This is a genomic window from Kitasatospora sp. NPDC059577, from assembly GCF_042735475.1.
GTDB lineage: Bacteria > Actinomycetota > Actinomycetes > Streptomycetales > Streptomycetaceae > Kitasatospora.
The window spans coordinates 79,281-134,361 of sequence record NZ_JBHWBZ010000009.1; the positions used below are offsets into that span (position 1 = coordinate 79,281).

Consider the following 55,081-nt stretch of genomic DNA (forward strand, 5'->3'; position numbering starts at 1 on the left):
CTCGGTGGTTGGGTCGGTGCCACCCCCGGGGTGGCCCCCCCGGGGGCCCGCCCCCGGCCCCCCCGGGGCGCGGGGCGCCCCCTGGGCGCCCCCGGGTCTACCCCTTCGGGAATCCGAAGCCCAGTGCGCGGGTGAGGTCCAGCGCCAGGTCCTCGGCGAGCAGCTCACTCCCCTGCTCCAGCACGGCCAGCACCGCGGCCTGGTCGGGCCGCAGCCCGGCGCCCTCCGCCCAGGCGGCCGCGCGGGGCGCGATCTCATCGGGCTCAGTGATCCACTTCTCGGGCACCTCGTAGTCCAGGGCCATCTCCCGGGGGAAGGTGCTGTGCCAGCTCAGGCCACCCGGCCCCCAGGCCTGCGCGAGGACGAAGTCGCTGTCGTGGACGTGCATCACGAGCACCGGGGCCCCGGTCTCGGCCACGATCCCGGTCGCCGTGTCGACCGGGCCGCCGGTCTGCAGGATCCGCCAGTCGTCGGCCCCGGCGCCTTCGGCCTCCCACTCGGGCAGCACCTCGTCCAGCCGGACCGACGTCAGTTCGGTCAACGACCGCGCAGAGCGCGCCACCACGAAGGCCCCGGAGAATCCCATGGCCGGTGACGATAGCGCCGCCCGCCGACAACCCACCCCCGGTGCCCGCCGACGGGCCGACGGACGCCGGGCAGACGGGCAGACGGACCCTGCCTAGCGGGGCGTGACCTCCGGCCCGCTCAGCCGGCCGTCGCCGTTGACGCGGTAGACCCTGGCCTCGTGCTCCGTGGTCACCGTGATCCGGTCCGGCCCGGACCACTCGGCCCTGCGGAAGCCGTCGCCCTCGTCCCAGGTGCCCAGGTCCCAGTGGCGGGCCGTCCAGCCACTGCCGGTCAGCAGCTCCACCCGGTAGATCGGGTCGATGGAGAACGCCACGTCGGTGATGATCAGGACGTGCTCGGGGCGGCTCGGGTCGGGCTTGCGCTCGACCAGCCGGCCGTCACCGCCCAGGAAGTACGTGACGGCCCCGATCACCACCGCGACCACGATGAGCGGCGACAGGACGGCGGCGCAGCCGAGTTGCGCCCACCTCTCGCGGAACTCGAACCGGACCAGCATCGAGACCATGAGCATCACCGCTGCCGTCCCGAGCAGCAGGACGGGGTGGTTCAGCCAGCGCTCGACCTCCACCAGACCACCCGAGCGGGAGGCCAGGTGGCCCGGCAGGTAGGCCAGGAACGCGACCAACGCGGCGCCCCTGAACCACCATTCGATCCGTCTGTGCCACGCAGCCGCCGCCATGTACTCCCCCTGGGTGAACTTTTGCCCGGACTTTACTACGGGCACACCCCCGGGCCCGGCGCCGAACTCCCGCGGGCGGGTGGTCGACGACGAGCCCTACGGCCCGGGTGACGGGGGTTCCGTCACCCGGGCCGCGTCCACCGGCCGTACCCCCGTCACCGCCGGTGGAAGACGCTCCGCGACCAGAAGTAGCCGAGCAGCGTCAGACCGGTGCACCAGGCGAGGGCGCTCCACGCGCTGGTGCCGATCGCGGTGCCCATCAGCAGACCGCGCAGGGTCTCGATGACGGGCGTGAAGGGCTGGTACTCGGCGAACCAGCGCAGGGCCGTCGGCATGGAGTCGGGCGGGACGATGGCGCTGCCGATGAAGGGCAGGAAGGTCAGCGGCAGCGGCGTGTTGCTGGCGCTCTCCGGCGTCTTCGAGACCAGCCCGATGCCTGCCGATATCCAGGTCAGCGCCAGCGTGACGAACAGCAGCAGCCCTGCGGCCGCGAGCCACTCCACCGGGCCCGCGTGCGACCGGAAGCCCATCGCGAAGGCCGCGCCCGTCACCAGCACCAGCGCGATCACGGTCTGGATCACACTGCCGATCACGTGGCCGGCGAGGAACGCCGACCGCGATATCGCCATCGTCCGGAACCGGTTGACGATCCCCTCGGTCATGTCGACGCAGACACCGACCGCCGTGGCGACGGACCCGGCCGTCGCCGTCATCAGCACGATCCCCGGCGTCACGTAGTCGATGTAGCTGCCGCCGCCGATGCCGAGCCCCAGCGCCCCGCCGAAGGCGTAGTTGAAGAGCGCCAGCATCATCACCGGCATCACCACGACCGAGAAGGTCATCGCCGGGTACCGCTGCGCACGCTTGAGGTTGCGCCGCAGCATGGTCAGCGAGTCGCGGACCGCGTGGCTCATGGTCGCGTTCGTGGTCGCGCTGATGGTCACACTCGTGGTCGCGCTCATCGCACGCCCTCCCCGGTCAGAGTGAGGAACACGTCGTCCAGGTCGGCCGTCTCCACGACCAGCGACTCGGCCCGCACGGAGGCGTTGTCGAGCGCGTCGAGGACGGCCTTCACCGTGATGACGGAGTTGTCCCCCGGGATGTCCAGCCGCAGCGCCTCGGTGTCGACGGCGGCGTAGTCGAACAGGCCGGCGGCGGCGCCCAGTTGGGCGGCGTCGGCGAACCGGAGCCGGATCAGCCCGCCGGGGACGATCCGCTTCAGCTCCTCGGCGGTGCCCTCGGCGACGATCCGGCCGCCGTCCAGGACGGCGATCCGGTCGGCGAGCTGATCGGCCTCGTCCAGGTACTGGGTGGTGAGGAGGACCGTCACGCCCTGGTCGGCGACCAGGCCCCGGATGATCTCCCACATGGTGCGGCGGCTGCGCGGGTCCAGTCCGGTGGTCGGCTCGTCGAGGAAGATCACTTCCGGGTCGCCGACCAGCGTCATCGCCAGGTCGAGCTTGCGCCGCATGCCGCCGGAGAAGGTGGTGACGGGCGTGCGCGCGGCCCCGGCGAGGTCGAAGCGGTGCAGCAGTTCCTCGGCCCGCCTCCGCCCCTCCCGACGGCGGAGGTGGTTGAGGTCGGCCATCAGCAGCAGGTTCTCCTCGGCGGTGAGCAGGTTGTCCACCGCCGAGAACTGGCCGGTGACCCCGATCGCCTTCCGCACCCCGTCGGCTTCGCGGACCACGTCGTGGCCGGCCACCCGGGCCGTGCCGCCGTCCGCCGGGATCAGGGTGGAGAGGATCTGCACGGTGGTGGTCTTGCCGGCGCCGTTCGGCCCGAGCAGGGCGAACACGGTGCCGGCGGGGATCTGCAGGTCGATGCCCGCGAGCACCGCCTTGTCGCCGTAGGACTTGGTGAGTCCGGTCGCCGAGATCGCGGTCATCAGGCCCTCCGGACGATGATGCTGCCGACCTGGGTGCTGCCGCGGACCTCGACGGTCTCCCGGGCGCCGCCCGGGCCGTCGGTCTCGCCGAGGGAGTTGCGGACGCCGCCGAACTTGCTGTGCACGTCGAGCCAGGCCGCCGTGCCCTCCGCGATGCCGACCTCCACGTCCCCGACACCGGTCCGCAGGGTGACCTTGCCCCGGACCACCCGGCCGACCCGGAGGTGGCCGTTGGCCGACTTGGCGTCCACGTCCGCCCCGGCGAGGCCGACGTGGATCCGGCCGTTGGAGGCGTTGGCGGTCAGCTCGCCGTGCACCTCGTCGATCTCGGTGTCGCCGTTGCTGTTCTTGACCGTCAGCGCGCCGCCGACGGTGCCGATCTCGATCCGGCCGGAGCCGGACACCTCGGCGTCCCCCGCGACCGCGCCGAGCCGGATGTCGCCCATGTCGGTCTTGAGTCGCACGCTGTCGGCCCGGTCGACCTGGATCCGGCCCATGGAGGTCTTCAGCCGGCAGTCGCCGAGCGGGCCCTCGGCGACGAAGTCCGCCATCGGGGAGTCGGCGTGCACCTGGGAGCCGGCCGGCAGCTCGACCAGGACCTCGATCGACCCCTTCTTGCTGGAGAACACGGTGCGCTGCTTCGGCCCCTTGACGGTGAGCCGACCGCCGGAGAAGTCGACCTGGGTCAGCTCGGCGGCCTTGACGTCGGCCTCCCTGGCCGCGTTCGCGGGCCGCACCTCGACCACGGCGTCGGTGCGCTTGCCGGCGGTGATCCACAGTGCGCCGATCTCGAAGTCGAAGGCGGCGGAGATCGGTCCGTCGGTCTCGTACGTAGGCATGGCTGTCCCGTCCTCTTGGCTCGTGTGGGTGTTCCCGCTGGTCGGAGCGGGGGTGACGTCGAAGGTGCGAAGGCTGTGGAACGTTCGGGCTGTTGCGGGTGCTACGGGTCCTACGGGTGGAGCGGGCCGTCGGTGGCGCGGGAGCGTCAGTGGACCCAGCCGGTGAAGCCCTGGCCGCCGATACTGCGCGGGGTGCGGGCGCCCGGGTCGGCGACCGGGAGGGCGACCGGACGGCCCGCCTCCAGCGCGCCGGCGACGGCCCGGGCCAGCCAGGCGTTGAGGGAGAGGCCTTCCTGTCCGGCAGCCTCCTCCGCCCGGATCTTGAGGTTGGCGGGCAGGCGCAGGTTGATCCGGGCCGTGCCGCTCTCGTCCGACTCCGGCGCCACCGGCACCACCGGTGGCACCACGACCGGGGCCGGTGGCACCACGACCGGCGCGTCCCCGTGGAAGCCGTCGGAGCCGGGCGGCGCGGTCACGACGAACTCCGGGTCGAGCCCGCGCAGGCGCACATCCACCGAACCCGGGGCGAGGTCGCGGGTGACCTCGCCCATGGCGGCCGACAGCGCGTTGAGCAGCGTGAGCCGTACGGCCGACTCCAGCGGGAGCGTCAGCCGGTCGGCCAGCGCACGGGCTTCGTCCCCACCGGCGGCGGCGGCCACCGCGAGTTCGTTCCGGAGGTTTTCGACGTACGGCGTGAGGTCCATGGCTCAAGCATGGCACGACAGTGGCGCCATGTCGAGGATTTATTGGCACCATTCTGGCGCCACCCGTGGCACCACCGCTGGCGCGCCCCGGCGCCGGAACGCGGACCGCCCCGCCGACCGGGGTCGACGGGGCGGTCCGAGAACGGGCGCGAGCGGGTGGCGTCAGGCCTTCCAGCCCGCCAGGTAGGCGTCGATCTCGCCGGACAGCCGCGCCTTGCCGGCCGGGTCCAGGAAGGAGGCCTCGACCGCGTTGCGGGCCAGCGCCGCCACCCCGGTCTCGTCCAGCCCCAGCAGCCGCGCCGCCACCGCGTACTCGGTGTTGAGGTCGGTGCCGAACATCGGCGGGTCGTCGCTGTTGATCGTGACCAGCAGCCCCGCGTCCACCATCTGCCGGATCGGGTGGTCCTCGATCCGCTCCACGGCCCGGGTGGCGATGTTGGAGGTCGGGCAGACCTCCAGCGGGATCCGGTGCTCGCCCAGGTGGTCGATCAGCGCCGGGTCCTTGACCGCCTGGGTGCCGTGCCCGATGCGCTCGGCGCCGAGCACCCGGATCGCGTCCCAGACCGTCTCCGGCCCGGTGGTCTCGCCCGCGTGCGGGACGCTGCGCAGGCCGGCCGCCCGCGCCCGGTCGAAGTACGGCTTGAACTGCGGGCGCGGCACGCCGATCTCCGGGCCGCCCAGGCCGAAGCTGACCAGGCCCTCGGGGGCCAGCTCGGTGGCCAGCCGGGCGGTCACCTCGGCCGACTCCAGGCCGGCCTCGCCGGGGATGTCGAAGCACCAGCGCAGCACGACGCCGAGCTCCTTCTCGGCGCGCAGCCGGGCGTCCTCGATCGCCTCCATGAAGGCGACGTCCGGGATGCCGCGCTTGACCGAGGAGTACGGGGTGATGGTCAGCTCGGCGTACCGGATGTTCTGGCGCGCCATGTCCTCGGCCACGCCGTAGGTGAGCGCCCGGACGTCCTCGGCGTCCCGGACCAGGTCCACGACGCTCAGGTAGACGTCGATGAAGTGCGCGAAGTCGGTGAAGGTGAAGTACTCGGCGAGCGCGGCCGGGTCGGTCGGCACCTTGGACTGCCCGGCGTGCCGGGCGGCCAGTTCGGCGACGACGCGCGGCGAGGCCGAGCCGACGTGGTGGACGTGCAGTTCCGCCTTGGGCATCCCGGCGATGAACGCCTCGATGCCGCCGCTGCTACCGGTGCTTCCGGTGGGGTTTCCGATCCGACTTCCGTCCGGCTGGACCACGGTGGTTCCCTTCTTTCCTTCTCCGTGTCTTCTACGCGCGTATCGCGGACACCGGCCCAGGATAGGCCCAAGCCGGCGGGCCCGGTCGGACGGTCAGCCGCCGAGCGCGACCGCCGCGGTGTGGATCAGCAGTCCGGCCAGGGCACCGACCACGGTGCCGTTGATCCGGATGAACTGCAGGTCGCGGCCGACGTTGGCCTCGATCTTGCGGGAGGCCTCGTCGGCGTCCCAGCCCGCCACCGTGTCGGAGATCAGCGAGGTGATCTCGGCCCGGTAGGTCTCGACCAGGTACTGCGCGGCGTCCTGCAGCCAGCCGTCCACCTTGGCCTGCAGCTTGGTGTCGGTGGCCAGGCGCTCGCCGAAGCGGCGCACGCCCTCGCGGATGCGCCGGCGCAGTTCGCTGTCCTCGTCCTCGGCCGCGCCCATCACCAGGGTGCGCACGGCCGCCCAGGTGGAGTTGATCAGGTCCTGCACCTCGGGGCGGGCCAGCAGTTCGCCCTTGGCCCGCTCGACCCGGGCGATGGTCTCCGGGTCGGTCTGCAGCTCGGTCGCGAAGTCGGCGAGGAAGTTGTCGATCGCGCCGCGGGCCGGGTGGTCCTGGTCGTCCCGGATGTCGGCGACGAAGCGCAGCAGTTCCTTGTAGACCCGCTCGCCGACCTGGTTGTCGATGAATTTGGGAGTCCAGCCCGGGGTCTTCTGGGTGACCTTCTGCACCACGTCCTCGTGGTTCTCGGTCAGCCAGTCGTGCGCCCGGACGGCGACCAGGTCCACCACGCCGTGGTGCCCGCCGTCGGCGACCACCTTGCCGAGCATCCGGCCCATCGGCTCGGCCACCGAGGTGGCGGCCGCCCGCCGGGTCACCGCCTCGGCGACGACCGCCCGCACGTCGTCGTCGCGGAGCACCGCGAGCAGGCCGCGCAGCGCCGCCGAGGCCTCCTTGGTGACCCGCTCGGCGCTGCCCGGCGCGGCCAGCCACTCCCCCAGCCGGCGGCCGATGCGGAGCGCCGCGAGGCGCCCGCGCACCACGTGCCCGGAGAGGAAGTTCTCGCCGACGAACTCGCCGAGCGAGCGGCCGAAGGCGTCCTTCTTGGTCGGGATGATCGCGGTGTGCGGGATCGGCAGTCCGAAGGGGCGGCGGAACAGCGCGGTCACCGCGAACCAGTCGGCCAGCGCACCCACCATGCCCGCCTCGGCGGCGGCCGCCACGTACCCGGCCCAGGCGCCCGCGCCGGCCGCCTTCGCCCAGGTGGAGAGGACGAAGACCAGGGTCGCGAAGGCCAGCAGGCCGGTCGCGATGGTCTTCATCCGGCGGACGCCGTGTCTCTTCTGCTCGTCGGCCGCGGTGAACCGGACCCCGGGGCCGGTCCCGCTGAAGGCATCGTCACTCACCCCGCCAGTCTGCCCGTTGCCCGGCGCGGACGGGGGCGTGCCCCGCGATCACGCGCCCCCAGGTCTGCGCCCCGCTCCCCGAAGCGCCCGCCGCAGCGGGTGGCGCCACAGCCGGCGCCGCAGCCGCGCCGGCACCACCCCGCGCCACAGCTGCCGCGCCAGGCCGAACCGCGGGGGGACCGCCTCGGCCGCCGGCTCCTCCCGCAACAGGAACAACTCGTCCGGCAGGCCGAGCCGGGCGTCCCGGAACGCCGGGAAGGCCGCGTAGTGCCGCCGCCCGTCCACGACCACCGGCGGCTCGCCGTGCGCGGCCTCGTAGCGGATCTGGTCGCGCAACGCCTCCGGCCCGACGACGGCCGCGAGTTCGATCCGCACCCGGGCGGCGACCGGCAGCCGGTGGTACACCTCGCGCGCCCCGAACCGCTCCACCAGCCGGTCGACCTCGACGCACACCCGCTCCTGCAGCCCGTGGTCCAGCAGCAGGAAGCCCTCCTGCAGCACGCGCGGCACGTCCCGGGCGAAGCTGCGGGCCCGGACGGCGTCCGACTCCGCGCCGGGTGCGGCGAGTTCGGCGGCCGCCTGCCGGAGCGCGGCGATCCCGCGCAGCCGGTCCGGCGCCCCGGCCGGCCCGGTGACGCCGCCCCGGTCCTCGCGCGGCACCAGGAAGGAGCAGTCGGCGTCGGCGAGGACGGACACCCTGCCCGCCCGCAGGAAGGCCTCCTGGGTGAACGGCCGGTCCGAGAGGACCGTCAGCCCCTCGTCGCGGCGCGGCCCGTGGCGCCGGACGAGGTCCAGCCGGAACAGCTCGGTGCCGGCCGGCGCCCAGACCGGTGCCCACGCCGGCGCCGGGTCGGCGGAGCCCACCGGCCCCGCGCCGCCGGGGAAGCTCCCCCGCGGCACCGGCCGCCCGTCCGCCCCGGCCCGTCCGGGCACCACCACGTCCGAACCCCAGGCGTCGGCGGCCGCGACCAGCCGCTCCAGCGCCTCCCCGCCGAGCCGGTCGTCCGCGCCGAGGAACAGCACGTAGCGACCGCGGCCCGGCGCCGCACCGCGGCCGACCGGGCCCGCCGGTCCGTCCGGGCCGGGCCGGTGCACCACCCGGAACAGCCCGGGGTGGCGGGCCGCGTACTCGTCCAGCAGCTCGCCGCCGCCGTCCGTGGAGCCGTCGTCCACGGCCACCACCTCCAGCCGCCCCGGCGCCCGCCCGACCAGCGGGTCCAGCCAGGCGGTGAGGTACGGCATGGCGTCACGGACCGCGACCACCACGGTCCCGTCGGGCACGGTCATCGGGCGGCGGGCCTCCGGGTCCTGGTCTCTGCGCGCGGCGACCGGTCAACTCGGGCCGGAAGCACGGGGTCACGACCGTCACCCGCACCGGCGACGGGGACCGGAACGCGCTCCCGGCCGCCGCACGTCCGTACGACGACCGGCCGGTCCGGACGGCACGGACGCACGACGACCGGCCGGCACGGACGCACGGACGGCACGGACGGCACGGACGCACGACGACCGGCCGGCACGGACGCACGGACGGCACGGACGCACGACGACCGGCCCGGCCCGCCCGCCCCGCTCAGCCGATCGCGACCTCCGCGTACATCCGGGCGATCACGTCCTCGATCGCCGGCTCGCGCACCGACAGGTCCACCAGCGGGTACCGCTCCGCGACCGCCGCCACGATCGGCGCGGCGCTCTGCTGCGCCGGGAAGGCCAGCCACTGGCGCGGCCCCTCGACCTTCACCACCCGGGCCCCCGCCACCTCGATCGCCGGCCGGGCGTCGGCGAGGTCCACGACCAGCGTCCGTTCGCTGCGCCCGGTGGCGTGCAGGCCGTCCAGCCCGCCGTCGTAGACCAGCCGGCCGTGGTCGATCACCATGACCCGGTCGCAGAGCTGCTCGATGTCGGTCAGGTCGTGGGTGGTGAGCAGCACCGTGGTGCCCCGGTCGCGGTTGACCTCGCGCAGGAACTCCCGCACCTTGGCCTTGCTGACCACGTCCAGGCCGATGGTCGGCTCGTCGAGGTAGAGCACCTGCGGGTCGTGCAGCAGCGCGGCCGCGAGGTCGCCGCGCATCCGCTGGCCGAGCGAGAGCTGCCGGACCGGGGTGTCCAAAAGGCCGCCCAGGTCGAGCAGTTCGACGCAGCGGTCGAGGTTCTCGCGGTACCGCCGGTCGGGGATGCGGTAGATCCGGCGGGCGAGTTCGAAGGAGTCGCGCAGCGGCAGGTCCCACCAGAGGGTGGTGCGCTGCCCGAAGACGACGCCGATCCGGCGGGCCAGCGCCACGCGTTCGCGGGCCGGGTCGACCCCGGCGACGCGCAGCCGTCCGGAGCTGGGGACGAGGATGCCGGTGAGCATCTTGATGGTGGTGGACTTGCCGGCCCCGTTGGGCCCGATGTAGCCGACGCACTCGCCGGCGTCGACGGTGAAGCCGAGTCCGTCCACGGCGCGCACCTCGCGCTTGGTCCGGCTGAACCGGCCGGTCCGGGCCCGCACGGTGAAGTTGCGGCGGACGTCCTCTAGTTCGATCAGTGCCATGGGCGTTCCTTACCGTGAGGGGGTGGTCAGCTGCCGGTGCCCCGGTAGGCGCGCAGCCCGGCCCGCCAGGCGAGCCCGGCGACGGCGACGCAGAGGGCGGCGGCGACCGGGGAGGCGTACTGGAAGGCGGTGGGCAGGCCGAGCGGGTCGGGCCGGCCGAGGATGTGCAGGGCGGGCAGCCAGTTGACGAAGGCCAGCGGGACGCCGAAGACCGCCCCGGCGACCAGTTCCTTGGCGAAGATGGTCGGCGGGTAGTGCAGCAGGGTCGCGCCGCCGTAGGTGAAGGAGTTCTGGATCTCCTTGGACTCGCCCCACCAGAACTGGACGGTGGCACCGCCGATGTAGATCGCTCCGAAGATGACGCTGCCGCAGACCAGCAGGACGGGCACCAGCAGCACCCGGTCCCAGGTCCAGTGCACGTCCAGGGCGGCCAGCGACCAGGTCAGCACCACCAGGGCCTGCAGCGGCCGGCCCAGTCTGCGCAGCGAGAAGCGTTCGGCGCACAGCTGGGAGAGCGCGGGCGCGGGGCGGATCAGCATGGTGTCCAGCGATCCGTTGACGATCCGTACGCCGAGGCCGTCGGCCGAGCCGACCAGCAGGTTGGCGACGCCGAGGGAGAAGGTCGCGGTGGCGTAGAGGAAGGCGATCTCCGGCAGGGTCCAGCCGCCCAGCCGGTCGGTGTGCCGGAACATGATCACCAGCACGACGAAGTCGAGGGAGTGGGTGACCAGGCTGGCCAGCAGGTTCAGCGCGAAGGAGGCCCGGTAGGCCATCATCGAGCGCATCCACATCCGGGCGCAGAGCCACCAGGAGCGGACCGCCCACGCGGTGCGGGGGCCGAGGCGCTCCCGCACGAACGGCCCTCCGCCGTCGGGGTCCGCGGCGGTGCGGTGCCCGGCCACGAGGTGCTCAGCCACCCTGGACCACCACCCGGCGGGTCGCCAGCCACTGTGCGCCGCGCCCGGCGGCGAGCAGCGCGGCCGCCCAGGCGAGCTGGAATCCGAACGCCCCGAGCAGCCCGCTGCCGTTCGCGCGTTCCAGGAAGACGTCCGTCGGCACCTTGACCAGGGCGGCCCAGGGCAGCACCCGGCCGAGGTCGCCGAGCCACCCGGGGAACAGCGCGATCGGCAGCAGCATCCCGGAGAAGAACATCGAGACGACCAGCATCACCGAGCGCACGCCCTCCGAGTCGTGCAGCCAGAAGCCGGTGATCGAGACCAGGAAGCGCAGCCCGAAGCTGACCACCACCGCGAGGAGCACGGAGAGCAGGAAGAACGCCCAGGTCAGCGGCTGTTCGGGCATCCGGGTGCGGAACACCAGCGCGCCGACCAGCATCGGCACGGTGCCGCGGATCAGCAGCTGGAAGGCGGCCCGGCCGAGGTCGGTGGCCAGCCACCAGCCCTGGAAGTCGACCGGTCGGTAGAGGTCGACGGCGATGTCCCCGCTGCGGAACCGGTCCTGGACGTCGTCCTGGAAGCCGCCGCCCCACACGGCGACGGTGACCAGCAGGCCCTGGCTGACCCAGATGTAGGTGACGGCCTGGCTCTGGTCGTAGCCGCCGAGGCCCGGCCGGGCCTGCCAGAGGGCGAGGAAGGAGGAGGCGAGGATGATGCCGAAGACGGTGTTGGTGAAGGTTCCGGCCAGGGTGGCGGCCCGGTAGGTGGAGTAGCGGCGGAAGGCGCCGCGGGCGACGGCGGCGTACAGCCCGAGGGAGGCGGCGAGGGCCGCCCCGGGATCGGGGGGCCGCGCCTCGGCGGGGGCAGCGTTCAGCATATTGTCTCCTTGTCGACAAATACGGGCAGAGGAGCGTCCGCACGCGTCCGCACACGCCCCAACGGCTCCGACCGGCCGCACCCGGGGGTACCGGGCCGGACCGACGGAGCTGCCGAAACGGGCGCGCTATGAAGTTCGCATCTTTCACCGTACCTCCGGCCCCCACCGCCCGCACCCGGTTTTCCGACAGCCGCAACGACCCACCCGCCCGCACACCCGGGACGGCGCCCGAAGCACCCAACCGCGCACGTCAAACGCCCAACCGCCGCTGACCGGACGTCAAATAGCACATAATCTCGCCATGACCTTGAGCACCCGACGCCAGGCCAAACGGGCCGCCCGCCGCGAGGCCCGCCGCGCCCTCCCGCTCTGGCGCCGGCTCCTGCCCACCTGGCGGGTCACCCTCGGCACGCTCACCACCGCGCTCCTGCTCGCCGTCGGCGGCTTCGCCGTGCTCTACGTCATCGTCCCGGTGCCCGACCCCAACGCCCACGCCGTCGCCCAGAACAACATCTACCTCTACGCCGACGGCACCACCGAGATCGCCCGCACCGGCGCCGTCAACCGCACCGACGTCACCATCGACCGGATCCCGCTGCACACCCAGCAGGCCGTCGTCTCCGCCGAGGACCGCACCTTCTACCAGAACCGCGGCATCGACCTGAAGGGCATGGTCCGCGCCGGCTGGAACACCCTCCTCGGCAAGGGCATGCAGGGCGGCTCCACCATCACCCAGCAGTACGTCAAGAACTACTACCTGACCCAGAGCCAGACCATCGAACGCAAGGGCCGCGAACTCCTCATCGCCCTCAAGGTCGACCAGCAGCGCGACAAGAAGGACATCCTCGCCGGATACCTCAACAGCAGCTACTACGGCCGCGGCGCCTACGGCATCCAGAGCGCCGCCCACGCCTACTACGGCGTCGACGTCTCCGGACTCACCCTCCCCCAGAGCGCCTACCTCGCCTCCCTCCTCCAGGCCCCCAGCCTCTACGACGTCAAGACCGCCACCCCCGCCAACCGCGAGAAGGCCGTCGCCCGCTGGAACTACACCCTCGACGGCATGGTCCAGCTCGGCTTCCTCACCACCGCCGACCGCACCGCCGCCACCTTCCCCGACCCGATCGACCCCCAGCCCGCCACCGGCCTCGCCGGACAGGCCGGCTACCTGGTCGGCGTCGCCGACGACTACCTCATCTCCTCCGGCACCATCGACGCCGCCACCCTCAAAGCCGGCGGCTGGCGCATCACCACCACCTTCGACAAGCCCAAGCAGGACGCCTTCGTCAAAGCCGTCCAGGACGAACTCACCGACGAACTCGACCCCAGGGCCCGCCCCACCACCGACACCGACGTCCGGGTCGCCGGCGCCTCCGTCGAACCCGCCACCGGCCGCGTCCTCGCCGTCTACGGCGGCCCCGACTACGCCAAACAGCCCTACAACGACGCCCTGCGCCAGGACAACCAGATCGGCTCCACCTTCAAACCGATCGACCTCGCCGCCGGCCTCATCGCGCAGCACACCCTCGACGGCCACCCCATCACCACCGAGACCCACTACGACGGCACCAGCGAACGCCCCGTCACCGGCGGCCCCACCCCCTACGCACCGCCCAACGAGGACGACGTCGACTACGGCAACATCACCCTGCGCTACGCCATGGTGAAGTCCGTCAACTCCGTCTACGCGCAGGAGGGCGTCGACGCCGGACTCGCCCGCGTCCGGGACACCGCCGTCAAACTCGGCATCCCCGACACCGTCCGCGGCATGGACCCGGCCAACACCTCCATGACCCTCGGCACCGCCACCCCCAGCGCCCTCGACCTCGCCGGCACCTACGCCACCCTCGCCAACCACGGCCAGGCCCACACCCCGTGGTCCGTCCTCAAACTCGAACGCGTCAACCCCGGCGGCGCCGTCGACGTCCCCAAGACGCCCGACCACAACCCCACCGACGCCATCGGCCGCGGCATCGCCGACTCCGTCACCGACGTCCTGCGCGACGTCGTCAGCCCCCGCGGCACCGGCGCCGCCGCCCTCGACCTCGGCCGCCCCACCGCCGGCAAGACCGGCACCACCGACTCCAACCTCTCCGCCTGGTTCGCCGGCTACACCCCCGAACTCACCACCACCGTCGGCCTGTTCCGGGAGAACCCGAAGACCCACGCCAAGGAACCACTGGCCGGCACCGCCGGACTCACCCGGATCAACGGCGGCGCCATCCCCACCAAGATCTGGACCGCCTACATGACCGCCGCCCTCGGCGGCACCCCCACCCAGCAGTTCGACCTGCAGACCGGCCACGACGACCCCGGCCCCGGCTTCAGCCCCGGCCCCTGGCCCACCACCAGCACCACCTCCCCCGCCGCCGGCACCACCCCGGCCCCCGTCGGCCCGACCACCGGCGCCACCCGCACACCCGGCGGAACCCCCACCCACGCACCCAGCGCCCCCGCCGCCACCGGCGAACCCGCCCCCGGCCCGACCACCCCCACCCCGCAGGCCCCCCAGCCCACGGCCACCCAGGACCAGCCCAGCCCCGCCCCCCGGCCCACCCAGACCCGGCCGCCCCGGCCCACCGACCCGCCCACCGCCACCGGCGGCCCCGCCACCCACCCGGCGGCGACACCCACCCCCTGAACGCCCCGGGCCACCGGCCCTGGAACGGCCCGGACTACCGCCCCGCCACCAACTCCCGCTCCACCGGCGTCCGGAACCGCGGCGTCACCCGCACCCCGCCCAGCCACCCCGCCAACCGCTCCGCCTCCGCCGCGACCGCCCTCCCCGCCTCCGCACCGACGTCCCGGAACAACCGCCACACCAACTCGCCGTCGGCACGCTGCGCCCAACCGCCCACCACCTCGCCGCACCACCACACCGTCGGCCCGGCGTTGCCCGCCCGGTCGAACAGCGCCGGCACGTCCTCCGGCCGCAGGTACCAGTCCCGCCCACGCCAGCCCATCACCGCCGGATCCAGGGCGGGCAGCAGCGCCGCCCACGGCTCCGGCTCCTCCACCGGGCCGTCGTCACCCGGCAGCACCAGCCCCGCCGCACCGCCAGCCAGGCCCACGCCCTGCGCACCGACGTCCGCCAGCGCCGCCCGGACGTCCCCCAGCGTCCAGCCCGTCCACCACTTCACGTCCTCGACCGTCCCCGGACCGTACGCGGCCAGCCAACGACGCACCACCTCCGCCTTCGCCTCCCGCACCGGCACGTCCGGCCACTGCGGCACCAGCGCCCACGGGTAGCTGCTGCTCAACCACGAGCCGCGCGGACGGCAGCGCCGCACGTGCCCGTCCGAGGCCAACAGCCGCAGCAGACGGCTGCCCACGCTCTGCTTCGCCTCGTACGCCTTGCCCGCCGACATCAGCATCGTCTCGCGCAACTGCGGTACGTCGTCGCCGAGTTCCTTGGTCGTCGCCTCGCCGCGCAGCGCCAGCGCGGCCAGCACCTCCCGCTCGGTCGCGGCCAGCCGCTGCTCGTCCCAACCCTCGGCGTGGTCCCGCAGGTGCTTGAGCAGCGTCGCCCGCTCCTTCGCCGCGATCGCCCGCGCCGCCGCCGCACTCACGTACGGGGCGAAGCCCTCCGTCACCGCGAAGATCGTCCGCCGCATCGACAGCAGCTTCACCAGCGAGACGTCCTCGTACAGCGCCCGGTCCACCTCGGCCGCCGCCGGCTCGGCCAGCCGCGCGCACGCCGACAGGTACACCGTGGCCGCGTCCGTCGCGTGCAGCCCGACCACCGCGTCGGCCACGTCCTCCACCCGCACCGCGCGCGCCGGGGGCGCCAACAGCTGCCGCCGCCCCAGCCTGGCCCGACGTTCCCCGTCACCGATCAGCGGCCCACTCCTCGTCATGGCCGGACCCTAACGCCCGCCACCGACGAATCCGGACCGACGCCCGCAACCGCCGCCGCCACCGGGCCCGCCGACGGCCCGCACACCCTGCCGGTCAGACCGGTCAGACCGGTCGGGTCTGCCTGACCGGTCGGGTCGGCCTGACCGGTCGGGCCGGCCGGAACCGGTCCACGACCGTCCACTCCGGGCCGAGCTCCCGGCGCACCGCCTCCAGCGCCGCCACGGCGCGCACCGCGAAGCGCGCCTCCTCCTCCGGCCCCCACGGCGACGGACCGCCCGGGTCGTCCCAGTCGAGCGAGGACTGGAACCGCTCCGACAACTCGTCCAGCTCCGCCCGCAGGGCCGCGCCGAGCGGCAACCGGTCCAGCTCGGCCGGGTAGCCGTACGGGCTCTCCACGTCGTCCGGCCACAGCGCCGTACCGACGACCCCCGCCTCGAAGAAGTACCGCAGGCGCCGCGCGCTCACAGGTACAACCCGGTCGAGCCCTCCGTGTCACCGAAGCGGGTCGCCGCGACCGCGTGCAGGTCGCGCTCGCGCAGCAGCACGTAGGTGGCGCCGCGGACCTCCACCTCCAACTTGTCCTCCGGGTCGTACAGCACCCGGTCGCCCGGCTCCACCGAGCGCACGCTCTGGCCCACCGCGACCGCCTCGGCCCAGGTGCAGCGCTTGGACAGCTCGGCCGTCGCCGGGATCAGGATGCCGCCGGTCGAGCGGCGCTCGCCCTCGCCGCCCTCGATGCGCACCAGCACCCGGTCGTGCAGCATCCGGATCGGCAGCTTCTCGCCCAGCCGGTCGTGCCGGGCGACCTCGTGCTGGTGGTCGGAGCGGGTCTCGTCGTTCGTACTCACGGTCCCGAAGGTACCGCTCCCGGGCGCGGAGCGTGACCCTGGCCCGGCATGAGGAAGGCCGCGCGCCGGGAAGGCCGGGCACGCGGAAGGCCGGGCACGCACCGCGCCCGGCCCTCACCCGCGTCCGCGTCCGTGAACGGTCAGTCCTTGCGACGCTTGCGCGACGAGGCGACCAGCAGCACCAGACCCACACCGACCAGCGCGGCCGGCACGATCCGCTCCCGGCGCGGCTGCCCCTTCTCGTCCACGAACTGCGCCTTCACCTTGTCCACCATGCCGCTCGCGGCCACGTACGCCCGCCCGGCCCGCTCCTCGACGGCGGCCGCCGCCTTGGCCTTGACCTGGGCGGAGATCGTGCTCGGGTGAACGCGTACGGCCAGCTCGTCCAGGGTCGCCGCCAACCGGCCGCGCGCGCTCTCGATGTCCGCCTCGATCTGGGCGGTCGTCCGCGCCGACTTGTCCTGCGTGCTCGCCTCGCCCACTCGGGCCACCCCATTCACTTGCCGATGTCGATCTGTGCGATCCGTTGCGATCCGTGCGCTGACCCAGTGTGTCAGCTGCCGGGAACGGCCGCGCGGCCCCACCCACCATCGGAGGTAGGTTTGCCGTGGTACGACCGCCCGTCACAGCAGCACGCACCAGGAGAGTCCACCCATGACTGAGCGTCTCCAGCCCGGCGACACCGCGCCCGCCTTCAGCCTGTCCGACGCCGACGGCAACCAGGTGTCCCTCGCCGACCACGCGGGCCGCAAGGTCGTCGTCTACTTCTACCCCAAGGCGCTCACCCCCGGCTGCACCAAGCAGGCCTGCGACTTCACCGACAACCTGGAGGTCTTCGCGGGCGCCGGCTACGACGTCATCGGCATCTCGCCCGACCAGCCGGAGAAGCTCGGCACGTTCCGCGAGACCGAGCACCTCAAGGTCACCCTGCTCTCCGACCCGGACAACAAGGTCCTGGAGGCGTACGGCGCCTACGGCGAGAAGCAGAACTACGGCCGCACCTACCAGGGCGTGATCCGCTCCACGATCATCGTCGACGAGCAGGGCAAGGTCGAGCGCGCGCTCTACAACGTCAAGGCCACCGGCCACGTCGCCAAGCTGCTGCGCGACCTCAAGATCGAGGCCTGAGCCCCTCACCACCGGGAACGGAGCGGTGGCGGCACACCCCCCGACCGGGTGCGCCGCCACCGCCGTCCTTCACCTCACGGACCGCTGTCGGTTCAGCAGGCCCCGAGGTCGCTCCAGACTCCCCACGCGCCGCTCGCCGCGGGGTCGTCGCCCTTGGTCCACCACTTGTTCTGGTAGTAGTGGCCCTTCCACGAGACCTTGGTCGGGGCCGCGTAGGTGGTGCCCGCGTCCCAGCCCGGCGCACCCGCGCAACCGGCCGGCGTGGTCGGCGGCGTCGTCGGCGGAGTGGTGGGCGGGGTGGTGGGAGGCGTCGTCGGCGGAGTGGTGGGCGGGGTGGTGGGAGGCGTCGTCGGCGGAGTGGTGGGCGGGGTGGTGGGAGGCGTCGTCGGCGGAGTGGTCGGAGGCGTCGTCGGAGGCGTCGTCGGCGGGGTGGTCGGCGGGGTCGTACCGCCGTCCGCCGCGCCCCGGGTCAGGTCCCCCTTGATGCCGTACGGCGTGCCACCCACGTTGACCGTCCAGTTCGACGGCGTGGACACCGGCAGGTAGTAGACGAAGTCCATGTCGACCGACGCACCCGGCGCCAGCGACTGCCACGCCGGCAGCTTGACCGACACCCGGTTGTAAGTGCCCTTCAGGCCGCCCACGTTGCCCGGGCCCGGGTTGTCCTGCCTGATCACCTGCAGCCCGAAGCCGGACTGGTCCTTGGCGTTGCCCGGGGCCGAGTTGCCGTAGTCGAACTGGAACTCGGTGCCGCCCGGCAGGGTCAGGGTCGAGTTGTTGACGATGTGCAGCTTCGGGTTGATCGGATAGTTCGAGTCGCCCAGCGCGAAGTTGGTGAACGACACGTCGATCGCCAGGGTCTGCTGCGGCAGCGCCACCGTCGAACGGGTCGCGCCGTACGGGGCCGCCGACTTGAACTTGTCGTACATCAGCGAGGTCAGCGTCGAACCGGGCACGTACTCGCCCTTGCCGCCGTTCGCCGCGGCGTCCCACTTGTAGTCGCCCGCGAGCTCCCAAATCATCGCGCCGCCGGCGCCCTGGTTCACGATGTAGTCCGCCTTGGCACCCACCGACTGCTCGTCCTCGGTCGAGAGGAACACCTTCTTGGTGTCGTTCCACAGCCACGGCGCCACCAGGGCGGAACTGTAGTTGCGGGCGTAGGTGCCCTGCAGCGCGGTGTCCGTCACGCCGTACTTGGCGAGGTAGTCGGGCAGGATGCCCTTCTCCAGGTTCTTGGCGTGCCACATCGGGTTCGACCCGGCCGGGGACTCCTTGCCCGCGTCGTCCTTGTCGTTCCAGATGTTGTCGATGCCGACCGCGCCGTCACCGCAGGCCGTCAGTCCGGAGCCGACCGGGCAGGTGGTCGCCGAGGCCGTGCCCCAGAGGCCGTTGGTCCCGCCCTGCACGTTCTTGAAGCCGCGGGTGTAGTACGGCAGGCCGACATTGATCCGGCCGCCCGGCATCGCACCCCGGAAGTAGTGGTACGACCAGTCGGCGTTCAGGTACCCGATGCCGCCGTACTGCCCGGTGCCGTAGACGTTCGCCGCCGCCAGCTCGCCGTCCTTGCCGTCGTCGTACAGCGAGGCGTTCGGGCCGACGTACTTGTTCCAGGCCCCGTGCAGGTCGTACGACATGATGTTGACGTAGTCCAGGTACTGCGCCACCTGGAAGGTCTCCATGCCGCGCAGCAGGTAGCCGGACGACGGGGCCGCGACCGACAGCAGGTAGTGCCTGCCGTCGGCGGCACCGGCCCGGTCCAGGTTCTCCCGCAGCGTCTTCATCAGCGCCGCGTAGCCCTTGGCCAGCGAACCGCGCTTGGAGTTGGCGAGCTGCCAGTCCAGCGGGTTGCCGGCGTCCTTCATCGAGGTCGGGTACTCGTAGTCGACGTCGACGCCGTTGAAGCCGTACGTGCGGATGAAGTCGACCGACGAGGCCGCGAAGGTGTCGATGCCCGCCTGGTTGACGCTGCCGTCCGGGTTCACGGTCATCGAGTAGAAGCCGCCGGAGTTCACCCGCTTGCCGTCGTCCCCGAAGTAGCCGCCGGTCTCGGTCCAACCGCCCACCGAGATCATGGTCTTGACGTTCGGGTACTGCTTCTTGAACTTCGTCAGCAGGTTGAAATGACCCTTGTAAGGGAGCGTCGGGTCCAGCTCGGCACCGGGCACGCCCGGGAAGGAGATCCCGGTCGCCTCGTTGGTCGGGCCGTCCGTGCCGACCGACAGCTTGTTGTCGCCGCCGACGTGCCCGAAGGCGTAGTTGAGGTGGGTGACCTTGTCCCAGGGGACGTCGCTCACCAGGTACGGCTGGTCGCCGTTCTTGCCGGTACGCCAGCCGGTGAAGTAACCGATGATGCGGCGCTGGTGGTCCGCACCCATCTTCTCGCGCCCGCCGGTGTCGTAGACGGAGCAGTACGGGACGTCGACCCCGGGGGTCTGGTACAGCCCGTCCGGCCGACAGGCCGCGTTGTCGACGGCCGCCGACGCCTGCGAGGGCGCCGCGCCCAGCGTCGCCATCAGCAGCCCGGCCAGCGAGGCGGCCGCCAACGAGGCCACGCCCGCCCTTGCCGCCGGACTCCTGCGGTGCCGAGCGGCGGTGGGACGCCGCTCCGCGGTGTTTCGGATCAACACTCGGTCCTCCAGGAGAGAGTGTCGGCGCATGCCCGTGGGGGAGCACGCACGTGGGGGATTGCAATTGGCGCAGAAGCTATGTGGTCTGAACCACATAGGTCAATAGGTCTGTACCAATTGGTAATCAAAAGCCAAACATCACAGGTCGGAACCCCTCGGCAACCAGTCAGCCGGTGGCCGAAACCCGCCACCACCCGTAACCGAACCCCGACACCGCTCGTTGACCGACCGGGGAGGGGGCTTCATCGGCCCACAGGGGGGACATCCATGCCGGTCAAGTACACCCGCGAACTGCTCGCCACCACGGCAGCCACCGCCACCTCGCTCGACGAGATGCTCGCAGCGCTCTACTAGGCCGCCCGGAACTGTGCGAGGACTGCGGCACCGGCCCCGAGTGGCGGGGACGCCCGATGACGTTGGAAGTCGACCACGTCAACGGCGACTGGTCGGACAACCGGCCGGGCAACCTCCGACTGCTCTGCCCGAACTGCCATTCCGTCACCGACACGTACTGCGGGCGGAACAAGAACAGGCGCGGGGCGTCGCACCAATTCTCGGTGTTCTCACCTGCGGCAAAGCCCTAGACTGGAGGCCATGCGGCCTTGGCGTAACGGCAGCCGCGCCGGACTTAGGATCCGGTGGGGGAAACCCCGTGAGGGTTCGAATCCCTCAGGCCGCACCAGTCTTACACCTGAGAATCGAAGGTCCGCCCCGGGAAGCTTCCCGAGGCGGGCCTTCGACATTCGACGGACGACCCGTCAGGCGATCAGGTCCTTGACGACCGGGGCGAGGGCGCGGAAGGCCTGGCCGCGGTGGCTGATGGCATTCTTCTCGTCCGGGGTGAGCTCGGCGCAGGTGCGGGTCTCGCCGAGGGGCTGGAGGATCGGGTCGTAGCCGAATCCGCCGCCGCCGGCCGGGGTGGTGCGCAGGGTGCCGAGGAGGCGGCCCTCGACGACGCGTTCGGTGCCGTCGGGGAGGGCGAGGGCGGCGGCGCAGAAGAAGTGGGCGCCGCGGTGCGGCTCGGCGATGTCGGAGAGCTGGGCGAGCAGCAGGTCGAGGTTGGCGCGGTCGTCGCCGTGCTTGCCGGCCCAGCGGGCGGAGAAGATACCGGGTGCGCCGTTGAGGACGTCGACGCAGAGGCCGGAGTCGTCGGCGACGGCGGGCAGGCCGGTGGCGCGGGCCAGGGCGTGGGCCTTGAGCAGGGCGTTCTCCGCGAAGGTGACGCCGGTTTCGGGGACGTCCGGGATCTCGGGGTAGGCGTCGGCGCCGACGAGTTCGACGTCCAGGCCGGCGTCGGTGAGGATCGCGCGGAGTTCGGCGACCTTGTGCTGGTTGCGGGTGGCGAGGATCAGGCGGGTGGACATATCGCTCACCCTACCGAGCGTTGCCGGGCCGTCAGCCGGTGCACACCGTGGTGAGGTTGCCGGCCGCGTCGCCGAGCGGCTTGAGGTCGGGGACCTCGTTCCTGTCGGCGGCCCGCTGCACGTTCTCGACCTGCTTCCGGAGGTCGGTCACGGCCTTGGCGACGTCGGTGTTCTTGGAGTTCCTGCCGACCTGGTCGAGGTCGCCCTTGAGCTTCTGGAGGGCCTTCCCGGCGGCGGCCGAGTCGTTGCTGGCGTTGTCGTAGGCCTTGGTGACGTCGGCGATGTCGCCGGTGATCTTCACGGCGGTGTTGCCGCAGTCGATGGCCTTCTGGGCGGCGGAGCAGCTCACCATGCTGAGCGGGAGGATCGCGATGAGTCCGGCCACGGCGAGGGCGGTGGGGCGGGCGATGCTCGACGGCATCCGGTCCTCCTGTGGGGCGCGGGTTCCGTGGTGGGGGACGCGCGCCGGGGGGTGCGCGGTTCCCGCAGCGGGGCTGCTGCGGGAACCGTACGGTCTCCGGGCCCGGGCTGTACAGCAGGCCGTACGGCGGGGCGTCCGTCCTGTGTCACGGCTGCGGGGCCCGCGCCGGTTCAGCCTTCGAGGGCCTTGCGCTGGATCTCGTCGAGCTCGGCGCAGCCGAGGCTGCCGAGGTCGAGCAGCCGGTCGAGCAGGGCGCGGTCGAAGGGTGCGCCCTCGGCGGTGCCCTGGACCTCGACGAAGCGGCCGTCGGAGGTGCAGACGATGTTCATGTCGGTCTCGGCGCGCACGTCCTCCTCGTACTGGAGGTCGAGCATGGGGGTGCCGTCGATGATGCCGACGCTGACGGCGCTGACGCCGCCGGTGATGGGCTGGCCCTTGGCGCGCAGGAGCTTCTTGTCGCGGGCCCAGGCGACGGCGTCGACGAGGGCGACGTAGGCGCCGGTGATGGCGGCGGTGCGGGTGCCGCCGTCGGCCTGGAGGACGTCGCAGTCGAGGACGATGGTGTTCTCGGCGAGGGCGCGGTGGTCGACGACGGCGCGCAGCGAGCGGCCGATGAGCCGGCTGATCTCGTGGGTGCGGCCGCCGATGCGGCCCTTGACGGCCTCGCGGTCGCCGCGGGTGTTGGTGGCGCGCGGGAGCATGGAGTACTCGGCGGTGACCCAGCCTTCGCCGCTGCCCTTGCGCCAGCGGGGGACGCCTTCGGTGACGCTGGCGGTGCACAGCACCTTGGTGTCGCCGTAGGAGATGAGGACGGAGCCTTCGGCGTGCTTGCTCCAGCCCCGTTCGATGGTGATGGGGCGGAGCTGGTCGGGGGTGCGGCCGTCGATGCGTGACATAGGCACTGAGCGTAGTGGCTCGGCTCGGCGGTTCGGATACGGCTCGGCCCGTGCCCGGGCGCGGCTGCCGTCACGTCGCGTGCGGTCACGTCGCCTGCCGTCACGTCACCTGCCGCGACGCGGTGCGCCGTGACGCAGGTGTGCCGTTTCGCAGGTGTGCCGTGACGTGCCGCGGCCCGCCGTTCCCCTGGGCGGGGCGGCGGGCCGGGGTCGGTGAGCCCGGGTGGCTCAGCTCACATCATGTCCTCGATGTCGGCGGCGATGGGGTCGGCGTCGGTGCCGATGACGACCTGGATCGCGGTGCCCATCTTGACGACGCCGTGGGCGCCGGCGGCCTTGAGGGCGGCCTCGTCGACCAGGGAGGCGTCCTTGACCTCGGTGCGCAGGCGGGTGATGCAGCCTTCGACCTCTTCGATGTTGTCGATGCCGCCCAGACCGGCGACGATCTTCTCAGCCTTGCTGGCCATCTGATTTCTCCCTCTGTCTCGGCCCGCCGGCCGCTCTGCCGGGTGCCGTCGTGCGCTGTGCTGTGGGGGGGGTCGTTCCTCGGCCGTGGAGCGGCGAGGTCCGTGCCGGCGGCTGACGCGGGTTCAGCTGCGGTCGTGCTGACGAGCAGCGCGACCAGCATCACCCGCACAGGGCCGGTTTGCCACGTTAGTCCACTTTCGGCCCATTCCGGCGGGCAGCCTCCCGATCGTCGCCCGAGGATGACGATCAGCGGGGCCGGCGTCCCGGAGTGCGGCCAGTGTCCCAAAGTGGTCTACACCAATATATGTGCACTTCGGAGAACGCAGGAAGGACCCCGGGTGTTCCTGGACCCCGACCGAGGGTCCCTCAGGGGGCCACCGCCCGGCAACTGCACCCGGAAGGCGAAGGATGAGTTCGGCTGGCGCCGCTGCCCCGCGGACGACGTGGTGGCACACCTTCTACGGCGGCCTCCAGAAGATGGGGCGTTCGCTGCAGCTGCCGGTGGCGGTGCTCCCGGCGGCCGGCATCCTGAACCGCCTCGGCCAGCCGGACGTGTTCGGCAAGGACGGCCTGGGCTGGGACGACGTCGCCAGGGTCTTCGCCGCGGCCGGCGGCGCGCTGCTCGACTCCGCCTTCGGCCTGCCGATGCTGTTCTGCGTCGGCGTGGCGATCGGCATGGCGAAGAAGGCGGACGGCTCGACGGCGCTGGCGGCGGTGGTCGGCTTCCTCGTCTACTTCCGGGTGCTGCACGCCTTCCCGGAGCACTGCAAGCCGCCGACGGTACTGGTGAGCGACCAGTGCGTGGACTTCACCTCGGCGAAGGCGGCCGCCGCGACGTACCAGAACCCCGGGGTGCTGGGCGGCATCCTGATCGGCCTGATGTCGGCCTGGCTGTGGGTGCGGTTCCACCGCACCCGGCTGGTCGACTGGCTGGGCTTCTTCAACGGCCGCCGCCTGGTGCCGATGATCACCGCCCTGGTCGGCATGCTGATGGCCGTTCTCGCGCTCTGGATCTGGCCGCCGATCGGCCGCGGCCTCAATGACTTCTCGCAGGACCTGGCCGATCTCGGCGCGGGGGGCGCCGGACTCTTCGGCGTGTTCAACCGGGCGCTGCTGCTGATCGGTATGCACCAGTTGCTGAACACCTTCGTCTGGTTCCAGTTCGGAGAGTTCACCAAGTCCGACGGCACGATCGTGCACGGCGACATCCCGCGTTTCCTGGGGGGCGACCCGACGGCCGGCCAGTTCCTGTCCGGCTTCTTCCCGATCATGATGTTCGCGCTGCCCGCCGCCGCGCTCGCAATCGCGCACTCGGCCAAGCCGCACCGGCGGAAGGAGATCTACGGCCTGATGCTCTCGCTCGGCCTCACCTCCCTCGTCACCGGTGTCACCGAGCCGATCGAGTACTCCTTCGCCTACCTCGCCCCGGCCCTGTACGCCGTGCACGCCCTGCTGACCGGCGCCTCGATGGCGGTGACCTGGGGCCTCGGGGTGCACGACGGGTTCAGCTTCTCGGCGGGTCTGATCGACTACGGGCTCAACTGGGGGCTGGCCACCAAACCCTGGCTGATCATCCCGATCGGCCTCGCCTTCGCGGCGGTGTACTACGTGCTCTTCCGCTTCATCATCGTCAAATTCGACCTGAAAACACCGGGGCGGGAGGACGAGAGCGAGGTCGAGGACGTCGCCAAGGACTGACCCCGAGTACCTCGGGATTTCTGCCCGCAATGGCCTCCGGACCCGCCGGTCCGGGGCCTTCGTCATTTCCCGGGGGGACTTGCGGCCCGGCCGCCGAAAGAATTCCCTCATTCGTCCGGGACATTTCCCGCAGCGCCACCCGCCGCGGCGCGACGGGCCGGGCGGCCCGGCCCGCGCGCGGCCGCCCCGGGTCGCCCGGCACCGCCCAGGCGGGGGGATCGGGCGCCACCGAAACGCCCGGCAGCGCGCCACCGCCGTCCCCGTTCCGGAGCATCGACGCAGCGTCGGCGGTCGGATCGCCACGGTTTGCCCGATAGGCGAGCACGGCCGGGTGGCGCCCCGCCCGCAGCCGTGAGCTTCGACACCTCCGCGGGCGCCCCTGCCGGGCCGCGGCCCGCGCGGACCCGCGCCCGGGGCGACCGCTGCGCCGCCCGCCACCGGGGCCGCCGGTGAACCTGCGGCGCCCTGCTCCCGTTCGCGCACCCCCGGCCCGCGCGGGCCGTGCCGGGCGGCGGCCGTTCTTTTGTTGCGCAAATAGCCAAAATCCCAATCCCGGCACTAATCATGATCGTCGTTCCGCAGGTAGGTTTCGATTTCATAGCGCTTCCGGGCGACGGCCCTTTCCAGGGTTCCCCCCCTTCTCCACCCGTGCTACAAAACTGGTCTACACCACCCGTGGTGTAGACCAGTTCGCGGTTCGGCCCCCTGTGCCCTCCCCCGACCGACCGCCATGCCGTAAGGAACCCACCCCCATGAGTCAGTCTGCGCAGGCACCGGCGCCCGCCACGGCTCCGGCCACGCCAAGCCCCGCCAAGAAGTTCGGCCAGAGCCTCCTCCAGGGTCTGCAGAAGATCGGCCGCAGCCTCCAGCTGCCGGTCGCCGTCCTCCCGGCCGCCGGCATCCTGCTCCGGCTCGGCCAGCCCGACGTCTTCGGCAAGGACGGGCTCGGCTGGGGGAAGGTCGCGGAGGTCTTCGCCACCGCCGGTGACGCCGTGTTCACCAACCTGCCGCTGCTGTTCTGCGTCGGTGTCGCCATCGGCTTCGCCAAGAAGGCCGACGGTTCGACCGCGCTCGCGGCCCTCGTCGGCTACCTGGTCTTCCACAACGTGCTGACCGTCTTCCCGATGGACGGCACCGTCACCGAGGCGCTGCCGGCCGGCAAGCCGCAGAACCCGGGCGTCTTCGGCGGCATCGTCGTCGGTCTGCTCAGCGCCATGATCTGGCAGCGGTTCCACCGCAAGAAGCTGGTCGACTGGCTCGGCTTCTTCAACGGCCGCCGCCTCGTGCCGATCATCATGGCCTTCGTCGGCACCCTGCTCGGCGTCGTCATGGGCCTGCTCTGGGGCCCGATCGGCACCGGCCTGACCAACGCCAGCGACTGGCTGACCGGCCTCGGCGCCGCCGGCTCCGGCATCTACGGCGTCGCCAACCGCGCGCTGATCCCGGTCGGCATGCACCAGTTCCTGAACACCTTCTTCCAGCAGCAGGTCGGCAGCTTCACGGACGCCTCGGGCCACACCTGGACCGGCGACATCCCGCGCTTCTTCCACAACGACCCGACCGCGGGCCAGTTCATGTCGGGCTTCTTCCCGATCATGATGTTCGGCCTCCCGGCCGCCGCCCTGGCCATCGCCCACGCCGCGCGCCCCGAGCGCCGCAAGGCCGTCCTCGGCATGATGATCTCCGTCGCGCTCACCAGCTTCGTCACCGGTGTCACCGAGCCGATCGAGTTCTCGTTCATGTTCATCGCCCCGGTGCTCTACCTGATCCACGCGCTGCTCACCGGCCTCTCGATGGCCGTCACCTGGGGCCTGGGCGTGCACGACGGCTTCGGCTTCTCGGCCGGTCTGATCGACTACGGCCTCAACTGGAACCTGGCCACCAAGCCGTGGCTGATCATCCCGATCGGCCTGGTCTTCGCCGCCCTGTACTACTTCCTCTTCCGCTTCGCGATCACCAAGTTCAACCTCAAGACCCCCGGTCGCGAGGACGACGACGAGATCGAGGACGTCACCAAGGCCTGACGTCCGCGCCACCCCTTCGAAGGCCCCCCCCCGCCCCCCCCCCCCCCCCCCCCCCGCGCCCGGGGGGGCCCTCCGGCGTTCCCGGGCGGGCCCGGCCCACGGAAACGGCGGTTGACGAACCGACGGAACCCCTGGTCAACTGAAACGGTGAACGCCACCTGCCCGCTGGTCACCCGCAGCCACATCGACTTCGGTCGTGTGTGGTCCGCGGCGTGTCGCGGCTGAGCCGACCGTTCCCCCGCCGCCCGGCTGACGTCCCGCCCGGCGCCGTTCCTCCCCCGCCGCCCGTCCCGGCGCCCGCCCGCGGGCCGTCACCGCGCACCCGCGGGCCTCCGCGCACCACCGACCCCGTACGGGCCGGCCCCTGCGCGCACGCCTCCGCACGAGGAAAGTCAGGCTCACCATGCCCCGCCAGCTCCACCTGTCCGCCGCCCTCGACAGCCCCGGCCGCTTCGACGCCGGGCACTACGCCGCCCTCGCCGGCCTCGCCGAACGGGCCACCCTGGACTTCGTCACCCTCGACGACTCGTTCACCCCCGAGCCGGGCCGCCCCGACGCGCTCGCCACCCTCGCCCGGATCGCCCCGCTGACCGGCCGGGTCGGGCTGGTGCCGACCGTCACCACCACCCACACCGAACCGTTCCACACCTCGATCTCGGTCAACACCCTGGACTGGGTGAGCAAGGGCCGGGCCGGCTGGCTGGTCGGCGTCTCCGCGACCGACACCGAGGCCAAGGCCTTCGGCCGCCGCCCGGTCGCCCCCGCCGACGAGCTGTGGGCCGAGGCCGCCGACGCCGTCGAGGTCGCCGCCCGGCTCTGGGACAGCTGGGAGGACGACGCGGAGATCCGCGACACCGCCACCGGACGGTTCGTCGACCGCGACAAGCTGCACTACGTCGACTTCGAAGGCCGCCACTTCTCGGTCCGCGGCCCGTCCATCACCCCGCGCCCGCCGCAGGGCCGCCCGGTGGTCGTGCTGCCGGTGTCCGCGTCCGACCTCGCACCGGACGCCTCCCCCGGCGGGCGCGCCCGGGTCGCCGCCGCGATCCGGCACGCCGACGTCGTCCTGCTCGACGCCCCCGACCGGGCGACCCGGCTCAGCGCCGCCACCGAGCTGCGGCTGCGCGCCGGCGAGAGCCTGCGGATCCTCGCCCGGCTCGACGCCGCCCTGCCCGTCGGCACCACCGGAATCACCGACACCACCGACACCACCGGCAGCGACGGCAGCGACGGCGACGCCGGGACGGCCGGGACCGACCGCGCCGCCGAGGAGCGACTGCTCGCCGAACTCACCGCGACCGGGACCGGCGTCGACGGCTTCCACCTCGTCCCCGCCGACCCGCTGCGCGACCTGACCGCCCTGGCCGACCGGATCGCCCCCGCCCTGCGCGCCGCCGGCCTGCTGCGCCCCGCGTACACCGGCCGCACCCTGCGCGACCACCTCGGACTGGACCGCCCGGCCGGCCACTACAGCACCCTCCCCTCCTCCCTCGCGCCCGCCGCCGCGCCCGTTCCCGCCGCTTCCCCCGCGCTCGCCGAGGTGACCCGATGACGGACCGCCCGCTCAAGCAGATCCACCTCGCCGCGCACTTCCCCGGCGTCAACAACACCACGGTGTGGAGCGACCCGGCCTCCGGCAGCCACATCGAGTTCGACTCCTTCCGCCACCTCGCCCGGACCGCCGAGCGCGGGAAGTTCGACTACTTCTTCCTCGCCGAGGGCCTGCGGCTGCGCGAGCACAAGGGACTCGTCCACGACTTGGACGTGGTCGGCCGCCCCGAGTCGATCACCGTGCTGAACGCGCTCGCCGCCGTCACCGAGCGGATCGGGCTGGCCGCCACCGTCAACGCGACCTTCAACGAACCGTACGAACTGGCCCGCCGCTTCGCCTCCTTGGACCACCTCTCCGGCGGCCGCGCGGCCTGGAACGTGGTCACCTCCTCGGACGCCTTCACCGGGGAGAACTTCCGCCGCGGCGGCTACCTGGACCGCGCCGACCGCTACACCAGGGCCGCCGAGTTCGTGCAGCTGGCAAGGGAGTTCTGGGACGCCGGGGCGGAGGGCGTCCGGCACCGCGGCCCGCAGTTCGAGGTCGAGGGCCGGCTCTCGCTGCCGCGGCCGCCGCAGGGCCACCCGGTGGTGATCCAGGCCGGGGACTCCGCCGAGGGCAGGGAGTTCGCCGCCGCCACCGCCGACGTGGTCTTCACCGTGCACTCCACCCTCGCCGCCGGCCAGGCCTTCCACGCGGACGTCAAGCGCCGGCTCGCCGCGTACGGGCGCAAGCCGGACGAACTGAAGATCATGCCCGGGGCCACCTTCGTCCTCGGCGACACCGACGCCGAGGCGGCCGAACGCGCCGCCGAGGTCCGGCTGGCCCAGGTCGGACCGCAGACCGCGATCGCCTTCCTGGAGCAGGTCTGGGGCGTCGACCTGTCCGGCCACGACCCGGACGGACCGCTGCCGGACGTCGACCCCGACCCGGACAGCGCGCTGGTCCAGGGCCGGGTCCGGTTCGGCGACCCGCTGGCCGTCGCCCGACGCTGGCGGGCGATCGCGGCGGAGAAGCGGCTGACCAGCCGCGAACTGGTGATCGAGGTGACCGGCCGGCAGTCCTTCGTCGGCTCCCCGGCCACCGTCGCCGCACGGATCGACCACTTCGTGCAGAACGACGCGGCCGACGGCTTCATCCTCGTCCCGCACCTCACCCCGGGCGGCCTGGACGAGTTCGTCGACCGGGTGGTGCCACTGCTCCAGGAACGCGGGGTCTTCCGCACCGACTACACCGGCCCGACCCTGCGCGACCACCTCGGACTGCCCGTCCCCGGGCAGCGCTGAGCCCCGCCCCCGGCCCCGGCGCCCGGTCCCGGGACCCACCCGCGCCGCGTGCACGCCGGCCCGGAAGCGGCTCCCCGCGCCAGGGGCGGGCGCCGCGGCACGGTGGGTCGACGCTCCGTCATACCGCTGTCCGCCGGTCCGGGTTCGGGTGGCGTCCGGGCCGCCGGCCGGACGGGCCGCGCCCTGCCCGCGCCGCCCTGGCCGCGCCTCCGTGCCCGGTCACCGCCCGGCTGCGGGAGGCCTACCGGGCGGCCGTGACGGACGTCGATCCGCAGCACCGGCACCGGCGGACGCCGGTGGCGTGCCCCTGCGGACCGCGCCCGGCCGCCGGGCGCAGGCCCGACGGGGCGCTCCGTACCCGACGGGGCTCCGTGCCCGGGGCGGTCCCGTGCCCGGTCAGACCTCGTACACCGCACCCGCGCGGGCGATCTCGACCGGCCCGGCGTAGGCGGCGGCCGCGTCGCGGCGGTTGTGCTCGGCGTCGGTCCACGGGGGGATGTGGGTGAGGACGAGTCGGCGGGCACCGGCGGCGGTGGCGTGCTCGCCGGCTTCGCGTCCGTTGAGGTGGACGGCCCGGTAGGTGTCACGGCCGTCGATGTACGCGGCCTCGCAGAGGAAGAGGTCGGCGTCGCGGGCGAGTTCGACGAGTGCGGCGCTCTCGCCGGTGTCGCCGCTGTACACGATCGAGCGACCGTCGTGTTCGAGCCGGAAGGCGAAGGCGTCGACCGGGTGGTTGACCTGGGCGACCTCGACCCGGAAGGGGCCGAGGTCGAAGCTGCCGGGGGTGAGGGTGCGGAACTCGAAGACCTCCTTCATGCCGGGGTTCTCCGGCATGTCGTAGGCACGGGCGAGTCGCTCGGCGGTGCCGGCCGGGCCGTACACGGGGAGCAGTTCGGGGCAGCCACCGGCGCGGTAGTTGCGGGCCACCCAGTAGGCGCACAGGTCGACGCAGTGGTCGGCGTGCAGGTGGCTGAGCAGGACGGCGTCGACGTCGTAGAGGCCGGTGTACTTCTGCAGGGCGCCGAGGGCTCCGTTGCCGAGGTCGAGGACGAGGCGGTAGCCGTCGGCCTCGACGAGGTAGCTGGAGCAGGGCGAGTCGGCGGACGGGAAGCTCCCCGAGCACCCCACCACGGTCAGTTTCATCCGAGCCCCTCCGCCCCGACACGTCCTGGCTGCTGCTGGAAAACGGCATGGAAAACGGCAGGCCGGGCCGGTGAACCGGCCGGTAGCACTGCATTGGTGTGTCGAGGGTAAGGGTGGAGCGGCACTTTGCCCCCGTCCCCGTGCCGGGCTGTGGCTGGAATCACCAGAACGCCGGGGACGGGAGCGGGGGCCGGGGCCGGGGTGGGCTCAGCGGTGCCCGGGGCGGTTGCGGGCCCAGGCGCGGATGGTGTCGGGGTACCAGCGGGGGTGGCCGGCGGCGTCGGTCGCGTCGGGGCCGGGCAGCAGCCCGTGCCGCCGGTAGCTGCGGACGGTCTCGGGGCGGACGTCGATGTGGCGGGCGATCTCGGCGTAGGACCACAGTTCGGCGCTACGGCTCATGCACCCACCTCGCTTCGCTCACGCACGGGGCACCTCCGGGGGGACGGGGCGGACGTTCGTGACGCAGCCTTCCGGGGTGCGGCCGGACATCCGGCGCGGAACGGGCACGGTGGCGGTTCCGTGACGAACCGGGAGCAAAGCGCGGACACGTGCTCAACCGTCACAGCCGTCACGGTGGTGGCGCGCACCCCCGGCCCGGTACGGTTCGCCGCATGAACGGCATGACTGGTACCTGGGTCGTCCTGGCGCTGGCCGGCATCGCGCTGCTGGCGGCCGTCGCGGCGGTGCTGGTGCGGCGGACCCGCCCGGCCCCCCGCCCGGCGGGTCCGACCGGCCCGCGACCGCGCCCGAGCACCCGGTCCCGCCCCGAGCCGCAGGAGATCTGGTGGGCGGAGGTGCCGTTCGAGGACGGCCCCGGGTCGAAGGACCGCCCGTGCCTGGTGCTGCGGGTGCGGGGCCGGACCGCGACCGTCGCGAAGATCACCAGCAAGCACCACGCCGAGCGCCCGGGCGTGCTGCCGCTGCCGCCCGGTTCGGTGGGCGACCGGCAGGGCCGGACCAGCTGGCTGGAGACCGACGAGCTGCGGGAGGTCCCGCTGTCGGCGTTCCGCCGCCGGGCGGGCACGGTGGACCGGCAGGTGTGGTCCCGGGCCCGGCAGGTGCTGAACTAGGGCCGGACAGGGCCGAGGGCCCCGGCCGGACCAGCCGCCCGTCAGCCGGCTGCTGGGTCCGGCATCGGGCCTAGGCCCAGAGCTGGCCCTGCAGCGCCTCGACGGCCGCCTCGGTGGACTCGGCGGTGTAGATGCCGGTGGACAGGTACTTCCAGCCGCCGTCGGCGACCACGAAGACGATGTCCGCGCGCTCTCCCGCGGCCGCCGCCTTGCGGCCGACGCCGATCGCCGCGTGCAGGATGGCGCCGGTGGAGACGCCCGCGAAGATGCCTTCCTGCTTCAGGAGTTCGCGGGTGCGGCGGACGGCGTCCGCGGAGCCGACCGAGAAGCGGGTGGTGAGCACCTCGGCGTCGTACAGCTCGGGGACGAAGCCCTCGTCGAGGTTGCGCAGCCCGTACACCAGGTCGTCGTAGCGCGGTTCGGCGGCGACGATCTTCACGCCGGGGACCTTCTCGCGCAGGTAGCGGCCGACGCCCATCAGGGTGCCGGTGGTGCCGAGGCCGGCCACGAAGTGGGTGACGGTCGGCAGGTCGGCGAGGATCTCGGGGCCGGTGCCGGTGTAGTGGGCGCCCGCGTTGTCGGGGTTGCCGTACTGGTAGAGCATCACCCAGTCGGGGTGCTCGGCGGCGATCTCCTTGGCGATCCGGACGGCGGTGTTGGAGCCGCCGGCGGCCGGGGAGGGGATGATCTCGGCGCCCCACATGCGGAGCAGCTCGCGCCGTTCCTCGCTGGTGTTCTCGGGCATCACGCAGACCATCCGGTAGCCCTTGAGCTTGGCGGCCATGGCGAGCGAGATGCCGGTGTTGCCACTGGTGGGTTCCAGGATGGTGCAGCCCGGGGTGAGCCGGCCCTCGGCCTCGGCGCGCTCGATCATGTGCAGCGCCGGGCGGTCCTTGATCGAGCCGGTCGGGTTGCGGTCCTCCAGCTTGGCCCAGAGGGTGACCAGGCCCCCGGTGTTGCCGGGGACGGCGGCGGACAGCCGGGGCAGGCGGACCAGCGGGGTGTTGCCGACGGCTTCGAGCGGACTGTCGTAACGCAAGGGAGGCCTCCGGCCACGGCGGTGAGGGTCACACGGCGGTGAGGGTCGCGGGGTGGTTCCCCCGCCGGTGGCGGGGGAACCGGGAGGTCAGCGGGCGCCGCCGGCCACGGCGGGCAGGATGGTGACGCTGTCGCCGTCGGCGAGGGCGGTGGAGATGCCCTCCAGGAACCGGACGTCCTCGTCGTTCAGGTAGACGTTGACGAAGCGGCGCAGCTCGCCGCCGTCGACGAGGCGGGCGGCGATGCCCGGGTGGCGGGCGTCGAGGTCGGTGAAGAGTTCCCCGAGGTTGCTGCCGTTGCCCTCGACGGCCTTGGCGCCGTCGGTGTAGGTGCGGAGGATGGTCGGGATGCGGACCTCGATGGCCATGGGTGCGCTCCTGTGCGAGTCGTGGAGTGGTGGGCCGCAGCGGACGCGGCAGGGCGGACGGGTGCCCGGGCGCGGCGGCGCCGGAGGGGCGGCGGGCCCGGGCGGGGTGCGGCGGCTCTCAGCGCGAGCGCGCGGGCGTGCCTGGACAGATCGCGCCGGCGTGCCGGCACAGGTCGATGTGCAGGCGCGCCACGAGGCGGGTGCCCGGGGCCTGGTTGCTCACATCGACGGAACGCATGGGCTCATCGTATAGATTCCCGGGCCCGCTCCGACATGCCCGTCTCGGGATCCGGATGTTCTCGTCCCCAGTGCTGAGACGCGGCGGGCCCGCCGTCCCTTCGCCGGGGTCGGCGGGCCGCGTCCGGGCGGGTGCCGGTCAGGCCGGGTGGGCCTCGACGACCTCGACGTCTTCCTCTGTGATCTCGCCGTCCACGATGCGGAACGAGCGGAACTGGTAGGCGTCGTCCTCGCCGTTGCCGTCGGCGGTGGAGACCAGGACGTAGTGGGCGAACGGTTCGGAGGCGTAGCTCACGTCGGTCCGCGACGGGTAGGCCTCGGTCGCGGTGTGCGAGTGGTAGACGATCACCGGCTCCTCGTCGCGGTCGTCCATCTCGCGGTAGAGCTTGAGCAGGTCGCCCGAGTCGAACTCGTAGAAGGTGGGCGAGCGGGCGGCGTTGAGCATCGGGACGAACCGCTCGGGCCGTCCGGTGCCGGCCGGTCCGGCGACCACGCCGCAGGCCTCGTCCGGGTGGTCGGCGCGGGCGTGGGCCACGATCCGGTCGCGGATCTCTCGGGTGATGGTCAGCATGCGGTCAGGATAGCCACGCCCCGGCGGGTGTCCGCCGGGGCGTCCGAGGCGCGGTCGACGGGTGTCCGAGGCGCGGTCGACGGCCGTCCGCGGGCCGGTCCCGGTGCACGTGCGGTCCCGCCGTGCGTCCGGTCCCGGGCCCTGCGGAGCCCGGGCTCAGGCGACGTCCTCCGCGTGCGGGTGATCGTGGGCGGGGCCGTTGACGGCCTGCGGGTTGCGGCGCTGGAGGAAGCGGTAGCCGATGACCAGCACCACGGCCCAGCCGGGGAAGACGTAGAGCGAGATCCGGTTGTCCTCGTCCAGGCCGATCAGCACCACGACGAGGGCGAGGAAGGCGAGCGCGGCCCAGCTGACCCAGGCGCCGCCGGGCGACTTGAAGCCGGGCGCGGGCAGGCGGCCGGCCTTCCAGGCCCGGCGGTAGCGGATCTGGGAGATCAGGATCATCGCCCAGGTCCACAGGCCGCAGACGGTGGCGACCGAGGTGATGTACTCGAACGCCCGCGCGGGGACGAGGTAGTTGAGCACCACGCCGGCGCCCATCAGCAGACAGGAGACGGTGATCGCGAAGGCGGGGGTGCGGCGGGAGTTGAGCGCGGTGAGCCGCCCCGGGGCCTGGCCGCGCAGGGCGAGGTCGCGCAGCATGCGACCGGTGGAGTACATCCCGGAGTTGCAGGAGGAGAGCGCGGCGGTGAGCACCACGAAGTTGATGATGCCGGCCGCGGCCGGGATGCCGATCTTGCCGAAGGCGGCGACGAACGGGCTGACGCCGGGCTGGAATTCGGTCCACGGCACGAGCGAGAGGATGACGACCAGGGCGCCGATGTAGAACAGCGCGATGCGCCAGGGCAGCGTGTTGATGGCGCGCGGGAGGGTCTTCTCGGGGTTCTCGCTCTCGCCCGCGGTGACGCCGACGAGTTCGACGCCGAGGTAGGCGAACATGACGATCTGGAGGGTCATCACGGTGGAGCCGATGCCCTTGGGGAAGAAGCCGCCGTCCTGCCACAGGTGGGAGATCGACGCGGTGTCACCGGCCTTGCTGAAGCCCAGGGTGAGCACCCCGACGCCGATCAGGATCATGCCGATGATGGCGGTGACCTTGACCATGGAGAACCAGAACTCGATCTCGCCGAACAGCTTCACCGAGATCAGGTTGGCCGCGTAGAGGACGACCAGGAAGGTCAGAGCGCTGGCCCACTGGGGTATGCCGGGCGCCCAGAACTTCACGTACACGGCGGCTGCGGTGGTCTCGGCCATGCCGGTGACGACCCAGAACAACCAGTACGTCCAGCCGGTCACGTAGCCGGCGAAGGGGCCGAGGAACTCCCGCGCGTACTCGGCGAAGCTGCCGGACACCGGGCGGTAGGTGAGGAGTTCACCGAGGGCGCGCATGATCGCGAAGATCACCACGCCGGCGACGGCGTAGGAGAGGATCAGGCTCGGGCCGGACTTGGAGATCGCGGTGCCGGCGCCGAGGAAGAGCCCGGTGCCGATCGCTCCGCCGATCGCGATCATCTGGATCTGGCGGCTGCCGAGTCCCCGCTCGTAGCCCTCCTCGTCCGGCTTGGTGTCGACCACGTGGTCGTACAACTTCTCGGCCATGGTGCACCGTCCTGGTCGGTCTCGGGAGTGGAGAAGTCGTACCACGGGCCGTCCGGACAGCGGTGTTCATCTGAGCGATATTTGAGCATGACCTGGTATGATCTGCCCCATTTTGCACGGAAAAGCCCCGGCGGATCGTCCACATCCTGGACGAAATCGCCGGGGCCTGCCCGAAACCGGGCACGATCGCCCCGGAAACGCGAACGGGAGCGGGCCGGCCGCTCCACGTTCATCCGGTGATACGCCCGGGTTCAGGCTCCGTTCACCGGGTCGGAGCCGCCCACCGGACCGGCCGCCCGACCCGCGACACCCGGCCCGCACCGCCCGGCCGACACCGTTCAGTCGGCGCCGTTCAGTCGGCGCCGTTCAGTCGGCGCCGTTCAGTCGACCATCGCCTCCAGTAGCGACTCCTGCAGCGCCCCCAGCCACAGGTACGCCATCACCAGCGGCTTGCGCTCGTCGCCGTCCGGCAGCTCGTAGAGGCCCTCCTCGTCGTCCTCGGTGACCTCCAGCCGGACGCCGAGGGCCAGCCGCAGGTCGTTCAACGCGCCCAGCCAGCGCGGGCAGTCGGGGGTGCCCAGCTTGAGCACCCCGTCGCCGCCGAGGCCGTCCAGCGCCCGGACGACGAACAGTGCGTCGTCCCGCTTGCGGGCCCGCAGGTCCAGCTCGGTGAAGCGGCGGAACTCGCCGGACGCGGCCGCGGCCTCGTCGTCGTCATCCGGCTTCTCCGGGTCCCCGTAGGCGTCCGGGAAGAACCGGGCCAGCACCGGGTCGGCGGGCGCCTCGGTCGGCCCCTCGGCGAACAGCGCGGCCAGCGGGTCGCCGTCGCCACCGCCCGGGCCGGGGCCGATCAGCTCCAGCAACTGCACTTCCAGCGAGCGGAGGATGGAGGCCTCCCACTCGTCCAGCGCGATCGTCGCGCCGCCACCGCCGGTGCTCTCGAACAACCCAGCCATCTGTATCGGTCAGCCCGTCTTCGTCGTCTTCGGTCATACGGCCGGCGGTCCGGCGTCAGTCGTGCTGGAGCGTCGCCCAGAGGCCGTAGCCGTGCATCGCCTGGACGTCGCGCTCCATCTCCTCGCGGGAACCGCTGGAGACCACCGCCCGCCCCTTGGTGTGGACGTCCATCATCAGCTTCCGGGCCTTGTCCTTCGGGTAGCCGAAGTAGGCCTGGAAGACGTACTGGACATAGCTCATCAGGTTGACCGCGTCGTTGTGCACGATGGTCACCCAGGGCGTGTCCGGCTCTGCCACCGGCAGACCTTCGACCTCGGGGCGCTCGATCTCCGCGGGCGCGACACTCACGCCGGGTCCTCCTCGCTGCACGTTCGTCCGTTGCTCCTCACGCCCCATGCTGCCATCCGGGGGACACCCGGGCGATTCCGCCCCGGCCCGCTCGGCGAGAAATCGTCACTCTGACGCTAAGTGGTAGTAGCATCATCCCCATGGACGCCACTTCAGTGCGCGCGGCCGGGTCGACCGCGCTGCTCACCGACCGCTACGAGCTCACCATGCTGCAGGCCGCCCTGCGCAGCGGGGCCGCGCACCGCCACTCCGTCTTCGAGGTGTTCACCCGCCACCTGCCGAGCGGCCGCCGCTACGGCGTCATGGCCGGCACCGGCCGGGTCCTCGACGCCGTCGAGAACTTCCGCTTCACCACCGCCCAGCTGGACTGGCTGGCCGACCAGGGCGTGGTCGACGAGGACACCCTGCGCTTCCTCGCCGATTACCGCTTCCGCGGCGACATCCACGGCTACCCCGAGGGCGAGGTCTACTTCCCCGGCTCCCCGCTGCTCACCGTCGAGGGCAGCTTCGCCGAGGCGGTGATCCTGGAGACGGTGATCCTCTCGATCCTCAACCACGACTCGGCGATCGCGGCCGCCGCCTCCCGGATGACCGCCGCCGCCGGCGGCCGCCCGGTGATCGAGATGGGCGCCCGCCGGGCCCACGAGCACGCCGCCGTCTCCGCCGCGCGGGCCGCGTACGTGGCCGGGTTCGCCGCCACCTCGGACCTGGAGGCCGGCTTCACCCACGGCATCCCCACCACCGGCACCGCCGCGCACGCCTTCACCCTGGTGCACGACAGCGAGCGGGACGCCTTCCGCGCCCAGATCGCCTCGATGGGCAAGGGCACCACGCTGCTGGTCGACACCTTCGACCTGCGCGAGGCCGTGCGCACCGCGGTCGAGGTGGCCGGCCCCGAGCTGGGCGCCGTCCGGATCGACTCCGGCGACCTCACCCTGCTGGCCCACCGGGTCCGCCGCCAGCTGGACGAGCTGGGCGCCACCGACACCCGGATCATCGTCACCTCGGACCTGGACGAGTACGCGATCGCCGCCCTGGCCGCCGCCCCGGTGGACGGCTACGGCGTCGGCACCAGCCTGGTCACCGGCAGCGGGCACCCGACCTGCGCGATGGTCTACAAGCTGGTCGCCCGGGCCGGGGACGACGGCGGGCCGCTGGTGCCGGTGGCCAAGCGCGCGGCGGGCGGCAAGACCAGCACCGGCGGCCGCAAGTGGGCGGCCCGGCGGCCCGACGCCGACGGCGTGGCCGAGGCCGAGGTGGTCGGCACCGGGCCCGTCCCCGACGAGCTGCGGCCGCACCTGGTGCAGGTATCGCTGGTGCGGGCCGGCGAGACGGTCGGCCGGGAGCCACTGAGCGCCGCCCGCGAACGGCACGTCCGCGCCCGGGCCGCGCTGCCGCTGTCGGCCACCCAGCTCTCCAAGGGCGACCCGGTCCTGCCGACCGAACTGGTCCTGACCGCCGACGCGGTCCTCTGACCGACGCCGCCCTCCGGGCCGCGCAGGCCGCGGTCCGGCCCACCCGGACCGCCCCCGGGGGCTTCCGCCCCCGCGCGGCACTCCCTAGAGTCAGCCGTAGAGTTCCCCGGAGCTCCCCGAGAACCCCCCGAGCCCCGCACCGCCGGGCCGAGTACTCCCGAGGGCTCCCCCACCGGGGCGCCGCCTGCAGCGGGCCCCCGACATCCGAGGATGCGAGCCATGCACCGGGCACTGATCGTCGTCGACGTTCAGAACGACTTCTGCGAGGGCGGCAGCCTGGCCGTCGCCGGCGGCGCCGAGGTGGCCGCCGCCATCACCGATCTGATCGCCGAATCCTCCCCCGGCTACCAGCACATCCTCGCCACCCGCGACCACCACATCGACCCGGGTGCGCACTTCTCCGCCGAGCCGGACTACGTCGACAGCTGGCCGGTGCACTGCGTGGCCGGCACCGAGGGCGTGGGGTTCCACCCCAACTTCGCACCCGCGGTGATCTCCGGTGCGGTCGAGGCGGTCTTCGACAAGGGCGCCCACTCGGCGGCGTACAGCGGCTTCGAGGGACTGGACGAGAACGAGCGCGGCCCGCTGGAGTGGCTGCGCGAACGGCAGGTCGACGAGATCGATGTGGTGGGCCTCGCCATCGACCACTGCGTGCGGGCGACCGCGCTGGACGCCGTCCGGGCGGGCTTCGCCACCCGCGTCCTGCTGGACCTCACCGCCGGGGTGGCCCCGGAGACCACCGCCGCCGCGCTGGAGGAACTGCGGGCGGCCGGGGTCGAGCTGGTCGGCACGCCGGTGGTCCGTCCCTGACGTCTCCCGGCGTCCCTCTGAGGTCCCTCTGAGGTCCCCCTGGCGTCTCCCGGCGCACCGTCGCACCTCCCCGCACCCCCGGGGTCGTGCCGACGGCGCCGCCGGCTCAGACCACCAGCAGCTCCACCACGTCCGTGCCACCGGCCCGGTGGGCCTCGCGCAACTCACCGCCCACCGCGTCCGGGTCGGCGGCCAGCCGGGCACCGGAGACGTACACCACGCGGATGCCCAGGTACTCCATCCGGTGCTGGCCGCCGCGCACCCAGGCGGCCTCGCCCTCGCTGACGCAGCGCAGGTCCGAGTCCACCTCGACCGCGACGCCGCGCTCCGGCCAGTAGAGGTCCGGGACGGCGATGTACGTGCCGCCGCGCATCCGCAGCTCGGGGGCGTTCAGCGGGACGGGCAGCAACCACTCGTCCACCAGGTGGCCGAGCCGCTCCAGCACCGAGTCCCGCTCGGCGGCGAGGAGTTCGTCCAGCGCGGCGCGCACCCGGGGTTCGTCGGTCAGCCCGGACTCGATCAGCTCGACGGCCAACTCCCGGACCGTGCAGCCGTCCTCGTGGCGCGAGACGGCCTCGCGCAGCACCTCGCGCACCGGCGCCGGGGCCTGCGGGTCCGCCGTCCACTCGCCGAGCGCGTCCGCGACCGCCCGGGCCACCGGCGCACAGGCCAGTCCGTGCACCGAGCGGGCCACCAACTCCCTTTCGGTGCGCCGGATCCGGACCTCGCCGACGTCCTTCAGCCGGCGCTGACGGGGCACCAGGACGTCCACCCCGGTCATCGCGGGAAGCCGCGGCACGGCCGCGAAGCCGTACAGCGCCAGCGCCGCCGCGCCGGTGATCACCGCGCCCTCGCGGCGGCCCTCCTCGCGGCCGTTCTGCTCGGCGTACAGCAGCGCGGCCCAGATCCGCTGCTCCGGGGTGGGCTCGGCGGGCTGCAGCAGGTAGACCCGCGGCAGCAGCCGCTGCCAGGGGCCTCCCCGGCGGCAGTGCCCGGTGATGACGCGGGCCGGCACGCCCCGGGCGCGCAGCTGACTCGCGGTGACGACGTTCTGCTGACGCTTCGCCAGCTCCTCCAGTGACGGCGGCGGCGTGGGAATCCGGTAGCTCATGCGGACACCATCCCCAACCACCCCGACCCGTGACCGGGAGCCTGACGCACTGTTACGCAACCGTCGCGAAACCGGGATCAGCCCGCACTAAAGTCCTCATACCCTCACTCATTTGGAGTAATTGACGCCCATCCGGTTGTCACACTTGATCGAAAACGATCGCCGACCTGGTCGTCTGACCCAGAGTGATCAAAGGCATACGGCGAGGGACCCTCCAGGCGTCAATCCCACCCCGGGGATTGCCTAGGCTTACGTCATGTCACGTGACGAGACCGCCGGCCTCCGCGCGGCCCAGCTCCGCCTCGGCCGCCTGCCCGGATACGTCCGCCGCCCGGACCCCGCCCGCCGCAGCGGCGAGAAGGGCCATACGTACAAGAAGGGCTGGGAGGTCCGCTTCACCGCCCGCAGTGAAGCCGAGATAGCAGAGATCCGCAACCTGGTCGTCGCCGCCGGATTCGCCCCGGCCAGGCCGTTCTTCAAGGGCCACCAGCTCATCCAGCCGGTCTACGGCATGGCGGCCGTGCAGGCCTACCTGGCCGCTAGACAGGCGGCCGAGGAACACGCCGCCCGGACCGCGGTCGGCCGCCGCCGACGGCCCCCCGGCGGGCACGGCACCACCGGCGGGCACACCACCCCCGGACACGGCACCACCGGACACGGCACCACCGGCGGACACGCTCCGGCGGCGCACCCCGCCCAGGCAGCGCACCGGTGCGAGCGCGAGGAGGCCGCCGCCGGAGCGGCCGCAGCGGCTGCGGCAGCGGCAGCCACCGCCGCGCAGGCGGCCCGGCGCCGGGCCGTCGAGTCCTTCCCCACCCAGACCGAACGGGACACCGCCGCCGACCGGATCTCCCCGTCGGAGGCCCGCACGACCTCCTGACGGACGACCACCGACGGGTGACCGCACCGCCCGTCCGCACCGCCCCGGCCGCCGAGGCCAGCTTCAGGCCGCCGGGGCACCGACGAACCGCGCAGCCGCCCACCACAGGGCCGGACCACCCGCACCGGCACCGCCCCGCCGCCCGGGCCTCACCCTCGGCCCCACCCTCGGCCCACCCCGGCCCCGGCCCCGGCTCCTGATACGTCCATGCGTGTGGTTGTCCTGGCGCCCGTACCAGCGTCCGCGCCCCTCGACGCAGTGATCTTCGCTGTGATCGCGAGCACGGTTGCGCGGGTGGTTGTGCGGGCCCGGGTTCGCGCCGCGGGCGTGGACGTCAGCCGCCGCAGGGCCTACGGTGGCACATCAACTGCCTTGCAGTCACAGTCGTCCTACACCCTCTGACCAGCTGCGACGCGCTCGCACCTACGCCTCCCACGCCACTGCGCAGCACCACCCGCCGGCCCCGCGCCGGCACCCCGCCCGGCCGTTCCGCCGCCCTGTCGCACCCGGTCGCCACCGGAACCGGCCGGGCGGCGACGGGTTCCGGGCATTCCATCGGATTGGTCACCCAGCGCACCGAGGGCCTACCGTAGAGTGAGCACAGATGATCGACCGTCAGAAACCCATCTCCCTTTCCGAGAAGACGAGATGACCAACCGTCAAGCGACTTCTGCCGAGCCACCCCCGGGGCCCGGCGAGCCGGAGGACGTACCGCTGGAGTTCACCGCGTTCTGCGAACTCCACCGCCCCCGGTACCTCAGCTACGCCCGCGTGTGGCTGACCGAGCACAGCGACGCGGCCACCGCCGTCCAACAGGCGTTCGCCGAAATCGCGGTGCACTGGCGCGAGTTGATGGGAAGCTCCAACCCGACCGCGCACGCCTGGGAGATCCTGCGCGGCACCGTCGCCGAGCACACCCGGCTGGAACCGCCCGATCCGGGCCCGGACCCGGACCGCCGCCCGGCCGACGACGACCTGGCCATCCTGCACTACGTCGTCGGCCTCGCCGCCCCCGAAATCGCCGACGTCATCGGCACCGACGCCGCCAGCGTGGCCGGCCGACTGCGCCGCACCATGCTGCGCGAGGCCTCCGGCTGGTGACCTCGCGCCCCGCGCGCCCCTCCCGGACCACGCGCACCCCGCGCGCGCCCCGACACCCTGCCCCGGAGGCGGTCTCAGACCCGCTCGCCCGTCACGTCGAACAAGTGGTGCACCGGGTCGTGGATCAGGTACCGGGAGAACGACTCCACCGTGAACCGCGCCCCGTCACTGCGGCTCCCCGTCCGCCGCCACTGCTCACCGGCCACCCGCTCGAACGCGGCCGCCAACGCCTCCGCGGCCTCCGCCAGCTCCCCCGCCACCACCCCCGGCACCTGCTCCCCGTAGCGCTCGGCGACAGCCGTCTCGTCCTGGTCCCAGTTCGGGAACAGCGGGTCGTCCCGGTCGAGCATGAGACCCAGCCGCACCAGGAACAACCGGAAGACGTCCCGGACGTGGCACGCGTACTCCAGGTCCGACCAGACCCCCGGCTCCGGCCGCCGACCCAGCCCGTCCCCGCCCCCCGCCAGCACCGCCAGCCAGCCCTCCGCGTTCGCCCGGACCATCCCGGCAACGTCCTCGCGCACCACCCGCGGCGTGTCCAACCCGCACTCGGGGCAAGGACGTTCGAGCACCCAGGTCCAGTCCTTGGTGTCCGGGACGACCTCCCCGGCAACGGGGCTCACGACATCCACAGGGCTCACGGCGTTCACGGGATCCACCGCGTTCGCGGGATCCACCGCGTTCGCGGCGCTCTCAGAAGTGCTCATGGGCCCAGCATGGCCGCCACCACGGACGCCCCACCAGCAGCAGGAACGCCAGCCGCCGCCGAAATGCTGCCAGCCCCCGGCCCCCTACCCCGCCCCCGGCACGACACCGGACCGAGCAATCACCGCTACGACCCACCGTACGGAGGCTGCTGGTACGGCGGCTGCTGGAACGCCCCGGCAGCCGCCACCCGCCTCCGCCGCCGCGCCCGCACCACGAGGGCGACCACCACACCCACCACGAGCGCCACCCCACCGGCCGCCGCCCCCACGACGAGCCCCATCCCGTTCCCGCGGCTCCCCCCGCCATCCGCCCCGGGCGCGACCGCCACGTCCGAAGCCCCATCCGTCGGATCATCCGCCGGCGGCGCCCCCCGCGACTCCGGCCGCTTCACCAACGGGTTCTCCCGCGACCCGTTGTCCACGGCCGGATTCGCCTCCAGTGCCTTCGCCGGCGCCAGGATCCCGTAGCCGTAATGGTTGTTGGGAACCACCGTCCCGTCGGCCGGCGGCGCGGCCGACTTGATCATCCGATTGATGACCTGCCCGGCGGAAAGAGCGGGGTACTTCGAGCGGATGAGCGCAGCGGTGGCGGAAACGTAGGCTGCAGCGTCCGAGGTCCCATTGGCGACTCCGTAGCCCGCCGAGGACTTCGCACTCGCTCGGTAGATCTCCGCTCCGGGCCCGGCCAGCGTAGTCTCAGGCCCGTACGTCGACTTCTCCCACAAACGCCCCTGCCGATTCACCGCTCCGACCGCCACCACGCCGGGAAACGCAGCCGGGTACTCGACAGATGCTGTCTCCTGCCCGCTGTTTCCAGTCGACGCGACGAGGACCACATCGTGGTCGACGGCGTATTTGACCGCCGTCCTGGTCTCCTGATCGGACCCCGAATACCCGCCGATCGACATGTTGACCACCGTGGCTCCGTGATCGACGGCGAACCGAATGCCATTCGCCAGGCCGATCTGCGCCACGGAACCGTCAGTGCTCCAACTCACCCGGATCGGGAGGATCTTGACCTTCGGTGCCAGTCCCATGATCCCGGCATCGTCCCCGTGGCCGTGGCCGGCGATGAGGCTCGCCATCCCGGTTCCGTGACCGTCCTTGTCGACCGTTCCGTCACTGCCCTCACCGGTGAAGTCGGCACCGGCAAGAACCTGACCTTCAAGGTCATGATGGTCCTTCATGACACCGCTGTCGATGACGGCGACCGTGACACCAGCCCCCTGCGACACCGGCCACAGCGTGCTGCCTGCGCCGTAGTCGGTCAGCACCCACTGCGCATCGCGGGTGCTGTCCGCGTGAGCGGGAGCGGCGCCGATCGCGGCAACCAGTCCCCCCGCCACCAGCGCAGTCGCCCCACGCCGAAGCTGCCAGTCTCCCAAGGCCGGTCACCCCACTCAGCACAGCGACAGCCCCGTGGTTCACGAACCACGAAGGCCTCGATCGGATCACCTGGTCTCCTGATGACCAGGGTCATTTCACCACGTCGGGATTGGCGGGCTCGTCCGACGCCCACGTCTCCTCGTCCTCCACCAGGTAGTCCGGCCGCCTACGGCCCTTCTCCCTGTCCGTGGCCCGTCCGTGAGCCCCGCCGACCGGAAACGCGGAGCCCGAGGTGGCACCGGAGGTAGCTGCCGACTCCCCCCGAAGCCGCCCGCGCTGCCCGAGTCCGGTGCCTCCCTCGGTGAAGGACCGCTTGCCGCCCGGCATCGCTTCGCCCGCAGGCGCCTTGCTTCCCGGCACCGCTCGCTCGCCCGTACCGACCACCGTGCCGCCTGCACGGCGGCTTCCGGGGCCTACCGCGCCGAGGTCGCCACCGTGGATTCCCTCCACCCCGCGCGCAGACCCGCCGCGCGATACTCCCGGACCGGTCGGCCGGTCACCTCGACCAGCAGCGCCTCCCTCGACGAACGCCTGCTTCGCTCGGCCGCTGTCGAAAAGCCCGAGTCCCGGCTCTCCCTTGCCCGGCTGGAGCCAGGTGGGGCCAGCGCCTGTTTGCGGCCCCGATCCGGCGGGGATCGGCGTGCCCGTCACCCCGGCCGGTGACGGTCCGGCCGCTGTCGGCTTCGAAACGGTGCTCACACCGTCGACGGTGGTTCCCGCACCGAAATTGACCGTTTCGGGCTTCCCTTGCGCCTTGGCTGTTCCACCCTTGATCCCGGGCTTCGATGGAATCTGCGCATTTCGTACGGCCGTCGACGAATTCGGCGCAACGCCACCGCCACCCCTGCTCACACTGCGGTTTCGTGGCTCCGTCGGGACATTCGTAGACCCACGGTAGGAGCCTCCTGCCGAGTTCAAGCCACCAACACTCATGCCGGTCATCACACCGCCCACTGCGGCGGCCGCACTCGGGTCTCCAGCAGTCTGGTCGGAGAAATCGTCCCGACCCCCGGGAATCCCCGGCGGCTTCTTGGGGTCGTAGGGCGGCGGAGCCTTCAGTGCCGGGGTCGCGATGCGGTAGTGCATGGCGAGGGTTTGCATGATGGCGGCGGCTTCGGCCTTCTTGCGGTCGGCGATGGGGATGTGTTCGTCGTCGCCGCTGCCGAAGAGGGCGGAGACGCCGTCGCTGACGTTGTCCTTGAACTCGTCCCAGTTGCCGGGTTCTTCGGGCATTTCGCGTTTGGCCTTGGCCATGGCGTCGGAGACGTTGTGGAGGATGTTGGCCGCGTCGTTGGCGTAGGCGGCGGCGTTGTTGATGCTGGCGGCCAGGTTGAGCATGCGGGTGTGGAAGGCGTCGCTGGTGCTGCCTTCCCAGGTGGTGGCGGCTTCGGTGCTGGCTTTGGTGAGGGTGAGGCGGATCTGTTTGAGGGTGTCGGAGGCGGTGCGCCAGGGGTCTCCGGCGGCCATGACCGCGCCGGGGTCGAGGGCTTGCGCCATGGCGCGGAGCTGGGCGTGGCTGTATTTGGTGAAGTCGGTGTAGACCACGGCCGGTTCGCCTCCGTTCGTGTCCGGGCGGGCGGTGGCTAGATGGTGGCGTTGCCGCGGTTGGAGGGGGTGAGGTTCTTCTCCTGCGCGGCCTGGCTGGTTGCGGAGGGCTGGTCGACGGACCAGCCGTCGCCGCCGAGTTTGAGTTTCTTCGCGGTGTGCTGGTCGTGTTCTTCGTAGTTGGTGGCGGTGAGGTCGGCTTTCCGCTGGGCTTCCTCGACGGCTTCCTGGAGTTGGTTGAGGAGGTCGCGGAGGGCGTCCCGCATGGTGCTGTAGCGGCCGTGGATCTCGGTGGCTTCGGCGAAGGTGCCGAAGGCGTTCTTGCCGACGCCGCTGCGGCCGTGGGTGCCGGTGCCGTCGGCGTGTTTCTGGAAGTCGGCGAGCAGGAGCCGCACTTGGCCGGCGAAGCTGCGGAGTTGTTCGATTTCGACGCGGTAGCCCTGTCCGGCTCCGCCGGTCGAGCCGGTGCCCGTGCCTGATCCCATGTCGGCGCCTCCCCCGTGTGTCCGTCCCTGGTCGTCGGGGCCGGGCCTCGGTGTCTCATGTCTAACACGCCGGGCACGAATCCCGGGGCTTGGTCAGTTCGCGGTCGTCCCGTTGTGCTGGGCTTGGCTGAGGGCGCGACGGCAGAGGGCGTCGGCGTGCCGGGTGGTCTCGGGGAGGCGGTACCGGCGGGCGAGGTCGAGGGTGGTGCTGACGGCGGTGTCGAGGCTGATCCGGTGGCCGACGGAGACGAAGACGGGTTTGACGCCGGGCCGGGTCCGCAGGGCGCGGCCGACCTCTTCGCCGGTGGCGGGGTCGGTGAGCGGGGTGGAGGAGCCGCGGGGTGCGTCGGGTTGGTGGTGGTCGAAGGTGAAGGGGGTCTTGGCGACGCCGAGGGTGCGCAGTCCGGTGAGGACGCCGAGGTGGCTGGCGAGGCCGAGGCGGCGGGGGTGGGCGAGGCCGTAGCCGTCGCAGACGACGGTGTCGGGGGTGCGGGTGAGGGCGGCGAGTGCGTCGAGGACGGCGGGGATCTCGCGGAAGGCGAGGAGTCCGGGGACGTAGGGGAAGGCGATGCGGCCGACGGCGGTGGCTTGTTCGACGACGTCGAGGGTGTCCCGGCGGAGGAGGACGGCTGCGGCGGCGACGAGGTCGTGCTCGTCGTCGTAGGCGACGTCCACGCCGGCGATGAGTTCGACCGGGGTGTCCTGGTCGTCGTGGGCCCGGACGAGCGGGCGCAGCCGTTCTTGTTCGGCGCGTGCTTGGGCTTCGGTGGTGGGCCAGTCGGCGGGCACGGGCACGGTCGGTTCCCCCGGGGTGTGGTGACGGGTGCCTGGTGGCGCCCGGTGGTGCTGGGTGGTGCGTGGTGTCGGCACGTACCGGTTCACCGTACAGACCGGGGCGGACGACCCCGGGGTGAGCCCGTGCGCCCCCTGTGCCCCCGGGCGGGGGGACTAGCCTGGAGGTGGTGAACTCCCTTGCCGGGTAGGACTTCTGGCACCGGCTTCATTCCCGCCCGTTTCCCCCGACGTGCGAAGGACCCCCGCCATGCCGCGTCCCTCCGCTGCCCAGTTCTGCCTCGGTTCGTTCACCGTCGTCGCCAGTACGGTGGCGCTGCTGGCTGTCTCGGGTGCCTCGGGCGTCCTGGCGGTCGCGGTGCTGGTGGTGTTCGCGCTGGTGCTCGGCACCACGGTGACGGTGCTCGCGCGGTCCGCCTCGGCCTCGTCCGCCGCTGCGGAGCCGAACCCGGCCGAGGGCGCCGCGTCCACCCCGGCCACCCCAGCCACCCCGGCGGACCCTGCCACCCCTGCAGACCCGGCCGCCCCGGCGACCCCGACCGCCCCGACCGCCGCCGAGCACGCGTACGCCCGGCAGCGCTGATCCGCCGCCGGGCGTGGACGCGTTCCGCGCCGCCGCTCAGAGCTTCGTGGTGACGACCACGGTCTTCGCGGCCTTGTCGTGGATGCACTGGCGGTACGGCTTGTCGAAGGCGCCGAAGAAGCCGTCGATGATCCACCAGAACGCGGCGCAGCAGAGCACGGCCGGGAGGATGAAGACGGCCGAGCGGGTCCAGGCGGCGGCCTGGGGCGGGGTGTTGCCGTCGATGAGCATGGCGACGCGGATGTCCATCGCCTTCTTGCCGAGGGTCTGGCCGTCCCGGCTGGTCATCAGGGCCTCGTAGACGAGCCAGATGAGGCAGGCGAGCCAGAACGCTTCGGCGGAGCCGGTGCGGTTGCCGAGGGTGACGAAGGGGGCCACGATGACGATCGCGACGGCCTGGACGAGCAGGTAGTCGATCAGCCGGGCGGTGATCCGCTTGGGCCAGGTGCCGATCGGGGGCATGCCGGGGACGGGTCCGGCGCCGGGGGTTCCGTACGCGCCGGGGCCGTAGCCGGTGCCGTAGCCGGGCGGGGGCTGGTCGTAGGGGTTCTGACCGCGGGTCGGTCCGCCGTACGGGCTCCCGCCGTAGGTGCCCTGGTACGCGCCGGGGCCCTCGGCTCCACCGCCGGCGGGGCCTTCGGGCGGGCTTTCCGGTGTGCCTCCGGCCGGGCTGTCGGACGGGGTCGGGCCCGGCGGCCGGCCTTCCGGCGTGCCGCCGCCCGGTTGCGGGGACTGCTTGTCGAAGGAGGGCTTGCCGCCCCCCTCCGGCTGGGGGCCCGAGGGGTCGTGGGTGCTCATGCCCCGAGTAGAACATCACACATTCTCAAGGTTCGGGATATTCCGCCCGTTTTGTCGCTGCGGCCGTGGAACGGGTTGGGGCCCCGGGACCCGTCGCCTCAGGCCCGCACCACCCGGGTCCGGGCGGCACGGTCCTGCCATCCGCGTCGGGCCGGGCGGTCGAAGACCGGCCAGACCAGACCGAGCAGCAGCACCGTGCCCGTCTGCCGGACGATCCACCGGAGCAGCGAGCGGCCGAGGCTCAGCCTGGTCCGGGCGGGGGCGGCGGCGTCGACCACGCGGATCCGGGTGAGCCGTTTGCCGAAGGTCTGGCCGGTCCGGGCGGTCGGCAGCACCTCGTAGAGCAGGCTCGCGAAGAGCAGGATGCCGATCAGCACGGCGATCTTCCCCAGCACCACGTCGTCCACCAACCAGACCTGGACCTGACGGCGGGTGAGGGCGCTGGCCATCTTGGCCTGGTCGAGCTTCTCCTGGAGGTGGTCGGAGACCGAGCGGCCGAGCGGGATGCCGGCGGCGACGGCGACCACCAGCAGCACGGCGGTGTCGACCGTGCGGGCGGCGAGTCGGCGCCCCAGCCCGGCCGGTACGGCGGCGGGCGCAGCGGATCGACGCCGGGCGGCGCTCTGCCGGGCCGGTCGGGCCGGTCGCACGGCGGGCATCGGCGTGGTGCGGGCGGCCGCGGCGGACGCGACGGGCCGCCCGGACGTACCGGACGCGGCAGGCGCGCCGGTCACACCTGCGGCACCGGAGGCAGCAGGCGCACCCCGGCCTTGCCCCGGAGGCGCCGGCGCGCCGACGCCCTGCTCCTCCGCTCCTTCGACCACCGGCACGACGACGGCCGGCACCACCACCGGCACCGCGCCCGAGGCCTCGACGGACGTCGCGAGGGCCTCCCGCACCGCCACGGCCACGGCGGGCGCGGCCGCACCGGTCGTCGACTCCCCGGCAACTGGAGCGCGTTCCTCATCCGCGCGCTCCTCATCCACCTCGGGCGCTCCCGGAAGCACCCCCCAGGAGACCCAACGCTGTGCGTCGCCCGCCTCCATCAGTCCCCGCTGCTCCCGCGGATGGGTCTGCCGGCCCGAGTCCCCGGGCAGCGACCCGGGCACGGCCTCGGCCGGCTCGGACACCGCACCGGCCACCGCACCGGCCGGCGGCCCGTCGACGCCGCCGACCGGGGCCCCCGCGCTCACCGGGATCCCCGCCCCCACTCCCGGGAGCACGGAAGCCCCGGGCCCTGCGAACGCCCCGGCACCGACGGCGTTCCCGGCCTCGGCAGCGGCCCCCACCGCCGGCCCGACCGTCCGGAACACCGGCCCGCCGATCACCTCCGCGACCCGCGGCCCGATCACGAAGGACGCCCCACCCGTGGTCTGGTCGAAGTACACCGGCCCGGTGTCACCCCCACCCGCGGGCGCCCCACGCTCCGGAGTCGTTCCGGCAGTCGACACCGCCCCCGACGGCGGCACCTGCACCGGCGCGGCAGCGGCCACGGGTGTCTGCGCCGAAGCCCCCGGAACCCCGGCCGACGGAACCACCCCCGCCGGGACCGGGCCCTCGGGAAGCCCGCTCTCCGGGACCGCCGGTGGCGGCACCGCCCGGGCCGGCGGCCCGCCCGGGGCGGGCCGCCGGGTCGCGTACCGGGGCGGTTCCAGCACCTCACCCGCGGCGGGCGCGGGCCGGCTGGTCCCGGGCACCCAGGCGGAGCCGCCCCAGTACCGGACGAAGCCAGGGATGGAGGGGTCGGGGTAGTAGCCCGGCTGGGGTGCGACGGCCGGGTCGCCGCCGCCGGCGAAGGGGCGGTCCGTCATGGGGGTCTTCTTTCCTGGCAGGTCCTGACGAGGGCAAGGAAGGACGAGGGAACCGGTGGTGCCGGGTGGAGCCTTGAACCAGTGGAGCCTTGAGCCGGTGGAGCCGGGTGAAGCCTTGAACCGGTGATGCCTTGAACCAGTGGAGCCGGGTGGAGCCTTGAACCGGTGGCACGCGCGGAACCGTCGGCGCCGAAGTGGCGCCGGGTGGAACCGTGCGTGGGGCCGGGTGGCGCCGGGTGGGTCCGGTGGATCGACGACGGCGGCGCGGAACCGGCCGCGCCGCGTCCGCCCGGGCGCACGAACCGGCGCGCGCCCGGCGTTCGGCGCACGTGGGGGCAGCGCCGATGGGCGGACAGTCGCCGGGTAGTCACAAAGGGTAGTACCTCGCCGGAGCCGCGACGGGAAGTTCACGAATCCCCGGACAGCGGAGGGCGGCGCACGGTAAAGAACCAGGCGCACGATCGGCATCCGCACGCCGCTCGACCGCCCGTTCACCACCCCTCGCCGAACGTCCCGAAGAAATCCCGGAAACGTGTGTAAGAGCCGGTGCGGACCGCCCTCTCAAAGGTCACAGGGCCCGGAACCGGGCACACCCCCGAGGTGGAGAGGAAGACGATCATGGAACGCCCCGTCAGCGTCGTCGAACACGAGCTGGAGCTCAACCTGGTGCTCTCGCCGGAGCACAGCGTCCCCGTGCAGGCGCGACTGTCCTACGGCAGCCACGACCCGTACGCGGTCTACATCACCTTCCACCTGGACACCGGCTCCCCGGTGACCTGGGTGTTCGCCCGCGAGCTGCTGGTCGAGGGCACCTTCCGCCCGTGCGGCCAGGGCGACGTGCGGATCTGGCCGACCCTCCCCCAGCCCTCGGCCGGGGGCACCCGCTCGGGCCGGCGCAGCGTGCTCTGTCTGGCGCTGAGCTCGCCCGCCGGGGACGCGCTCCTGGAGGCGCCGCTCCCGGCCGTCGCGGCCTGGCTGGAGCGGGCGCACCGGCTGGTGCCGCCGGGCAGCGAGCTGGCCGCGCTGGACATGGACGGCTCGCTCGCCGAGCTGCTCGCCTAGGCGTGCGTCGCAGTGTGCATGGGCGTGCGTCGGAGTGTGCGCCGGTCCGTACCCAGGCGAGGTGCGCCGGTACGCACCCGGGCGAGGTGCGCCGGTACGCACCCGGGCGAGGTGCGCCGGTACGGACCCGGGCGAGGTGGCAGGAGCGGCGCCCCCGCCGGCTCAGCGGGCCGCGGGGGCCTGCTGACGGCCGCGGGCGGCGTCCGGTCCGTCGCCGTCGCGCTGCACGGGCAGCCGGACCAGCGGCGCGCCGGCGGAGCGGCGGCGCGCCCTCGTCCGGATCGCGGCGGCGAGCAGGAAGCAGAGCCCGACCCACGGGTAGACCGAGGTCGGCAGCTGGCGCCACGGTGACATGTGGAGGACCGCCGGGCCGAGCGGCTTCGCCGCCCACATGGCGAAGGACAGGAAGGCGACCAGCGTGGCCCAGAAGACGGCCCGCCAGCGCAGTCGGCGGACGCCGGCCGGGCGGGCGTGTTCGACGGAGGCCTCGGCGGCGAGCAGGACGAGCAGCGGCACGCACCAGACCCAGTGGTGGGTCCAGCTGATCGGCGAGATCAGCACCGCGGTGACGGCCGCGCAGCAGACGCCCCAGGCCTCGGCCCGGGGCAGCCAGCGGCCGCTGCGGGCGGCCCAGGCGGCGACGGCGAGGCCGGCCAGCGCGACCAGGCCGGCTCCGAGGGTGGCGGCGGTGCCGGGGTCGGCGGTGTGCAGCAGGCGGGCGAAGGCGCCGCGCAGCGACTGGTTGTCGACGATCTGGGTCTTGCCGACCCGGGAGGAGTCGTAGAGGTACTTGGTCCAGAAGCCCCAGGTGGCGTCGGGCAGGACGAGGGCGCCGAGCAGGAAGGTGCCGAGGAAGGTGAGGCCGGCCACGAAGGCGGCCCGGATCCGGCCGGTGATCAGCAGGTAGACGGCGAACAGGCCGGGGGTGAGCTTGATGCCGGCGGCGATGCCGATCGCCACGCCCTTGCTGCGGCGTCCGTCGGGACGCGTGAGGTCCCAGAGGATCAGGCAGGCGAGCGCGAGGTTGATCTGGCCGTAGCGGAGCGTGGTGAAGACGGGTTCGAGCCAGACGCCGAGGCCGGTCACCAGGATCACGCCGATCGGCCGCAGTTCGCGGCGCGGCCAGCCGACCAGCTTGAACGACAGGTGGGTGAGCAGGGCGAGCAGCCCGAGGTTGCCGAGAGTGATCGCGACCCGGAGGAAGGGGACCGGGAACCAGGTGGTCGGGACGAACAGCATCGCCGCGAAGGGCGGGTAGGTCGCCGGCAGGTTCCACTCGGTGACGCGCAGGCCGTACAGGTCGTCACCGTTGGCGACGGCGGCGCCCTCGGCCCGGTAGACGATCATGTCCACCATCGAGGTGTGGACGAAGTGGCGCACCACTGCGTACACGACCAGGGAGAGCAGCGCCAGCGCGGAGGCGGCCAGCAGCGGACGGCGGGGGGCATCGCGCAGGGCCCGGGCGGGAGCGGCGAGCACTCGGCGCAGCCGGTCCGACAGGGGCTCGGGCGAGGGGTCGGGTGCGGTTCGCACCGGGCTGCGCTCGTCTTGCACCGCTGTCACTGTCCACTCCGTCCACCGCTCGGCCAACCAGCGACGATACCGGATGCCACCCGAACGGGCCCGGAGACGATCGACTACGGAACGTGACGAGAAACCCCGGCCGCCCGTGCTCGGCTGCGGACTGAGCACGGACGGCCGGGGCCGACGGGGGACCCGGCGGGCGTCAGCCCGTGTACGCCCCGAGGGCCCGGGTGAAGTCCAGCGGCTGCTGGACGATGCTGCTGCAGGTGGCGTCGGCGTAGGCCTTGGCGCCGCCCTCGCAGGCCTTGTCCCGGGTGCCGGACCACATGGCCAGCCAGGCGAGGTGCTTGGTCTTGGCGAACTCGGCGAGCTGCTTGGCGTCGGCGACGGTGAAGACCTCGGTGGCCACGTCGTTGACGCCGATCATCGGGGTGACCGCGACCTTGCGCCAGGCGGCCGCGTCGTCCAGGCCCAGCACGCTCTTGACCTGGGCCTGGGTGGCGGTGGCCGCGGCGATCGCGTACTTGCCCATCTGGCCCTGCGGGTTGGGGGCTACGCCGTCGCCGAAGTCCATCGCCATGATGTTGACGGCGCCGATCGCGACGCCGCCGGCCTTGGCGCCGGCGACGAGGTCGACGCCCTCCTGGGTCAGGCCGGAGGGCAGCGCGGGCAGGGTGAAGGAGACGTCGAGGGCCTTGCCCTTGGCGGCGGCGTTCTTCTGCAGCTGGGCGACGGCCTGGGCGCGCCGGGTGTTGGCGGCGGCGTCGGCGATCGCACCGCCCTCGACGTCGAAGTCCAGTTTGGTGGCGCCGTAGGCGTCCACGACCTTCTGGTACGCGGCGGTGAGGTCGGCGGTGGAGCCGCAGGCGAGGGCCAGCTCGCTGCCGTTGGCGCCGCCGAAGGAGATCCGGACGTCGCCGCCGATCGCCCGCAGTGCGCCGATCTGGGCGGCCACCGCGTCGGCGGACAGGTCGCTGACGCCGCCCCACTTGGGCACGCAGCCGCCGCCGGAGACCACGAAGGCGAGGTTGAAGTTCTTCACGCCGCTCGCCTTGGCGGTGGCCGCCAGGTCGTAGGGCGGGTAGAGCGAGGTGTCGACGTACGGGGCGAAGCCGGCCCCGGCGCCGACCGGGGGAACGGGCCCACCGGTCGCCGTGGGGGTGACGGTCGGGGTGGGGGTCGGTGCCGGGGTGGTCGGCTTCGTCGTGGCGGTGGGGCTGGGCTTGGCGGTGGCGGTGGCGCTCGCCGTGGGCGTCGGGGAGGCGGTCGGCGGGGCCGGGGTCGCGGTGGCGGTCGGCCGCCCCGAGGGGGTGGGTGCGGGACCGTCGCCGGCCTTGCAGGAGGTGTTGTTGATCAGGCACTTCTCCGGCTCGGCCTGCGCCGCGCCCGCGCCCTGGGCGACGAAGCCGACCACCACGCTCCTGCCGGGCTCCAGCCGCTTGCTCCAGGCCTCGGGCTTGACCGTGACGTGCCGGCCGTCGGCGGTGAAGGTGGCGTTCCAGAGCGAGTCGATCTTCGCGCCGGCCGGCAGGTCGAAGCTGAGCGTCCAGTCCTCGATCGGGCTGCTGTCCGGGTTGGTGACCAGGTACTGGCCGGTGTAGCCGGTGTCCCAGGCGCTGGTGCGGCTGTAGACGGCACCGAGCGAGGCGGCGCTGGCCGAGCCGGCGAGGACGACCGTCCCGCCCGTGACCAGGGCGGCGGCGACCGCGGCGGCCCCGATGATCGCGCCCTTGCGGCTGCGCCTGCGGTGGCCGGAGCGGCGGGTGGGCTGGGTGGTCATGGCGCGTTACCTCCGCGGGTGCCTTCGGTGGGCCGCCGTCCCGGCACGGAGTGCCTGCGGACGTCCGGGCGGCCGGCCCGGCTCGGTCGGGTGACCGGCGCG

The 55,081-nt window shown here is 72.9% G+C and carries 54 protein-coding genes and 1 tRNA gene; 15 read left to right on the top strand and 40 right to left on the bottom strand.

What is annotated here, in order from left to right; all coding sequences use genetic code 11:
• Window positions 1-97 precede the first annotated feature (97 nt).
• From ACFV0O_RS11005 to ACFV0O_RS11060, 12 genes are all read right to left on the bottom strand, one after another.
• The gene (locus ACFV0O_RS11005; RefSeq protein ID WP_380339331.1) at window positions 98-586 is read right to left on the bottom strand and encodes a hypothetical protein; all 489 of its coding nucleotides are present in this window, start codon (window positions 584-586) and stop codon (window positions 98-100) included.
• A 93-nt stretch (window positions 587-679) separates the two neighbouring features.
• The gene (locus ACFV0O_RS11010) at window positions 680-1,267 is read right to left on the bottom strand and encodes a hypothetical protein (protein ID WP_380339334.1); all 588 of its coding nucleotides are present in this window, start codon (window positions 1,265-1,267) and stop codon (window positions 680-682) included.
• A 155-nt stretch (window positions 1,268-1,422) separates the two neighbouring features.
• Complete coding sequence (locus ACFV0O_RS11015) at window positions 1,423-2,229, bottom strand: ABC transporter permease (protein ID WP_380339337.1); 807 nt, start codon at window positions 2,227-2,229, stop codon at window positions 1,423-1,425.
• Window positions 2,226-3,152 carry an ATP-binding cassette domain-containing protein gene (locus ACFV0O_RS11020; RefSeq protein ID WP_380339340.1) on the bottom strand — a complete coding sequence of 309 codons (927 nt, stop codon included), beginning with the start codon at window positions 3,150-3,152 and terminating at the stop codon, window positions 2,226-2,228. The genes ACFV0O_RS11015 and ACFV0O_RS11020 overlap by 4 nt, the downstream gene beginning before the upstream one ends.
• Window positions 3,152-3,991 (bottom strand): DUF4097 domain-containing protein, encoded by an 840-nt coding sequence (locus ACFV0O_RS11025; RefSeq protein WP_380339343.1) that lies wholly within the window; start codon window positions 3,989-3,991, stop codon window positions 3,152-3,154. Before ACFV0O_RS11025 ends, ACFV0O_RS11020 begins: the two co-directional genes overlap by 1 nt.
• Window positions 3,992-4,137: 146 nt before the next feature.
• Window positions 4,138-4,695: a toxin-antitoxin system HicB family antitoxin gene (locus ACFV0O_RS11030; protein WP_380339346.1), complete on the bottom strand. Its 558-nt coding sequence runs from the start codon at window positions 4,693-4,695 to the stop codon at window positions 4,138-4,140.
• A 162-nt stretch (window positions 4,696-4,857) separates the two neighbouring features.
• Window positions 4,858-5,913, bottom strand: coding sequence for an adenosine deaminase (locus tag ACFV0O_RS11035; RefSeq protein WP_380339507.1), 1,056 nt, complete (start codon window positions 5,911-5,913; stop codon window positions 4,858-4,860).
• A gap of 117 nt (window positions 5,914-6,030) precedes the next feature.
• Window positions 6,031-7,326, bottom strand: a complete 1,296-nt coding sequence (locus ACFV0O_RS11040; RefSeq protein WP_380339349.1) for a DUF445 domain-containing protein — start codon at window positions 7,324-7,326, stop codon at window positions 6,031-6,033.
• A gap of 48 nt (window positions 7,327-7,374) precedes the next feature.
• Window positions 7,375-8,613: a glycosyltransferase family 2 protein gene (locus tag ACFV0O_RS11045; protein ID WP_380339351.1), complete on the bottom strand. Its 1,239-nt coding sequence runs from the start codon at window positions 8,611-8,613 to the stop codon at window positions 7,375-7,377.
• 286 nt (window positions 8,614-8,899) lie between these two features.
• Window positions 8,900-9,859 (bottom strand): ATP-binding cassette domain-containing protein, encoded by a 960-nt coding sequence (locus ACFV0O_RS11050; RefSeq protein ID WP_380339354.1) that lies wholly within the window; start codon window positions 9,857-9,859, stop codon window positions 8,900-8,902.
• 26 nt (window positions 9,860-9,885) lie between these two features.
• The gene (locus tag ACFV0O_RS11055; protein ID WP_380339356.1) at window positions 9,886-10,776 is read right to left on the bottom strand and encodes an ABC transporter permease; all 891 of its coding nucleotides are present in this window, start codon (window positions 10,774-10,776) and stop codon (window positions 9,886-9,888) included.
• Window positions 10,769-11,632 carry an ABC transporter permease gene (locus ACFV0O_RS11060; RefSeq protein WP_380339359.1) on the bottom strand — a complete coding sequence of 288 codons (864 nt, stop codon included), beginning with the start codon at window positions 11,630-11,632 and terminating at the stop codon, window positions 10,769-10,771. The genes ACFV0O_RS11055 and ACFV0O_RS11060 overlap by 8 nt, the downstream gene beginning before the upstream one ends.
• A gap of 301 nt (window positions 11,633-11,933) precedes the next feature.
• On the opposite strand from ACFV0O_RS11060, the gene ACFV0O_RS11065 reads away from it, so the two are divergent.
• Window positions 11,934-14,273, top strand: coding sequence for a transglycosylase domain-containing protein (locus tag ACFV0O_RS11065; protein WP_380339362.1), 2,340 nt, complete (start codon window positions 11,934-11,936; stop codon window positions 14,271-14,273).
• Window positions 14,274-14,307: 34 nt separating this feature from the next.
• On the opposite strand, the gene ACFV0O_RS11070 is transcribed toward ACFV0O_RS11065, so the two are convergent.
• The 4 genes from ACFV0O_RS11070 to ACFV0O_RS11085 form a co-directional block, all read right to left on the bottom strand.
• Window positions 14,308-15,489 carry a winged helix DNA-binding domain-containing protein gene (locus ACFV0O_RS11070; protein ID WP_380339365.1) on the bottom strand — a complete coding sequence of 394 codons (1,182 nt, stop codon included), beginning with the start codon at window positions 15,487-15,489 and terminating at the stop codon, window positions 14,308-14,310.
• Window positions 15,490-15,592: 103 nt separating this feature from the next.
• A complete protein-coding gene (locus ACFV0O_RS11075) occupies window positions 15,593-15,955 on the bottom strand; it encodes a hypothetical protein (RefSeq protein ID WP_380339368.1) in 363 nt (120 codons plus the stop codon).
• Complete coding sequence (locus ACFV0O_RS11080) at window positions 15,952-16,254, bottom strand: co-chaperone GroES (protein WP_049655715.1); 303 nt, start codon at window positions 16,252-16,254, stop codon at window positions 15,952-15,954. Before ACFV0O_RS11080 ends, ACFV0O_RS11075 begins: the two co-directional genes overlap by 4 nt.
• A gap of 224 nt (window positions 16,255-16,478) precedes the next feature.
• Entirely contained in the window at window positions 16,479-16,820 is a 342-nt protein-coding gene (locus ACFV0O_RS11085) for a DUF3618 domain-containing protein (protein WP_360253340.1), read from the bottom strand.
• 172 nt (window positions 16,821-16,992) lie between these two features.
• Here ACFV0O_RS11085 and bcp point away from each other — a divergent pair, with 172 nt between their 5' ends.
• Complete coding sequence (bcp, locus tag ACFV0O_RS11090) at window positions 16,993-17,466, top strand: thioredoxin-dependent thiol peroxidase (RefSeq protein ID WP_380339373.1); 474 nt, start codon at window positions 16,993-16,995, stop codon at window positions 17,464-17,466.
• 92 nt (window positions 17,467-17,558) lie between these two features.
• On the opposite strand, the gene ACFV0O_RS11095 is transcribed toward bcp, so the two are convergent.
• The gene (locus ACFV0O_RS11095; RefSeq protein ID WP_380339511.1) at window positions 17,559-19,979 is read right to left on the bottom strand and encodes a chitinase C-terminal domain-containing protein; all 2,421 of its coding nucleotides are present in this window, start codon (window positions 19,977-19,979) and stop codon (window positions 17,559-17,561) included.
• 524 nt (window positions 19,980-20,503) lie between these two features.
• Between ACFV0O_RS11095 and ACFV0O_RS11100 the strand changes: the two genes are divergently transcribed.
• Window positions 20,504-20,677, top strand: coding sequence for an HNH endonuclease (locus tag ACFV0O_RS11100; protein ID WP_380339376.1), 174 nt, complete (start codon window positions 20,504-20,506; stop codon window positions 20,675-20,677).
• Window positions 20,678-20,689: 12 nt separating this feature from the next.
• A tRNA-Leu gene (locus ACFV0O_RS11105) sits at window positions 20,690-20,775 on the top strand.
• Window positions 20,776-20,851: 76 nt separating this feature from the next.
• Here ACFV0O_RS11105 and rdgB read toward each other — a convergent pair.
• From rdgB to ACFV0O_RS11125, 4 genes are all read right to left on the bottom strand, one after another.
• A complete protein-coding gene (gene rdgB / locus ACFV0O_RS11110; protein ID WP_380339379.1) occupies window positions 20,852-21,457 on the bottom strand; it encodes an RdgB/HAM1 family non-canonical purine NTP pyrophosphatase in 606 nt (201 codons plus the stop codon).
• A gap of 31 nt (window positions 21,458-21,488) precedes the next feature.
• Window positions 21,489-21,878 (bottom strand): hypothetical protein, encoded by a 390-nt coding sequence (locus tag ACFV0O_RS11115; RefSeq protein WP_380339382.1) that lies wholly within the window; start codon window positions 21,876-21,878, stop codon window positions 21,489-21,491.
• Window positions 21,879-22,048: 170 nt separating this feature from the next.
• Window positions 22,049-22,774 carry a ribonuclease PH gene (gene rph, locus ACFV0O_RS11120; protein WP_360253375.1) on the bottom strand — a complete coding sequence of 242 codons (726 nt, stop codon included), beginning with the start codon at window positions 22,772-22,774 and terminating at the stop codon, window positions 22,049-22,051.
• 233 nt (window positions 22,775-23,007) lie between these two features.
• Window positions 23,008-23,241 (bottom strand): glucose PTS transporter subunit EIIB, encoded by a 234-nt coding sequence (locus ACFV0O_RS11125; RefSeq protein WP_030060521.1) that lies wholly within the window; start codon window positions 23,239-23,241, stop codon window positions 23,008-23,010.
• A 409-nt stretch (window positions 23,242-23,650) separates the two neighbouring features.
• Here ACFV0O_RS11125 and ACFV0O_RS11130 point away from each other — a divergent pair, with 409 nt between their 5' ends.
• The 4 genes from ACFV0O_RS11130 (at window position 23,651) to ACFV0O_RS11145 (ending at window position 29,799) form a co-directional block, all read left to right on the top strand.
• Window positions 23,651-24,940, top strand: coding sequence for a PTS transporter subunit EIIC (locus ACFV0O_RS11130; RefSeq protein ID WP_360253377.1), 1,290 nt, complete (start codon window positions 23,651-23,653; stop codon window positions 24,938-24,940).
• Between the two features lie 752 nt (window positions 24,941-25,692).
• Window positions 25,693-26,964, top strand: coding sequence for a PTS transporter subunit EIIC (locus tag ACFV0O_RS11135; RefSeq protein ID WP_360253379.1), 1,272 nt, complete (start codon window positions 25,693-25,695; stop codon window positions 26,962-26,964).
• Between the two features lie 403 nt (window positions 26,965-27,367).
• Window positions 27,368-28,516, top strand: coding sequence for an LLM class flavin-dependent oxidoreductase (locus ACFV0O_RS11140; RefSeq protein WP_380339387.1), 1,149 nt, complete (start codon window positions 27,368-27,370; stop codon window positions 28,514-28,516).
• Entirely contained in the window at window positions 28,513-29,799 is a 1,287-nt protein-coding gene (locus tag ACFV0O_RS11145) for an LLM class flavin-dependent oxidoreductase (RefSeq protein WP_360253383.1), read from the top strand. The genes ACFV0O_RS11140 and ACFV0O_RS11145 overlap by 4 nt, the downstream gene beginning before the upstream one ends.
• A 396-nt stretch (window positions 29,800-30,195) precedes the next feature.
• On the opposite strand, the gene ACFV0O_RS11150 is transcribed toward ACFV0O_RS11145, so the two are convergent.
• Both ACFV0O_RS11150 and ACFV0O_RS11155 read right to left on the bottom strand, forming a co-directional pair.
• The gene (locus tag ACFV0O_RS11150) at window positions 30,196-30,942 is read right to left on the bottom strand and encodes an MBL fold metallo-hydrolase (RefSeq protein WP_360253385.1); all 747 of its coding nucleotides are present in this window, start codon (window positions 30,940-30,942) and stop codon (window positions 30,196-30,198) included.
• Window positions 30,943-31,149: 207 nt separating this feature from the next.
• On the bottom strand, window positions 31,150-31,341 hold the full coding sequence (locus ACFV0O_RS11155) for a MarR family transcriptional regulator (RefSeq protein ID WP_380339392.1): 192 nt from the start codon (window positions 31,339-31,341) through the stop codon (window positions 31,150-31,152).
• 221 nt (window positions 31,342-31,562) lie between these two features.
• On the opposite strand from ACFV0O_RS11155, the gene ACFV0O_RS11160 reads away from it, so the two are divergent.
• Window positions 31,563-32,012, top strand: coding sequence for a type II toxin-antitoxin system PemK/MazF family toxin (locus ACFV0O_RS11160; protein WP_380339513.1), 450 nt, complete (start codon window positions 31,563-31,565; stop codon window positions 32,010-32,012).
• A 70-nt stretch (window positions 32,013-32,082) separates the two neighbouring features.
• On the opposite strand, the gene ACFV0O_RS11165 is transcribed toward ACFV0O_RS11160, so the two are convergent.
• From ACFV0O_RS11165 to clpS, 7 genes are all read right to left on the bottom strand, one after another.
• Window positions 32,083-33,051, bottom strand: coding sequence for a cysteine synthase (locus ACFV0O_RS11165; protein WP_360253389.1), 969 nt, complete (start codon window positions 33,049-33,051; stop codon window positions 32,083-32,085).
• A gap of 87 nt (window positions 33,052-33,138) precedes the next feature.
• Window positions 33,139-33,417 (bottom strand): MoaD/ThiS family protein, encoded by a 279-nt coding sequence (locus ACFV0O_RS11170; protein ID WP_350514862.1) that lies wholly within the window; start codon window positions 33,415-33,417, stop codon window positions 33,139-33,141.
• Between the two features lie 118 nt (window positions 33,418-33,535).
• On the bottom strand, window positions 33,536-33,655 hold the full coding sequence (locus ACFV0O_RS11175; protein WP_317621128.1) for a putative leader peptide: 120 nt from the start codon (window positions 33,653-33,655) through the stop codon (window positions 33,536-33,538).
• A 138-nt stretch (window positions 33,656-33,793) separates the two neighbouring features.
• The gene (locus ACFV0O_RS11180; RefSeq protein ID WP_360253391.1) at window positions 33,794-34,225 is read right to left on the bottom strand and encodes a M67 family metallopeptidase; all 432 of its coding nucleotides are present in this window, start codon (window positions 34,223-34,225) and stop codon (window positions 33,794-33,796) included.
• A 156-nt stretch (window positions 34,226-34,381) separates the two neighbouring features.
• The gene (locus tag ACFV0O_RS11185; RefSeq protein ID WP_380339396.1) at window positions 34,382-35,824 is read right to left on the bottom strand and encodes an amino acid permease; all 1,443 of its coding nucleotides are present in this window, start codon (window positions 35,822-35,824) and stop codon (window positions 34,382-34,384) included.
• Window positions 35,825-36,204: 380 nt separating this feature from the next.
• The gene (locus ACFV0O_RS11190; RefSeq protein ID WP_380339399.1) at window positions 36,205-36,780 is read right to left on the bottom strand and encodes a DUF2017 domain-containing protein; all 576 of its coding nucleotides are present in this window, start codon (window positions 36,778-36,780) and stop codon (window positions 36,205-36,207) included.
• Window positions 36,781-36,835: 55 nt separating this feature from the next.
• Window positions 36,836-37,129, bottom strand: a complete 294-nt coding sequence (gene clpS, locus ACFV0O_RS11195; RefSeq protein ID WP_360253397.1) for an ATP-dependent Clp protease adapter ClpS — start codon at window positions 37,127-37,129, stop codon at window positions 36,836-36,838.
• 140 nt (window positions 37,130-37,269) lie between these two features.
• Here clpS and ACFV0O_RS11200 point away from each other — a divergent pair, with 140 nt between their 5' ends.
• Entirely contained in the window at window positions 37,270-38,604 is a 1,335-nt protein-coding gene (locus ACFV0O_RS11200; RefSeq protein WP_380339402.1) for a nicotinate phosphoribosyltransferase, read from the top strand.
• A 219-nt stretch (window positions 38,605-38,823) separates the two neighbouring features.
• Complete coding sequence (locus ACFV0O_RS11205; protein WP_360253401.1) at window positions 38,824-39,414, top strand: isochorismatase family protein; 591 nt, start codon at window positions 38,824-38,826, stop codon at window positions 39,412-39,414.
• 106 nt (window positions 39,415-39,520) lie between these two features.
• On the opposite strand, the gene ACFV0O_RS11210 is transcribed toward ACFV0O_RS11205, so the two are convergent.
• Window positions 39,521-40,525, bottom strand: coding sequence for a hypothetical protein (locus tag ACFV0O_RS11210; RefSeq protein WP_380339405.1), 1,005 nt, complete (start codon window positions 40,523-40,525; stop codon window positions 39,521-39,523).
• 256 nt (window positions 40,526-40,781) lie between these two features.
• Between ACFV0O_RS11210 and ACFV0O_RS11215 the strand changes: the two genes are divergently transcribed.
• Entirely contained in the window at window positions 40,782-41,405 is a 624-nt protein-coding gene (locus tag ACFV0O_RS11215) for a hypothetical protein (RefSeq protein WP_380339407.1), read from the top strand.
• A gap of 648 nt (window positions 41,406-42,053) precedes the next feature.
• The gene (locus ACFV0O_RS11220) at window positions 42,054-42,506 is read left to right on the top strand and encodes a hypothetical protein (RefSeq protein ID WP_380339408.1); all 453 of its coding nucleotides are present in this window, start codon (window positions 42,054-42,056) and stop codon (window positions 42,504-42,506) included.
• A 74-nt stretch (window positions 42,507-42,580) separates the two neighbouring features.
• Here the strand turns inward: ACFV0O_RS11220 and ACFV0O_RS11225 are convergent, their stop codons facing one another.
• From ACFV0O_RS11225 to nfi, 5 genes are all read right to left on the bottom strand, one after another.
• Window positions 42,581-43,213 (bottom strand): DinB family protein, encoded by a 633-nt coding sequence (locus ACFV0O_RS11225; protein WP_380339411.1) that lies wholly within the window; start codon window positions 43,211-43,213, stop codon window positions 42,581-42,583.
• Window positions 43,214-43,338: 125 nt separating this feature from the next.
• A complete protein-coding gene (gene mycP, locus ACFV0O_RS11230; protein WP_380339414.1) occupies window positions 43,339-44,487 on the bottom strand; it encodes a type VII secretion-associated serine protease mycosin in 1,149 nt (382 codons plus the stop codon).
• 202 nt (window positions 44,488-44,689) lie between these two features.
• A complete protein-coding gene (locus ACFV0O_RS11235; protein WP_380339417.1) occupies window positions 44,690-46,144 on the bottom strand; it encodes a hypothetical protein in 1,455 nt (484 codons plus the stop codon).
• 38 nt (window positions 46,145-46,182) lie between these two features.
• Complete coding sequence (locus ACFV0O_RS11240; protein ID WP_360253415.1) at window positions 46,183-46,629, bottom strand: type VII secretion target; 447 nt, start codon at window positions 46,627-46,629, stop codon at window positions 46,183-46,185.
• Between the two features lie 93 nt (window positions 46,630-46,722).
• Window positions 46,723-47,424 (bottom strand): deoxyribonuclease V, encoded by a 702-nt coding sequence (nfi, locus tag ACFV0O_RS11245; protein WP_380339420.1) that lies wholly within the window; start codon window positions 47,422-47,424, stop codon window positions 46,723-46,725.
• A 247-nt stretch (window positions 47,425-47,671) separates the two neighbouring features.
• On the opposite strand from nfi, the gene ACFV0O_RS11250 reads away from it, so the two are divergent.
• Window positions 47,672-48,004, top strand: coding sequence for a hypothetical protein (locus ACFV0O_RS11250; RefSeq protein ID WP_380339423.1), 333 nt, complete (start codon window positions 47,672-47,674; stop codon window positions 48,002-48,004).
• Between the two features lie 36 nt (window positions 48,005-48,040).
• Here ACFV0O_RS11250 and ACFV0O_RS11255 read toward each other — a convergent pair whose 3' ends face one another.
• Entirely contained in the window at window positions 48,041-48,802 is a 762-nt protein-coding gene (locus ACFV0O_RS11255; RefSeq protein WP_380339426.1) for an RDD family protein, read from the bottom strand.
• Window positions 48,803-48,900: 98 nt separating this feature from the next.
• Window positions 48,901-50,613, bottom strand: a complete 1,713-nt coding sequence (locus tag ACFV0O_RS11260; protein ID WP_380339428.1) for an RDD family protein — start codon at window positions 50,611-50,613, stop codon at window positions 48,901-48,903.
• Window positions 50,614-51,231: 618 nt separating this feature from the next.
• Between ACFV0O_RS11260 and ACFV0O_RS11265 the strand changes: the two genes are divergently transcribed.
• Entirely contained in the window at window positions 51,232-51,675 is a 444-nt protein-coding gene (locus ACFV0O_RS11265; RefSeq protein ID WP_360253425.1) for an SsgA family sporulation/cell division regulator, read from the top strand.
• A 162-nt stretch (window positions 51,676-51,837) separates the two neighbouring features.
• On the opposite strand, the gene ACFV0O_RS11270 is transcribed toward ACFV0O_RS11265, so the two are convergent.
• Window positions 51,838-53,238, bottom strand: coding sequence for a glycosyltransferase 87 family protein (locus ACFV0O_RS11270; RefSeq protein WP_380339432.1), 1,401 nt, complete (start codon window positions 53,236-53,238; stop codon window positions 51,838-51,840).
• A 163-nt stretch (window positions 53,239-53,401) separates the two neighbouring features.
• On the bottom strand, window positions 53,402-54,979 hold the full coding sequence (locus ACFV0O_RS11275; RefSeq protein ID WP_380339435.1) for a cellulose binding domain-containing protein: 1,578 nt from the start codon (window positions 54,977-54,979) through the stop codon (window positions 53,402-53,404).
• Window positions 54,980-55,081 lie beyond the last annotated feature (102 nt).

Excerpts from the sequence above, each read along its gene's own strand:
- ACFV0O_RS11005 (WP_380339331.1), bottom strand. The coding sequence starts at position 586 with ATGGGATTCTCCGGGGCCTTCGTGGTGGCGCGCTCTGCGCGGTCGTTG.
- ACFV0O_RS11010 (WP_380339334.1), bottom strand. The coding sequence starts at position 1,267 with ATGGCGGCGGCTGCGTGGCACAGACGGATCGAATGGTGGTTCAGGGGC.
- ACFV0O_RS11015 (WP_380339337.1), bottom strand. The coding sequence starts at position 2,229 with ATGAGCGCGACCACGAGTGTGACCATCAGCGCGACCACGAACGCGACC.
- ACFV0O_RS11020 (WP_380339340.1), bottom strand. The coding sequence starts at position 3,152 with ATGACCGCGATCTCGGCGACCGGACTCACCAAGTCCTACGGCGACAAG.
- ACFV0O_RS11025 (WP_380339343.1), bottom strand. The coding sequence starts at position 3,991 with ATGCCTACGTACGAGACCGACGGACCGATCTCCGCCGCCTTCGACTTC.
- ACFV0O_RS11030 (WP_380339346.1), bottom strand. The coding sequence starts at position 4,695 with ATGGACCTCACGCCGTACGTCGAAAACCTCCGGAACGAACTCGCGGTG.
- ACFV0O_RS11045 (WP_380339351.1), bottom strand. The coding sequence starts at position 8,613 with ATGACCGTGCCCGACGGGACCGTGGTGGTCGCGGTCCGTGACGCCATG.
- ACFV0O_RS11050 (WP_380339354.1), bottom strand. The coding sequence starts at position 9,859 with ATGGCACTGATCGAACTAGAGGACGTCCGCCGCAACTTCACCGTGCGG.
- ACFV0O_RS11060 (WP_380339359.1), bottom strand. The coding sequence starts at position 11,632 with ATGCTGAACGCTGCCCCCGCCGAGGCGCGGCCCCCCGATCCCGGGGCG.
- ACFV0O_RS11065 (WP_380339362.1), top strand. The coding sequence starts at position 11,934 with ATGACCTTGAGCACCCGACGCCAGGCCAAACGGGCCGCCCGCCGCGAG.
- ACFV0O_RS11070 (WP_380339365.1), bottom strand. The coding sequence starts at position 15,489 with ATGACGAGGAGTGGGCCGCTGATCGGTGACGGGGAACGTCGGGCCAGG.
- ACFV0O_RS11080 (WP_049655715.1), bottom strand. The coding sequence starts at position 16,254 with ATGCTGCACGACCGGGTGCTGGTGCGCATCGAGGGCGGCGAGGGCGAG.
- bcp (WP_380339373.1), top strand. The coding sequence starts at position 16,993 with ATGACTGAGCGTCTCCAGCCCGGCGACACCGCGCCCGCCTTCAGCCTG.
- ACFV0O_RS11095 (WP_380339511.1), bottom strand. The coding sequence starts at position 19,979 with ATGGCGACGCTGGGCGCGGCGCCCTCGCAGGCGTCGGCGGCCGTCGAC.
- ACFV0O_RS11100 (WP_380339376.1), top strand. The coding sequence starts at position 20,504 with ATGACGTTGGAAGTCGACCACGTCAACGGCGACTGGTCGGACAACCGG.
- rdgB (WP_380339379.1), bottom strand. The coding sequence starts at position 21,457 with ATGTCCACCCGCCTGATCCTCGCCACCCGCAACCAGCACAAGGTCGCC.
- ACFV0O_RS11115 (WP_380339382.1), bottom strand. The coding sequence starts at position 21,878 with ATGCCGTCGAGCATCGCCCGCCCCACCGCCCTCGCCGTGGCCGGACTC.
- rph (WP_360253375.1), bottom strand. The coding sequence starts at position 22,774 with ATGTCACGCATCGACGGCCGCACCCCCGACCAGCTCCGCCCCATCACC.
- ACFV0O_RS11125 (WP_030060521.1), bottom strand. The coding sequence starts at position 23,241 with ATGGCCAGCAAGGCTGAGAAGATCGTCGCCGGTCTGGGCGGCATCGAC.
- ACFV0O_RS11130 (WP_360253377.1), top strand. The coding sequence starts at position 23,651 with ATGAGTTCGGCTGGCGCCGCTGCCCCGCGGACGACGTGGTGGCACACC.
- ACFV0O_RS11135 (WP_360253379.1), top strand. The coding sequence starts at position 25,693 with ATGAGTCAGTCTGCGCAGGCACCGGCGCCCGCCACGGCTCCGGCCACG.
- ACFV0O_RS11140 (WP_380339387.1), top strand. The coding sequence starts at position 27,368 with ATGCCCCGCCAGCTCCACCTGTCCGCCGCCCTCGACAGCCCCGGCCGC.
- ACFV0O_RS11145 (WP_360253383.1), top strand. The coding sequence starts at position 28,513 with ATGACGGACCGCCCGCTCAAGCAGATCCACCTCGCCGCGCACTTCCCC.
- ACFV0O_RS11150 (WP_360253385.1), bottom strand. The coding sequence starts at position 30,942 with ATGAAACTGACCGTGGTGGGGTGCTCGGGGAGCTTCCCGTCCGCCGAC.
- ACFV0O_RS11155 (WP_380339392.1), bottom strand. The coding sequence starts at position 31,341 with ATGAGCCGTAGCGCCGAACTGTGGTCCTACGCCGAGATCGCCCGCCAC.
- ACFV0O_RS11160 (WP_380339513.1), top strand. The coding sequence starts at position 31,563 with ATGACTGGTACCTGGGTCGTCCTGGCGCTGGCCGGCATCGCGCTGCTG.
- ACFV0O_RS11170 (WP_350514862.1), bottom strand. The coding sequence starts at position 33,417 with ATGGCCATCGAGGTCCGCATCCCGACCATCCTCCGCACCTACACCGAC.
- ACFV0O_RS11175 (WP_317621128.1), bottom strand. The coding sequence starts at position 33,655 with ATGCGTTCCGTCGATGTGAGCAACCAGGCCCCGGGCACCCGCCTCGTG.
- ACFV0O_RS11180 (WP_360253391.1), bottom strand. The coding sequence starts at position 34,225 with ATGCTGACCATCACCCGAGAGATCCGCGACCGGATCGTGGCCCACGCC.
- ACFV0O_RS11185 (WP_380339396.1), bottom strand. The coding sequence starts at position 35,824 with ATGGCCGAGAAGTTGTACGACCACGTGGTCGACACCAAGCCGGACGAG.
- ACFV0O_RS11190 (WP_380339399.1), bottom strand. The coding sequence starts at position 36,780 with ATGGCTGGGTTGTTCGAGAGCACCGGCGGTGGCGGCGCGACGATCGCG.
- ACFV0O_RS11200 (WP_380339402.1), top strand. The coding sequence starts at position 37,270 with ATGGACGCCACTTCAGTGCGCGCGGCCGGGTCGACCGCGCTGCTCACC.
- ACFV0O_RS11205 (WP_360253401.1), top strand. The coding sequence starts at position 38,824 with ATGCACCGGGCACTGATCGTCGTCGACGTTCAGAACGACTTCTGCGAG.
- ACFV0O_RS11210 (WP_380339405.1), bottom strand. The coding sequence starts at position 40,525 with ATGAGCTACCGGATTCCCACGCCGCCGCCGTCACTGGAGGAGCTGGCG.
- ACFV0O_RS11215 (WP_380339407.1), top strand. The coding sequence starts at position 40,782 with ATGTCACGTGACGAGACCGCCGGCCTCCGCGCGGCCCAGCTCCGCCTC.
- ACFV0O_RS11220 (WP_380339408.1), top strand. The coding sequence starts at position 42,054 with ATGACCAACCGTCAAGCGACTTCTGCCGAGCCACCCCCGGGGCCCGGC.
- ACFV0O_RS11225 (WP_380339411.1), bottom strand. The coding sequence starts at position 43,213 with ATGAGCACTTCTGAGAGCGCCGCGAACGCGGTGGATCCCGCGAACGCG.
- ACFV0O_RS11240 (WP_360253415.1), bottom strand. The coding sequence starts at position 46,629 with ATGGGATCAGGCACGGGCACCGGCTCGACCGGCGGAGCCGGACAGGGC.
- ACFV0O_RS11250 (WP_380339423.1), top strand. The coding sequence starts at position 47,672 with ATGCCGCGTCCCTCCGCTGCCCAGTTCTGCCTCGGTTCGTTCACCGTC.
- ACFV0O_RS11255 (WP_380339426.1), bottom strand. The coding sequence starts at position 48,802 with ATGAGCACCCACGACCCCTCGGGCCCCCAGCCGGAGGGGGGCGGCAAG.
- ACFV0O_RS11260 (WP_380339428.1), bottom strand. The coding sequence starts at position 50,613 with ATGACGGACCGCCCCTTCGCCGGCGGCGGCGACCCGGCCGTCGCACCC.
- ACFV0O_RS11265 (WP_360253425.1), top strand. The coding sequence starts at position 51,232 with ATGGAACGCCCCGTCAGCGTCGTCGAACACGAGCTGGAGCTCAACCTG.
- ACFV0O_RS11275 (WP_380339435.1), bottom strand. The coding sequence starts at position 54,979 with ATGACCACCCAGCCCACCCGCCGCTCCGGCCACCGCAGGCGCAGCCGC.